Source organism: Pseudomonas sp. SWRI154, assembly GCF_014268645.1.
In the GTDB taxonomy this organism is placed as follows: domain Bacteria; phylum Pseudomonadota; class Gammaproteobacteria; order Pseudomonadales; family Pseudomonadaceae; genus Aquipseudomonas; species Aquipseudomonas marvdashtae.
Window position 1 is genome coordinate 56,425 of the sequence record NZ_JABWQW010000022.1, and the last position, 48,843, is coordinate 105,267.

39 protein-coding genes (1 of these 39 only partly in view) are annotated in these 48,843 nt (G+C 60.9%); 26 read left to right on the forward strand and 13 right to left on the reverse strand.

Translation table 11 applies throughout. The features are described 5' to 3' along the window. The 6 genes from ntrC to glnA form a co-directional block, all read right to left on the reverse strand. Nucleotides 1-551, reverse strand: the 5' portion of a protein-coding gene (ntrC, locus tag HU806_RS18950) for a nitrogen regulation protein NR(I) (RefSeq protein WP_186613250.1). It extends 886 nt beyond the left edge of the window; the window shows 551 of its 1,437 coding nt (coding positions 1-551); its start codon is at nt 549-551; its stop codon lies beyond the left edge, outside the window. Continuing rightward, complete coding sequence (gene glnL / locus HU806_RS18955) at nt 548-1,633, reverse strand: nitrogen regulation protein NR(II) (protein WP_186613252.1); 1,086 nt, start codon at nt 1,631-1,633, stop codon at nt 548-550. Before glnL ends, ntrC begins: the two co-directional genes overlap by 4 nt. A 253-nt stretch (nt 1,634-1,886) precedes the next feature. Continuing rightward, nucleotides 1,887-2,513 carry a DUF4124 domain-containing protein gene (locus HU806_RS18960; RefSeq protein WP_186613254.1) on the reverse strand — a complete coding sequence of 209 codons (627 nt, stop codon included), beginning with the start codon at nt 2,511-2,513 and terminating at the stop codon, nt 1,887-1,889. Then, entirely contained in the window at nt 2,510-3,025 is a 516-nt protein-coding gene (locus tag HU806_RS18965) for a DUF4124 domain-containing protein (RefSeq protein WP_186613256.1), read from the reverse strand. The genes HU806_RS18960 and HU806_RS18965 overlap by 4 nt, the downstream gene beginning before the upstream one ends. 98 nt (nt 3,026-3,123) lie before the next feature. Continuing rightward, entirely contained in the window at nt 3,124-3,687 is a 564-nt protein-coding gene (locus tag HU806_RS18970) for a chorismate mutase (protein ID WP_186613258.1), read from the reverse strand. A gap of 124 nt (nt 3,688-3,811) precedes the next feature. Beyond that, nucleotides 3,812-5,218 carry a type I glutamate--ammonia ligase gene (glnA, locus tag HU806_RS18975; RefSeq protein ID WP_030141463.1) on the reverse strand — a complete coding sequence of 469 codons (1,407 nt, stop codon included), beginning with the start codon at nt 5,216-5,218 and terminating at the stop codon, nt 3,812-3,814. 327 nt (nt 5,219-5,545) lie between these two features. Here glnA and thiI point away from each other — a divergent pair, with 327 nt between their 5' ends. Together thiI and typA are read left to right on the forward strand one after the other, a co-directional pair. After that, a complete protein-coding gene (thiI, locus tag HU806_RS18980; protein ID WP_186613260.1) occupies nt 5,546-7,000 on the forward strand; it encodes a tRNA uracil 4-sulfurtransferase ThiI in 1,455 nt (484 codons plus the stop codon). Nucleotides 7,001-7,134: 134 nt separating this feature from the next. Next, entirely contained in the window at nt 7,135-8,955 is a 1,821-nt protein-coding gene (typA, locus tag HU806_RS18985; protein ID WP_186613262.1) for a translational GTPase TypA, read from the forward strand. Between the two features lie 127 nt (nt 8,956-9,082). Here typA and HU806_RS18990 read toward each other — a convergent pair whose 3' ends face one another. Continuing rightward, nucleotides 9,083-9,520 carry a YkgJ family cysteine cluster protein gene (locus tag HU806_RS18990; protein ID WP_003196865.1) on the reverse strand — a complete coding sequence of 146 codons (438 nt, stop codon included), beginning with the start codon at nt 9,518-9,520 and terminating at the stop codon, nt 9,083-9,085. Nucleotides 9,521-9,774: 254 nt separating this feature from the next. Here HU806_RS18990 and HU806_RS18995 point away from each other — a divergent pair, with 254 nt between their 5' ends. From HU806_RS18995 to HU806_RS19015, 5 genes are all read left to right on the forward strand, one after another. Beyond that, the gene (locus HU806_RS18995) at nt 9,775-12,225 is read left to right on the forward strand and encodes a glycogen/starch/alpha-glucan phosphorylase (protein WP_186613264.1); all 2,451 of its coding nucleotides are present in this window, start codon (nt 9,775-9,777) and stop codon (nt 12,223-12,225) included. Nucleotides 12,226-12,431: 206 nt separating this feature from the next. After that, on the forward strand, nt 12,432-16,055 hold the full coding sequence (locus HU806_RS19000; protein WP_186613266.1) for a DUF2339 domain-containing protein: 3,624 nt from the start codon (nt 12,432-12,434) through the stop codon (nt 16,053-16,055). Continuing rightward, nucleotides 16,052-17,422: a DUF3999 domain-containing protein gene (locus HU806_RS19005; RefSeq protein WP_186613268.1), complete on the forward strand. Its 1,371-nt coding sequence runs from the start codon at nt 16,052-16,054 to the stop codon at nt 17,420-17,422. The genes HU806_RS19000 and HU806_RS19005 overlap by 4 nt, the downstream gene beginning before the upstream one ends. 195 nt (nt 17,423-17,617) lie before the next feature. Further along, on the forward strand, nt 17,618-18,628 hold the full coding sequence (locus tag HU806_RS19010; RefSeq protein ID WP_025211364.1) for a class 1 fructose-bisphosphatase: 1,011 nt from the start codon (nt 17,618-17,620) through the stop codon (nt 18,626-18,628). Nucleotides 18,629-18,631: 3 nt separating this feature from the next. Beyond that, nucleotides 18,632-19,228, forward strand: coding sequence for a DUF924 family protein (locus HU806_RS19015; RefSeq protein ID WP_186613270.1), 597 nt, complete (start codon nt 18,632-18,634; stop codon nt 19,226-19,228). Between the two features lie 7 nt (nt 19,229-19,235). On the opposite strand, the gene HU806_RS19020 is transcribed toward HU806_RS19015, so the two are convergent. The 3 genes from HU806_RS19020 to HU806_RS19030 form a co-directional block, all read right to left on the reverse strand. Next, the gene (locus tag HU806_RS19020) at nt 19,236-19,568 is read right to left on the reverse strand and encodes a type II toxin-antitoxin system RelE/ParE family toxin (protein ID WP_186613272.1); all 333 of its coding nucleotides are present in this window, start codon (nt 19,566-19,568) and stop codon (nt 19,236-19,238) included. Then, nucleotides 19,565-19,837, reverse strand: coding sequence for a type II toxin-antitoxin system Phd/YefM family antitoxin (locus HU806_RS19025; protein WP_186613274.1), 273 nt, complete (start codon nt 19,835-19,837; stop codon nt 19,565-19,567). Before HU806_RS19025 ends, HU806_RS19020 begins: the two co-directional genes overlap by 4 nt. A gap of 150 nt (nt 19,838-19,987) precedes the next feature. Beyond that, nucleotides 19,988-21,880: a methyl-accepting chemotaxis protein gene (locus tag HU806_RS19030; RefSeq protein ID WP_202884435.1), complete on the reverse strand. Its 1,893-nt coding sequence runs from the start codon at nt 21,878-21,880 to the stop codon at nt 19,988-19,990. A 284-nt stretch (nt 21,881-22,164) separates the two neighbouring features. Between HU806_RS19030 and HU806_RS19035 the strand changes: the two genes are divergently transcribed. Further along, a complete protein-coding gene (locus HU806_RS19035; RefSeq protein WP_003186715.1) occupies nt 22,165-22,419 on the forward strand; it encodes a hypothetical protein in 255 nt (84 codons plus the stop codon). Nucleotides 22,420-22,462: 43 nt separating this feature from the next. Beyond that, nucleotides 22,463-23,032: a lipocalin family protein gene (locus HU806_RS19040; protein ID WP_186613278.1), complete on the forward strand. Its 570-nt coding sequence runs from the start codon at nt 22,463-22,465 to the stop codon at nt 23,030-23,032. A gap of 55 nt (nt 23,033-23,087) precedes the next feature. Here the strand turns inward: HU806_RS19040 and HU806_RS19045 are convergent, their stop codons facing one another. After that, nucleotides 23,088-24,452, reverse strand: coding sequence for a formimidoylglutamate deiminase (locus tag HU806_RS19045; RefSeq protein WP_186613280.1), 1,365 nt, complete (start codon nt 24,450-24,452; stop codon nt 23,088-23,090). A gap of 144 nt (nt 24,453-24,596) precedes the next feature. Between HU806_RS19045 and hutC the strand changes: the two genes are divergently transcribed. The 17 genes from hutC to mdoH all read left to right on the forward strand — a co-directional run bounded on the left by hutC (nt 24,597) and on the right by mdoH (nt 46,340). After that, entirely contained in the window at nt 24,597-25,307 is a 711-nt protein-coding gene (hutC, locus tag HU806_RS19050) for a histidine utilization transcriptional repressor HutC (protein ID WP_186613319.1), read from the forward strand. Next, nucleotides 25,304-25,873, forward strand: coding sequence for a HutD/Ves family protein (locus HU806_RS19055; RefSeq protein WP_186613282.1), 570 nt, complete (start codon nt 25,304-25,306; stop codon nt 25,871-25,873). Before hutC ends, HU806_RS19055 begins: the two co-directional genes overlap by 4 nt. A 459-nt stretch (nt 25,874-26,332) precedes the next feature. Beyond that, nucleotides 26,333-28,021 (forward strand): urocanate hydratase, encoded by a 1,689-nt coding sequence (hutU, locus tag HU806_RS19060; RefSeq protein WP_039592729.1) that lies wholly within the window; start codon nt 26,333-26,335, stop codon nt 28,019-28,021. 51 nt (nt 28,022-28,072) lie between these two features. Further along, the gene (locus HU806_RS19065) at nt 28,073-29,536 is read left to right on the forward strand and encodes a purine-cytosine permease family protein (RefSeq protein ID WP_186613284.1); all 1,464 of its coding nucleotides are present in this window, start codon (nt 28,073-28,075) and stop codon (nt 29,534-29,536) included. Between the two features lie 70 nt (nt 29,537-29,606). Next, nucleotides 29,607-30,575 carry an ABC transporter substrate-binding protein gene (locus HU806_RS19070; protein WP_186613285.1) on the forward strand — a complete coding sequence of 323 codons (969 nt, stop codon included), beginning with the start codon at nt 29,607-29,609 and terminating at the stop codon, nt 30,573-30,575. A gap of 71 nt (nt 30,576-30,646) precedes the next feature. Further along, the gene (locus HU806_RS19075) at nt 30,647-31,498 is read left to right on the forward strand and encodes an ABC transporter permease (RefSeq protein WP_186613288.1); all 852 of its coding nucleotides are present in this window, start codon (nt 30,647-30,649) and stop codon (nt 31,496-31,498) included. Continuing rightward, nucleotides 31,495-32,325 (forward strand): quaternary amine ABC transporter ATP-binding protein, encoded by an 831-nt coding sequence (locus HU806_RS19080; protein ID WP_186613290.1) that lies wholly within the window; start codon nt 31,495-31,497, stop codon nt 32,323-32,325. The genes HU806_RS19075 and HU806_RS19080 overlap by 4 nt, the downstream gene beginning before the upstream one ends. Before the next feature lie 194 nt (nt 32,326-32,519). After that, nucleotides 32,520-34,043 carry a histidine ammonia-lyase gene (hutH, locus tag HU806_RS19085; protein ID WP_186613292.1) on the forward strand — a complete coding sequence of 508 codons (1,524 nt, stop codon included), beginning with the start codon at nt 32,520-32,522 and terminating at the stop codon, nt 34,041-34,043. A gap of 130 nt (nt 34,044-34,173) precedes the next feature. After that, nucleotides 34,174-35,712, forward strand: a complete 1,539-nt coding sequence (gene hutH / locus HU806_RS19090) for a histidine ammonia-lyase (protein WP_186613294.1) — start codon at nt 34,174-34,176, stop codon at nt 35,710-35,712. Between the two features lie 73 nt (nt 35,713-35,785). Continuing rightward, nucleotides 35,786-36,988 (forward strand): imidazolonepropionase, encoded by a 1,203-nt coding sequence (gene hutI, locus HU806_RS19095; RefSeq protein WP_186613295.1) that lies wholly within the window; start codon nt 35,786-35,788, stop codon nt 36,986-36,988. A gap of 11 nt (nt 36,989-36,999) precedes the next feature. Next, nucleotides 37,000-37,803, forward strand: a complete 804-nt coding sequence (gene hutG, locus HU806_RS19100) for an N-formylglutamate deformylase (RefSeq protein ID WP_186613297.1) — start codon at nt 37,000-37,002, stop codon at nt 37,801-37,803. A 277-nt stretch (nt 37,804-38,080) separates the two neighbouring features. Next, nucleotides 38,081-39,028 (forward strand): choline ABC transporter substrate-binding protein, encoded by a 948-nt coding sequence (locus tag HU806_RS19105; protein ID WP_186613299.1) that lies wholly within the window; start codon nt 38,081-38,083, stop codon nt 39,026-39,028. 233 nt (nt 39,029-39,261) lie between these two features. After that, complete coding sequence (locus tag HU806_RS19110) at nt 39,262-40,173, forward strand: alpha/beta hydrolase (RefSeq protein ID WP_186613301.1); 912 nt, start codon at nt 39,262-39,264, stop codon at nt 40,171-40,173. Between the two features lie 105 nt (nt 40,174-40,278). Further along, nucleotides 40,279-41,250, forward strand: coding sequence for a prolyl aminopeptidase (gene pip, locus HU806_RS19115; protein WP_003196909.1), 972 nt, complete (start codon nt 40,279-40,281; stop codon nt 41,248-41,250). After that, nucleotides 41,247-41,684 carry a D-aminoacyl-tRNA deacylase gene (dtd, locus tag HU806_RS19120; RefSeq protein WP_186613303.1) on the forward strand — a complete coding sequence of 146 codons (438 nt, stop codon included), beginning with the start codon at nt 41,247-41,249 and terminating at the stop codon, nt 41,682-41,684. Before pip ends, dtd begins: the two co-directional genes overlap by 4 nt. Before the next feature lie 350 nt (nt 41,685-42,034). Then, nucleotides 42,035-43,777: a glucan biosynthesis protein G gene (locus HU806_RS19125; protein WP_189672513.1), complete on the forward strand. Its 1,743-nt coding sequence runs from the start codon at nt 42,035-42,037 to the stop codon at nt 43,775-43,777. Then, complete coding sequence (mdoH, locus tag HU806_RS19130; RefSeq protein ID WP_186613307.1) at nt 43,770-46,340, forward strand: glucans biosynthesis glucosyltransferase MdoH; 2,571 nt, start codon at nt 43,770-43,772, stop codon at nt 46,338-46,340. Before HU806_RS19125 ends, mdoH begins: the two co-directional genes overlap by 8 nt. 91 nt (nt 46,341-46,431) lie before the next feature. Here the strand turns inward: mdoH and HU806_RS19135 are convergent, their stop codons facing one another. Next, nucleotides 46,432-46,773, reverse strand: a complete 342-nt coding sequence (locus HU806_RS19135) for a DUF6124 family protein (RefSeq protein WP_186613309.1) — start codon at nt 46,771-46,773, stop codon at nt 46,432-46,434. Between the two features lie 679 nt (nt 46,774-47,452). After that, nucleotides 47,453-47,794 carry a DUF6124 family protein gene (locus HU806_RS19140; RefSeq protein WP_186613311.1) on the reverse strand — a complete coding sequence of 114 codons (342 nt, stop codon included), beginning with the start codon at nt 47,792-47,794 and terminating at the stop codon, nt 47,453-47,455. Nucleotides 47,795-48,843 lie beyond the last annotated feature (1,049 nt).

Sequence of the window (48,843 nt, forward strand, 5' to 3'; positions counted from 1 at the left end):
CGATGCAGGGCATGGGCAACCAACTCTTTACCGGTGCCCGATTCGCCGTTGATCAGCACGGTGATGTTGGAATGGCTCAGTCGGCCGATGGCGCGAAACACTTCCTGCATCGCCGGCGCTTCGCCGATGATTTCCGGCGTGCGGGCCAGGGCGGGCACTTCTTCCAGGCCTTGTTGTTCCTGGGCGTGCTGGTTGGCGCGCTTGACCAGCGATACGGCTTCGTCGACATCGAACGGCTTGGGCAGGTATTCGAACGCGCCGCCCTGGTAGGACGCCACGGCGCTGTCCAGGTCGGAATGAGCGGTCATGATGATCACCGGCAACCGCGGGTGCTGCTCGCGAATCCGCGCCAGCAAATCCAGGCCACTGGCGCCGGGCATGCGAATGTCGGAAATGATGACGTCCGGCTGCTGACGGGCCAGGCGGCTCATCACTCCGTCGGCGCTGTCGAAGCTCTGGGTGGTCATGCCTTCCTGCTGCAACGCTTTTTCCAGGACCCAGCGGATAGAACGGTCGTCATCGACGATCCACACGGTTTCACTACGGCTCATGTCGATGTGGCTCCTTGTTCCAGTGGCAGGAAGATCGAGAAAGTGGTGTGGCCGGGGTGGCTTTCACATTCGATCAAGCCCTGGTGCTGACTGATGATGTTCTGGGTGATGGACAGGCCCAGCCCGGTACCGTCCGGACGGCCGCTGACCATGGGAAAGAAAATGGTTTCCTGCAATTCCGAAGGGATGCCCGGCCCGTTGTCGATGATTTCGATCTTGGTCACCAGGCGATGGCGTACATGGCCGATGGTGAACTGGCGCATGGCGCGGGTACGCAGGCTGATGCGACCCAGGCGAAGCTCGTTCTGGCTGCTGATGGCTTGCATGGCGTTGCGCACGATGTTCAGCACCGCCTGGATCATCTGCTCGCGGTCGATCAGGACGTCGGGAATGCTCGGGTCATAGTCACGCACCAAAGTGATGCAGCCTTGGCTCTCTGCTTCCACCAGGCTGCTGACCCGCTCCAGCACTTCATGGACGTTGCACAGCGCCAGGGACGGCAGTTTGTTGGAGCCGAGCATGCGGTCCACCAGGTTTCGCAGGCGGTCGGCTTCCTCGATGATGACGTTGGTGTAGTCCTTGAGACTTTCTTCCGGCAGTTCCCGGGCGAGCAATTGCGCCGCGCCGCGGATGCCGCCAAGGGGATTCTTGATTTCATGGGCCAGGCCGCGCACCAGCATCTTGCTGGTTTCCTGCTTGGATAATTGGGCTTCTTCCTTGGTGATACGCAGCAGGCGATCGCGAGGATGAACCTCCAACAACAGCAGCGTGGTGCCGTTGTTCAGGATTGGCGTAACTGCGTAATCAACGGTAAGGGTCTGGCCGGCGAGCGCGGTGAGCATCGCTTCGCGCTTGGTGAACGGATGGGCCTGTTCAACGGCCTGGCGCAGGGAGTTGAGCGCCTCGGCGGACTCGGTGAACAGTTCGCTGATGAATTGCCCGTGACTGCGCTGGCCGCTGACGGCCAAGAGCATTTCTGCCGCCGGGTTCATATACTCCAGACGCAATTCGGCGTCGAGCAGGATGGTCGCGGTGGTGAGGTTGTCGAGCAGCAAGCGGTGTAGTGCGTCGCTAATGGTCATCAGGACCTCTTTTAAAGCGTAGCAATCGGGGTCAAGCCCTCAAATTGCGCGCGCGATTAATGCGCTGATACCAGGAAAATGCAAAAACCAAACCAAGGCTCCGAAAAGAAGCGTTTAAAGCCTTAAATCGCTTTTTATTGCCCGTTCGCGTGGCGTTCTGCCAGCTTTTACGGGTAGTTTCGAACCAAAATGGGTTGGAATCTGGGTAGGGTGCGTAGCTGCGCACCAGTATGGTGCGCCTTCCCGGATGGCTTTAGAAGAAGGGCAGGATGCTGCTCTTTTCTTCCTCGGGCTTGTCGGCCAGAGGGCATTCGGGGCGCTGCCCATAGTCGGCCGTGGCGCAGGGTTTGACGCGGCGCTTTTGCGCCAGGGACATGCGCTGCATGTGGAAGGGCTGGTTGGCCGTGCGTTCGACGATGCGATCTTGTTCGTCCAGGATTTCCACGGCCAGGTGGTGGGTGCCGCGATCGATGTTTTTCAATGCAAACACTGGGCTGGGCCCTGGTGCGCTGGTGGGCTTTCCGTCCAGCAGCAGACGGTAGCGATGGCCTTTTTGCAGCCCGGGCTCGCTGGTGGCGGTAACGATCATTTCGCCTGATGTGCTGCGTATCGTCGCGTCCGGTTCTGGAATCAACAAACGTAGCATCTCGTAACGGAACAAAGGTTCGGGGTGCGGAGCTTCAGACGTCGTTGCCGGGGTTGTGCCGCCCGGAGGGGGTTGCATCCGGTTCCCGGGCGGCAGTTGCACTTTCTTCGCGTTGCCGGGGCGTGGCTGGTCGGTGAAGACGCGGTTGCCCTGGGCGTCGATGTAGGTATAGACCTGCGCCAGGCTCGGCATCGCGCTCAGGAGCAGGCCAACGGCAAGCGGCCAGCGGATCATGGTACGTGGACCCGCTGCACGGTGAAGATGACGGTTTCGCTCTGTTGCACCAGCGTTTCCCCATCGATGACCTGCACCGCAAGACTGTGTTCGCCACGGTCGATATTCACCAGTTGCAGGCGCGGCACATTGGTGGGTTGCCCATAGGGCTGGCCGTCCAGCAGCAATCTGAACAAATGAGGGCTTCGCAGACGCGGTTGGGCCCGGACGCCAACGGTAAAGGTGCCGTTATTGGCGCGCAAGGCTTCTTCGGTGGGAATGTCGGTCAATTCCAGCAGGTCGTAGGCATTGCGCGGGGCGTTGGTGCTTTCTGGCGTCGTGGGTACTTCGGGGTTGGCCGGGGCTTGGGTTTCGATGCTGTTGAGTGGCGGCAAGTCCACAGCCTGCGCCGGCACGCCATCGGGCGGCTGGTTGCTGTAGGCGGTGTTGCCGTGCGCGTCGGTGTATTTGTAGATCTGCGCGGCGGCGGGCAGTGCCAACAGCAACAGGATGATTGGAAAAACACGACCCATGAAAAACCGACCGAAAACAAGAGTGATGATTGCAGCATAGGTCAGGGGAGGCGGTTGGCCCAAGTCGCTACCCCCAACTCTGTCGGTAGGTGCGTGCGTTAAGCTTTCGTGAAGACGCACAGCTCTGCCGTCGCCCGGATCAACGCAAGTCGGTGTATCGGGTGTTGCTTGTTGTGGTGGGTGGCGCGGGCCAGCCATTGTGGGCATTGCGGATCGGTGCGATAGGGGGCGAAGTCGGCCAGTTGTTGCAACAGGCGTTTTTGCAGTCGGTCGAGTTGTGGACGAATCTGTCCCACCAGGTCCGGACGCGGGAGGTCCGGAGCTTTGCCATCCAGGGCCCAGTCGGACAGGTTGATGTATTGCACCAGTTTGTTGGCTTCAATCTGGGCAGCGAAAAACGCTTCCACGGTTTCGCCAGTCAGTTTGTAGGCCGGTGCCTGGGCGACGGCAGCTGCGATGACTTCACGCTCGCGCTGACGGTCTTCCACGGGTTTATGGCTGTCCCATTTGCTCAGCGCCACTTGGTCTGCAAGCGCCAGGCGTTCGCCGATGGCGTTTAGCAGTGGCGTAAGGGCCTCAGGGGCGGGGGTTGAGGTGGCTTGGGCGGTAGAGGCCAGCAACGCGGCAGATAGGGCGAGGCAGAGCTTGAAGCGCAAAGTCATGGGCAGTCTCGTCTTCTATGGGGGAGCGACGAGGCATCATGCGCTTAACCTGCGCCCATAAAAAAGGCCTCCCGAAAAGGAGGCCTCTTTTTATTTCACGCCGTGCGGGGCGGCGCTTACTGGATCAGCAGCTGTAGTACAGCTCATATTCCAGTGGGTGTACAAAGGTGCGAACCTTGATTTCTTCTTCGCTCTTCAGTGCGATGTAGGCATCGATGAAGTCGTCGGAGAACACGCCGCCCTTGGTCAGGAACGCGCGGCCCTTGTCCAGCTCTTCCAGGGCTTCTTTCAGGCTGCCACAAACCTGTGGGATTTCCTTGGCCTCTTCAGGCGGCAGGTCATACAGGTTCTTGTCCGCGGCATCGCCAGGATGGATCTTGTTCTGGATACCGTCCAGGCCGGCCATCATCAATGCAGCGAAGGCCAGGTAAGGGTTGGCAGCCGGATCCGGGAAGCGCGCTTCGATACGACGAGCCTTAGGGCTGTTGACGTAAGGAATACGGATCGAGGCGGAGCGGTTGCGAGCCGAGTAGGCCAGCATCACCGGGGCTTCGAAGCCTGGTACCAGACGCTTGTAGGAGTTGGTCGACGGGTTGGTGAAGCCGTTCAGGGCCTTACCGTGCTTGATGATACCGCCGATGAAGTACAGGGCGGTGTCCGACAGACCGGCATAACCTTCGCCGGCGAAGGTGTTCTTGCCGTCTTTGGAAATCGACATGTGGACGTGCATGCCCGAACCGTTGTCGCCATACAGCGGCTTCGGCATGAAGGTCGCGGTGCGGCCGTAGGCGTCGGCAACGTTGTGCACGCAGTACTTCAGGGTCTGGACTTCGTCAGCCTTCTTCACCAGCGTGTTGAATTTCACGCCGATTTCGTTCTGGCCGGCAGTCGCCACTTCGTGGTGGTGAACTTCGACGGTCTGGCCCATTTCTTCCAGTGCGTTGCACATGGAGGTACGGATTTCGTGGTCGAAATCGAACGGTGGAACCGGGAAGTAGCCGCCCTTGATGCCTGGACGGTGGCCTTTGTTGCCGCCTTCCACGTCCTGGTCGGACATCCACGAACCTTGTTCGGAGAAGATCTTGAACATGGAGCCGGAGATGTCGGACTTGAATTTGACCGAGTCGAAGATGAAGAACTCAGGCTCAGGACCGAAGAATGCAGTGTCGCCGATGCCGGTGGACTTCAGGTATTCCTCGGCGCGGTGGGCGATGGCGCGAGGGTCGCGGTCATAGCCTTGCATGGTCGAAGGTTCGATGATGTCGCAAACCAGGATCAGGGTCGGCTCTTCGGTGAACGGATCCAGCACGGCAGTGCTGTCATCCGGCATCAGGATCATGTCGGAGGCTTCGATGCCTTTCCAGCCGGAGATGGAGGAACCGTCGAACATCTTGCCGATTTCGAAGAATTCGTCGTCCAGCGCATCACGGGCCGGCATGGTCACGTGATGTTGAGTGCCCTTGGTGTCAGTGAAGCGCAGATCAATCCACTTGACGTCATGATCTTTGATGAGTTGAACCGACTTCGACATATGTCCTCCGGGTGGCTTCGGGCGGTAATGGTGTGCCCTTAGATATGGGTGATGCCGGCGCGAATACTCTGCCAAGGCAACCTGCCTCACAAGGGAGCAATTTGCATGCCAGTGCCCCAGCATGGGTTTTTTGCACCAAATACACGCTTTTAAACGCCGAGAATATGGATTGTCTAACAATTACGCACTGCAATGTGGCGCCTTTCGTCATAAATGAACTGTTTTGGTGCATGCAAAACCGCTCGCACATTAACTGGTCAAACCTTGAGCAATTTCCGCTATAATCCGCGCCCCCCTTTTTCGGCTGGCCGATCGCGCGCTGTTTTCATGAAACTAATCGTAAAAGTCTTTCCCGAGATCACCATCAAGAGCCGCCCGGTACGGATGCGTTTCATCCGCCAGTTGGCCAAGAACATCCGCGCCGTGCTCCGAGACCTGGACCCGGCCGTGGTGGTGAACGGTGTGTGGGACAATCTCGAACTGGAAACCCGCGTCAGCGATCCCAAGCTCCTGAAGGAAATGACCGAGCGCCTGAGCTGCATGCCGGGCATTGCGCATTTCCTGCAAGTCGACGAATACCCGCTGGGGGATTTCGACGACATCCTGGCCAAGTGCATGCTTCATTATGGTGACGCGCTGGCCGGGAAGATCTTTTCGGTGCGCTGCAAGCGTGCCGGCAAGCACCCGTTCAGCTCGATGGATGTGGAACGTTATGTCGGCAGCCAGTTGCGCCGGCAGTGCGGTGCCGCCGGTATATCGCTGAAAGACCCGCAGATTGAAGTACGCATTGAAATCCGCGACCAACGGCTGTTCGTGATCCACAGCCAGCACGACAGCATCGGCGGCTATCCGCTGGGGTCGCTGGAGCAGACGCTGGTACTGATGTCCGGTGGCTTCGACTCCACGGTGGCCGCCTACCAGATCATGCGTCGCGGGCTGATGAGCCATTTCTGCTTCTTCAACCTCGGCGGGCGTGCCCATGAACTGGGCGTGATGGAAGTGGCGCACTTCATCTGGAAGAAGTACGGCAGCTCCCAACGCGTGTTATTTGTGAGCGTGCCGTTCGAGGAAGTCCTCGGGGAGATTCTCGGCAAAGTCGATAACAGTCATATGGGCGTCATTTTGAAGCGTATGATGTTGCGGGCCGCGTCGAACATCGCCGACCGCCTGCAGATCGATGCGCTGGTGACTGGCGAGGCGATTTCCCAGGTGTCGAGCCAGACGTTGCCGAACCTGTCGGTTATTGACTGCGTCACTGAAAAACTCGTGCTGCGCCCACTGATTGCCAGCCACAAGCAGGACATCATTGACCAGGCCAATGAAATCGGCACCGCCGATTTTGCCCGGCACATGCCCGAGTATTGCGGGGTCATCTCGGTCAATCCGAAGACGGCGGCCAAGCGCGGACGCGTGGAGCACGAAGAGAAGGCTTTCGACATGGCGGTCCTCGAGCGTGCAATCGAGAACGCCAGGCTGGTGCCAATTGATCGGGTCATCGATGAATTGGGCCAGGACATACAGATTGAGGAAGTCGGCGAAGCGTTGGCCGGTCAGATCATCATCGACATCCGTCATCCGGATGACGCTGAGGACGACCCGCTGGATGTCGCCGGCATCGAGGTACAAACGATGCCGTTCTATGCAGTGAACGCGCGTTTCAAGGAACTGGACTCTACTCGCCAGTACCTGCTGTATTGCGACAAAGGCGTGATGAGTCGCCTGCATGCCCACCATTTGCTCAGTGAGGGGCATGCCAATGTGCGCGTTTATCGACCGAGCTAAGTGCCCGGGGCTGTTTGCCTGTGGCCTGCGTCACCGGCCCCCCGACGCCGCCGACACGCTGTAATTGTCGGACTCTACTGTAAATCGCTGCCACGACCTGTCAGCACACCGAATCCTCTGATCGAGATACACAAGTGATCGAAAATCTACGCAACATCGCCATCATTGCTCACGTTGACCATGGTAAGACCACCCTGGTAGACAAACTCTTGCGTCAATCCGGCACCCTGGAGCGCAACGAGCTCAACGACGAGCGCGTGATGGACTCCAACGACCAGGAAAAAGAGCGTGGTATTACCATCCTGGCAAAAAACACCGCCATCAACTGGAACGGCTACCACATCAACATCGTGGACACCCCGGGCCACGCCGACTTCGGCGGTGAAGTAGAGCGCGTGATGTCGATGGTCGACTCCGTGCTGCTGCTGGTCGACGCCCAGGACGGCCCTATGCCGCAAACCCGTTTCGTAACCAAGAAGGCTTTCGAAGCCGGCCTGCGTCCGATCGTGGTCATCAACAAGGTTGACCGTCCAGGCGCGCGTCCGGATTGGGTTCTGGATCAGATCTTCGACCTGTTCGACAACCTCGGTGCCACCGAAGAACAGCTGGACTTCAAAGTCGTCTACGCCTCGGCCCTGAACGGTATTGCCGGTCTGGACCACACCGACATGGCTGAAGACATGACCCCGCTGTACCAGTCGATCGTCGACAACGTACCTGCGCCGAAAGTCGACCGTGACGGTCCGTTCCAGATGCAGATCTCGGCACTGGACTACAACAGCTTCCTGGGTGTTATCGGTGTTGGCCGTATCGCCCGTGGCCGCATCAAGCCGAACACCCCGGTGGTTGCCATCGACGCCGACGGCAAGAAGCGTAACGGTCGTATCCTCAAGCTGATGGGTCACCACGGCCTGCACCGCATTGACGTTGAAGAAGCAGCGGCCGGCGACATCGTCTGCATCAGCGGCTTCGAGCAACTGTTCATCTCCGACACCCTGTGCGACCCACTGAACGTCGAAGCGATGAAGCCGTTGACCGTTGACGAGCCTACCGTTTCCATGACCTTCCAGGTCAACGACTCGCCATTCTGCGGTAAAGAAGGCAAGTTCGTGACCAGCCGTAACATCAAGGAACGCCTGGACAAGGAGTTGCTCTACAACGTTGCCCTGCGCGTTGAAGAAGGCGACTCGGCCGACAAGTTCAAAGTATCTGGCCGTGGTGAGCTGCACCTCTCGGTACTGATCGAAACCATGCGTCGCGAAGGCTTCGAAATGGGTGTAGGTCGTCCTGAAGTGATCATCCGCATGGTTGATGGCGTCAAGCACGAACCGTACGAAAACGTGACCATCGACCTGCCGGAAGAATCCCAGGGCGCGATCATGGAGCAAATGGGCCTGCGTAAAGGCGACCTGACCAACATGGTTCCGGATGGCAAGGGCCGTGTGCGCCTTGAGTACAACATTCCGGCCCGTGGCCTGATCGGTTTCCGTAACGAGTTCCTGACCCTGACCTCCGGCGGCGGCATCCTGACTTCGATCTTCGATCGTTACGACGTGATGAAGTCCGGCGACATGTCCGGCCGTCAGAACGGCGTGCTGGTATCGGTTGCGACCGGCAAGGCACTGACCTATTCGTTGGAAACCCTGCAAGCTCGCGGCAAGCTGTTCGTCGAGCACGGCCAGGATATCTACGAAGGTCAAATCGTCGGCCTGAACAGCCGCGACAACGACCTGGGCGTGAACCCGACCAAGGGCAAGAAGCTCGACAACATGCGTGCTTCGGGCAAAGACGAAACCATCGCACTGGTTCCGCCGGTCAAGTTCACCCTGGAGCAAGCTCTGGAGTTCGTACAAGAAGACGAACTGTGTGAAGTGACGCCGAAGTCGATTCGCCTGCGTAAGAAAATCCTTGGCGAAAGCGAGCGTACCCGCGCTGCCAAGAAAAGCGGTAACTGAGTTTCGACTTAGTTGACGGCTGAAAAAAACGCCCCCGGTCGCGAGACTGGGGGCGTTTTTTTATGTCTGGGTTAACGGCGTAGCAAAGCGGCAATCGCGAGTGGATGCCAGCAAAGCTAGCGTCCGATCAAAATTTGTCCAGCGTCCGTGGATTGCGCTCGCGTTCCACTTCCTTGGGCTTGTAGGCGCAGTAACCCGGCCGTGGTCCGACCCGCGGGTGATTGCGGCAGGTGTCCGGGCGCTTCTCGTAAATGGTGCACAACCGGCTTTTGCGGTCCAGATACAGGCAATCGTTGTTGCTCATGCGCTGGAGCGTGAAGATTTCCGACTTCTGGTTGTAGCGCTCGACGATCCCTTCCTTTTGCAGGCGCTTGGCGATGTTTTTCGGCGGGTCGCCCAGCTCGAATTCATCGACGATGCCGATGCGGATCAGGTCCTTGATCTTGACCTCTACCGGCAGCGTGCAGCAGCTCGACACGCAGGAGCCGCACATCGGGGCGGAGTACTTGGCCCAGGTATCGAGTCGGTCGATCTCCGCGGCGGCGATCAGGTTGGGCTTCATCATCAAGGTTTACCAGCATGCATCAGGGCGCGCGATCATACCGGGACTGGTGAAATTTTGAACGACCATCCGCCGGTTTTTTTTACGTTCCGGTAAAACCCGCCTGGACCGGCACGGCCCCTGCATTCATTCGACCATCCGGCAATTTCATGGCGGCGATTCTCCGACGCTCGGGGAAATCCACCGAACCAAGAGCCTGTACCGTCTGTCAGACCGTCTAGGCTCAGACAATTCCATGCTCGTTCGAGGTCTTATCAATGACTCAAGAACCACTTGTTCGCGAAGCGGAGGTTGCCGCCTTTCGCGACGCCGTGTTGACCAAACTCACTTATGCCGTCGGCAAGGATCCCGATCATGCGTTTGATCACGATTGGTTCGAAGCCATAGCCCTTGCCGCCCGCGACCACATGGTCGAACACTGGATGGACCACACGCGGCAGATCTACCGCAAGGGCCAGAAGCGGGTCTATTACCTGTCCCTGGAATTCCTCATTGGCCGCTTGCTCTATGACAGCCTGAGCAACCTCGGCCTGCTGGACACCGCCCGTGAGGCGTTGACCGAGCTGGGCGTGGACTTGGAGCGCATCCGCCTGCTGGAGCCCGACGCGGCCCTGGGCAATGGTGGCCTCGGCCGCTTGGCGGCGTGCTTCATGGAAAGCATGTCGACCTTGGGCATCGCTGGTCATGGCTATGGCATTCGTTATGAGCACGGCCTGTTCCGCCAGGCGATTGTCGATGGCTGGCAGCAGGAGCAGACCGAGCACTGGCTGGATTTTGGCAACCCATGGGAGTTCGAACGTCCGGAAGTCGTCTATCCGATTGGCTTCGGCGGCAGCGTCGAGACTGTTACCGACGAGAACGGCAAGACCCGCCAAGTATGGTCGCCGGCTGAAACCGTGCGGGCCATTGCCTATGACACGCCCGTGGTGGGCTGGCGCGGTGCCAGCGTCAATACCCTGCGCCTGTGGCGTGCCCGGGCCGTGGAAGACCTGCACCTGGAGCGCTTCAACGCCGGCGACCACCTCGGCGCGGTGGCCGAAGTGGCCCGGGCCGAAAGTATTTCCCGCGTGCTTTATCCCGCTGACAGCACCGAGGCTGGCCAGGAGCTGCGCCTGCGCCAGGAATATTTCTTCGTCGCCGCCTCGTTGCAGGACTTGCTGCGCCGCCATCGCAACATGCACACCTCGGTGCTGACCCTGGGCGATCATGCCGCCATCCAGCTCAACGACACGCACCCGTCGATTGCCGTGGCCGAGCTGATGCGCCAATTGGTGGACGTCTACGACGTGGCCTGGGATGCGGCCTGGCAGGTCACTCAGGACACGCTGTCCTACACCAACCACACACTGCTGCCCGAAGCGCTGGAAACCTGGCCCGTGGGTCTGATGGAGCGCATGCTGCCGCGGCACATGCAGATCATCTACCTGATCAACGCCCAACACATCGACTCGCTGCGGGCCAAGGGCGTGCATGATTTCGACGTGCTGCGCTCGGTGTCGTTGATCGAGGAAGACAACGGCCGCCGGGTGCGCATGGGCAACCTGGCGTTCCTCGGTTCCCACAGCGTCAACGGCGTGTCCGGGCTGCATACACAACTGATGCGCAGCACCGTGTTCTCCGAGATGCACAAGCTTTACCCGGAGCGGATCAACAACAAGACCAACGGCATTACCTTCCGCCGCTGGCTGTTCCAGGCCAACGCCGAATTGACCTCGATGATGGTCGACGCCCTCGGCCCGAGCGTGCTCGACAACCCCGAGGAGCGCCTGATCGAGCTGGAGCCGTTCGCCGACAAGCCGGCGTTCCGCAAGCAGTTCGCCGAACAGCGCTTGCACAGCAAAAAAGCCTTGGCCTACCTGATCCACGAGCGGCTGGGTATCGCCGTCAACCCGGCGGCGATGTTCGACGTGCAGGTCAAGCGGATCCACGAATACAAGCGCCAATTGCTCAACCTGATGCACACCGTGGCGCTGTACCAGGCAATCCGCGCCGAGCCGGAAGTGGATTGGGTGCCACGGGTGAAGATTTTCGCCGGCAAGGCCGCCGCCAGTTATCACCAGGCCAAGTTGATCATCAAGCTGACCAACGACATCGCCCGCGTGGTCAACAACGACCCGACCGTGCGTGGCTTGCTCAAAGTGGTGTTCCTGCCCAACTACAACGTCAGCCTGGCCGAAAGCATCATCCCGGCGGCGGACCTGTCGGAGCAGATTTCCACCGCCGGTTTCGAGGCGTCGGGTACCAGCAACATGAAATTCGGCCTCAACGGCGCGTTGACCATCGGCACGATGGACGGCGCCAACGTGGAAATGCACGAGCGGGTCGGTGGCGAGCACATGTTCATCTTCGGCCTGACCGCCGAGCAGGTGGAAGCGCGCAAGCGCAACGGTGAGTTCAGCGCCGCGCCGGACATCGCTGCGTCCCACAGGCTCAACGACGTGCTGCAGGCGATTCGTGGCGGCGTGTTCTCGCCGGACGATCCGATGCGCTACACCGGGTTGGTGGACTCGCTGGTGGATTACGACCGCTTCCTGGTCTGCGCCGATTTCGACGCGTATTGGAACGCCCAGGTCAAGGTCGAGGAGCGTTGGCACGACTCCAAGCAGTGGTGGCGTTCGGCGGTGCTCAACACCGCGCGCATGGGCTGGTTCTCCTCCGACCGGACCATTCGCGAATACGCCACCGACATCTGGAAGGCCCTGGACTGATCTGTTGCAAGAAATGTGAGCGAAGCCCAACGGTCGTTGGGCTTCGTCGATATACTAGGCGTCAGTTTCGCCGGGCTTGATGGTCGCCGGGCCCAGCACTGGAAATACTGACAATCCGACAGGGGTTGGACGGTTTCGCCAGGCTGACCCGGGCACTGCATCATCCCGGTCATGCCCGCAACGGGCGGCTTAGGGATATCGACCATATGCAATGGATTTTGACGCTGTTGGGCCTGGCCCTTGGCTGGGTGGTGGATGAGTCGTTCGCCGATGCGCTGATCGGAGCGTTGGTGGGGCTCGGCGTCGCCCAGGCGTATCGATTGGGACGACTGGGTATCCAGGTCGCCAAGCAACAGCTTTTATTGCAAGACGCCCAGCAAAGCGTGCTCACATTGGAAGCGCGTCTAGCGGCCCTCGAAAGCGGCACCGTTGCCGCGCCGAGTGATCCGACGCCAGCGCCCGAGTCTGTAGTGCCCCAGGCCGCAAAGCCCGATGCCCGCAGCGGGCCGGAGCTCATCTGGGATCTGCCACCCGAACTCGAACCCGTCTCCGTCATGGTCACCCAGGCCAGCCAGCCGTTGCCGGAAGAAATCTGGAGCCCTGCGCCAGCAGCCTCCAGCCGGCGTGCTGATAGAGACTTTGAGCCTCTCCCCATGGAGCCGAGGGTTGCGGAACCGGCAGCCCCACGCGGTCCGAATCTGTTCGACCGTGCCTGGACCGGCGCGCGCAACTGGCTGTTCGGCGGCAATACCGTGCTGCGAGTGGGTGTGGTGTTGCTGTTCCTTGGCCTGGCCTTTTTGCTGCGCTACGCCACCGAAGGCATGATCGTGCCGATCGAGGTGCGTTACGCCGGCGTCGCGGCCAGCGCCTTGGGCCTGTTGGGCCTGGGCTGGTGGTTGCGCCAACGCAACAGCAACTATGCGCTGATGTTGCAGGGCGCGGGGATTGCGGTGCTGTACCTGACCGTATTTGCTGCCATGCGCTTGCATCCGTTGCTCGACTCCAAGGCTGCCTTGGGCCTGCTGGTGGCGGTCACGGTGTTTTCGGCGATCCTGGCCGTTACCCAAAACGCCCTGGGTTTGGCTGCGGCCGCGGCATTGGGCGGGTTTGCCGCGCCGATCCTGACGTCCACCGGCAGCGGTAACCATGTCGCGCTGTTCAGCTATTTCATCTTGCTCAATACCGGGATCTTCGCCATTGCCTGGTTCAGGGCCTGGCGCTTGCTCAACCTGATTGGCTTCGTTGGCACCTTCGGTATCGGTTTCGCCTGGGGCCTGCGTTCCTATGCGCCGGAACTGTTGTGGAGTACGGAACCGTTCCTGATTGTTTTCTTCCTGATGTACCTGGCGATCGGCTTGCTGTTCACCCGGCGCAAACTGCAGGAAATGAGCGATGCCCCCGAAGATGACAGCCGCGAAGCGATGCTGCGCTGGTCGGCGCGCAAGGGTGATTACGTAGACGGCAGCATGTTGTTCGGCCCACCGTTGGTAGGCTTCGGCTTGCAGTTCGCTTTGGTGCAGCATCTGGAATTCGCCGCCGCCTTCAGCGCCTTGGCCCTGGGCATGATCTACATGGGGCTGGCTCGCGTACTGATGGGTGGTCGCGCCGTGTTGCTGGCCGAAACCTGTCTCGCCCTGGGGGTAATTTTCACCAGTCTGGCGATTCCTCTTGGCCTCGATGCCCGTTGGACTGCCGCCGCGTGGGCGGTGGAGGGCGCCGGCATCTTCTGGCTCGGCCTGCGTCAACAGCGGCCATTCGCACGAATTTTCGCGTTGCTGCTGCAATTGGGGTCGGCGCTGGCCTTCGTCAGTGAATTGCATACTGGCGAAGGCAGCCTGTTGGAGGGTTCATGGCTGGGTGCGTTGATGCTCGGCGGTGCCTTGCTGTTCAGCTTCTATCAATTGCGCAAGGCCGAGCCTGGGCACATCGCGAGCTGGGAACGTCAGGCGCAGCCCGTGCTGGCAGTGTTGGGGTTGAGCTTCCTCTATCTGTTGGCGCCGCTGTTCTTCTTCATCCACGGCACCGCCATCGCCTGGGCGCTGGCTGGCCTGGCAACGCTGATCGTTGGCCTGCGCCTGCAATCACGCGCATTCCTGTTTACCGCGTTTGCCGTGCAACTGCTCGGCGGTGCGCTGTTCCTGCTGCGCTTGCAAGGCGCCGAAGGCGATTCGGCCGCGGTGTTCAGCGCGGGGTGGAGCGGTTTGCTCAGTGCTTCGCTGATCGGCCTGGCGTTGATCGGCGGTATGTTGCTGGCGGCGCGCGACGACATGGTGCGCAACGATGTCCGGTTGCTGCGCAGCTTGTCGGTGGTGTTGCTGGCGGGGTTGGTGCTGATCAATCTCGCGGTGCTGTTCGTCCTGCCGTGGCAAACGGCGAGCGGGGTGTGGGCGGCCAGCGGCCTGCTGATCATCTGGCTGAGTCTGTACCTCAAGCAACGCGTGAGCTTTGTCTTTGGCCTGTTGCTGCAAGTGCTTGGTGGTGCGTCGTTCCTGGTGGCAGGGCCGGCACTGCTGGGGCCGCTCAATGCCGAGGACCTGCGACCCTTGGCCCACAGCGGTTTCTGGACGCCGCTGGTGCTGGGGCTGGCCGCGTTGGTGGGCGCATGGCGTCTGCAACGGGCGCACGCGGCGCAGGAACTCGATGTATTGAGCTTGCAGCGCTTGTCCGAGCTGTTGCTGATCTGGGGTGCCGGTTGGTGGGCGCTGGCGTGGGTCAGCGAAGTGCTGCGCTTTGCCCCGCAAAACCTGCAAGGTAGCTTGTTGCTGATTGTCGCGGCTGCCAGCGTGGCGGTGTGGAGCGTGTTGTCGCTGCGGTTGAAATGGGCGGCGCTGGGGCTGCTGTGCACCTTGTTGATTCCAGCAGCAGGCTGTGTGCTGGTGGCGACGGGGCACAGTTACTATCACCCGGCGGCGGACTTTGGCTGGCTGGCTTGGCTGGCGGTATTTGCCGTGCATTTCCTGTCGCTGAAACGCCTGGCCGCGACGCTGCCGGCCCAGGCGCGCAGTACCGCTCATGTGCTCGGTTGCTGGTTGCTGATGGCGGTGCTGATGTTGGAGTTGCGTTACGGCCTGCTGTTGCTGTCCGAGCAGTACAACGCCTGGCGATGGCTGGCCTGGGCGATCCTGCCAGGTCTTTACCTGGTGCTGATGGCGACGCCGCGCACCTTGCCGTGGCCGGTATCGGCCCAACCGCGCGAATATCGTGTCTACGCGGCGGCGCCCATGGCGCTTTTGATGCTCGGTTGGTTCTGGATGACCAACACCTTCAGTGACGGCAACTCAGAGCCACTGCCTTACGTGCCGTTGCTCAATCCCTTGGAGTTGGGCCTGCTGTTCGCCTTGTTCGGCATCTATGTGTGGGCCCGCAATGCTGTGGAGCAATCGACGAACCGCTGGAATCGCATTGGACAGATCGCCCAGTTGATCGCCGGTGTGTCGCTGTTCGCGTTCTTCACCGCCTTGGTGATGCGCGTTGCCCACCAGTGGATGGATGTCCCGTACGAGCTGGACGCGCTGCTTGAGTCCATGTTCGTGCAGGCCGGCTTGTCCATCGTCTGGACCTTGATTGCCCTCGGCCTGATGATTGGCGGGCACCTGCGGCACCGGCGTGAAGTGTGGTTGATCGGCGCGGCGCTGATCGCCGTGGTGGTCGCCAAGTTGTTCTTTGTCGAATTGAGTAACCGTGGCGGTCTGGCGCGGATCGTGTCGTTTATTGGCGTGGGGGTCTTGTTGTTGGTGGTGGGCTACTTTGCGCCGCTGCCACCGAAACGCCCGGAAACGATCTCGGAAACCGAGCCACCGATGCCTGTCAGTGAGGGAGTGTCGTCTTGAGTCGCAAGTTGAATCGGATCGGGCTGGGCGTGGTCGGGTTGTGGGTGGCGCTGTCGGCCACGGCCCAGGAAAAACCGGCGGATTTCGCCCATCAGGTGCCTCTGGCCTTGAGCGGGGAGGGGCCTTGGTATCGCCTGCCGTTGCCGCTGGACGTCCAATTGCAGGCGCGGCAAACCGATCTCAGCGACCTTCGGGTCTTCAACGCGGCCGGACAGCCTCAGGCGTATGCATTGGTGCGTGAATCGGCGCAGAGCCGGGAAAATCACACCCTCACCGACGTGAAGTGGTTTCCGCTCTACAACGCAGCCGATGACAGCGAGCGAGCGCCCAGCGTGCGGGTGCAATCGAACGCCAACGGCACGTTGGTCGAAGTCCAGCCGTCCAGTCGGCTCGAAGCGGGCGAAGAGGAGCTGCGTGGCTGGTTGCTGGATGCCAGCGCGATCAAGGCGCCTTTGCAGCAATTGATCCTCGACTGGACCAGCGAACGCGACGGCTTCCAGCGCTTCACCATCGAAGCCAGTGACGATTTGCAACACTGGCAAGGATGGGGCGAAGGCCAGATTGCGCGACTGACATTCGCCGACGAGCGGGTCGAGCAGCATGAAGTGAACTTGCCGGGGCAATCGGCGCGGTATTTGCGGTTGCTGTGGGATTCGCCTTCCTCGGCGCCGGTGCTGACCTCGGCCCAGCTGCAAAGCGCCAGCCGCGAAAACCTGCCGTTGCCGCTGGCCTGGTCGCGGCCTTTGGCCGGTAGCACGACGAAGGCCGGTGAATACACTTGGCAGTTGCCTATGGGGTTGAATATCGAGCAGGTGCAGGTCGAACTGAGCCAGGCCAACAGCCTGGCGCCGGTGACTTTGGCCGGCCGCCGTGAAAGCAGCCAGCCCTGGCAGTCAATGGGCAGCGGTTTGCTCTATCGCTTGACCCAGAACGGCCAGGACGTGCTGCAAAACCAGCTGCAGCTGTCCGGACAGACTGTCCAGCAGTTGAAACTGACCGTGGATGAACGCGGCGGGGGCTTGGGCGTCGAAGCCCCGGCCCTGCGTTTTGCCGTGCGCCCGACGCAGGTGGTGTTCCTGGCGCGTGGCGAAGGCCCCTACAGCCTGGCGCTGGGCAGCGCGACGGTGAAAGCGGCGAGCCTGCCGTTGACGACGCTGGTGCCGGACTACAAGCCGTCGCGGCTGGCGACGTTGGGAACGGCGACAGTGAACGGTGCGGCCACCTCGACCCCGGCGGCTGAAACAACGCCCGCGGTCGTCGAGACCAACTGGAAAAAAATCGGCCTGTGGGTGGTATTGCTGCTGGGCGTGCTGTTCCTCGCGGCGATGGCGTTCAGCCTGTTGCGCAAGCCGCCGGTCAATAATTGAAGCGCCTGCTCAGAACAGGCTCGCTTCCATAATGGGCGAGCCTGCTGGTGATGCGTCCTCTTTATCAACATAAACACCGAAGCGAGCCCCAGCCCGTGAACTCAATCCTCCATATCCCGTCTCATAGGAGGAATTAAGTCCCGACTCGCGCTAAACTGCGCAGGTTTTTCCGCCCCCTATTCTTCGGAGCCGTCCATGTCCCGCGTTACCTTGAGTCGCTATTTGATTGAGCAGACCCGCAGCAACAATACCCCTGCCGATCTGCGCTTTTTGATCGAAGTGGTAGCGCGTGCGTGCAAAGAGATCAGCCACGCCGTCTCCAAAGGCGCGTTGGGCGGTGTCCTGGGCAGCATGGGCACCGAAAACGTGCAGGGCGAAGTGCAGAAGAAACTCGACGTGCTGTCGAACGAAATCCTGCTCGAAGCCAACGAATGGGGCGGCCACCTGGCTGGCATGGCGTCCGAAGAAATGGACAATGCCTACCAGATCCCGGGCAAATACCCCAAGGGTGCCTATCTGCTGGTGTTCGACCCACTGGACGGTTCGTCGAACATCGACATCAACGCGCCGGTCGGCACCATCTTCTCGGTGCTGCGTTGCCCGAACGAATACCTGAGCCAGAACGAAGCCCTGAATGAAAAGGCCTTCCTGCAGCCGGGCACCGAGCAAGTCGCCGCCGGTTATGCCATCTACGGTCCTCAGACGATGCTGGTGTTGACCCTGGGCGATGGCGTGAAGGGTTTCACCCTGGACCGTGAGATGGGCAGCTTCGTGCTGACCCACGAAGACATCACCATTCCTGAAACCACTCAGGAATTCGCCATCAACATGTCCAACCAGCGTCACTGGGAAGCCCCGGTACAACGCTACGTCAACGAGTTGCTGGCCGGTGAAGAAGGTCCGCTGAAAAAGAACTACAACATGCGCTGGGTCGCCGCGATGGTCGCCGATGTGCACCGGATCCTGACCCGTGGCGGTCTGTTCATGTACCCTCGCGACAGCCGTGAGCCGTCCAAGCCAGGCAAGCTGCGGCTGATGTACGAAGCCAACCCGATGTCGTTCCTGGTGGAACAGGCCGGTGGCGCTTCCACCGACGGGCACCAGCGCATCCTTGATATCCAGCCTGAAGGCCTGCACCAGCGCGTGGCAGTGTTCCTTGGCTCGAAAGAAGAAGTGGCCCGCGCCACGGCCTACCACAAGGAATAAATCATGGCCGAGCCCTGGCAGCCGTTGCTCGATTGGTGGTTTGGTTCAGCCCAAATGCCGGACGAAATAGCGGCTGAAAAGGGCAAGCTGTGGTTTGGCAAAGGCCATGATCGCCAGGCGCAAGAGCGCTTCGGCGATCAGGTCGAGCAGGCACTGGCCGGCGGATTGACTGAATGGGCGCAACGCCCGGAAGGTTGGCTGGCCCTGGTGCTGCTACTGGATCAACTCCCGCGGATGATCTATCGCGACACCCCCAAGGCTTTCTCCGGTGACCTGCGTGCCCAAGCAATCGTGGCCCAAGGTCTGGCGGCGGGCACGGCCCAGCAACTCAAACCCATCCAGCGCGTATTCATCTACCTCGTACTCGAACACTGCGAAAACCTCGCGGTACAGAACGAAGCCGTATCACGGTTCATCGAACTGGTTCGCGAACAGCCGGAGGCGCAACGGGCGGTGTTCGAAGACAACCTGGACTATGCCGAACGGCATCAGAAGATCATTGCCCGGTTTGGCCGCTTTCCCCATCGCAATGCGGTGCTGGGGCGCGAATCCACGGCTGAGGAGATTGAGTTTTTGAAGAGGCCTGGTTCGCGATTTTAGTGAAGCCCTACGGATTACTTCGAAGTAATCGTTTCATCAGCAACGTGGGTAAGCTTTTGCGGCTGTCGGCAATGATATGGATATAGATCGTTTGGCCTCGTACTTCATAAATGATTCTGTTCATCCCTGACACTATTTGACGATACTGGCCGAGATTGAGCCTTTCGATTTCTGCCGGAATTGATCCCGCATAGGGCAAGGTCTCCAACTGACGGATCGCCGTTTTAAGGCTGGCGTAGGTATTCTGCCAAGCTTGAAGAGAAAATCGCTCAATGAGATAGCTACGAAGTTCCTTAAGGTCCGCTTCAGCCGATTGAAGGATGACGATGTCCAACCTCATTGAATGTCGGCCTTGTCCAACTCACCGAAGACCTCTTCAATCGCCTTGAATTTACCGTCTTCAATCTCTTGATTGCCCATCGCCAACAATTTCAGTAGCGCCATTGTGTCTTCTTGCTCTTCGAAGCTTTTTACATCCATCACCACCAGCTTGGCTTCACCGTTCTGGGTGATGACCAGCGGCTCTCTGGTCTCGGTGATCGTCTTGACGATCTCAGCGGTATGGCTTTTCAAGTAGCTGATGGGTTTGATTTGGGATGACAGCTTCATCAGGCGGACCTCGGAATTGTGGATGGACCGATTCTAGTCTTAATTCGGTCTCGCGTCAGGGCTGCGCTGACATAAGGTCTCGCATGCGCTAATGCCGCTATCGCGAGCAAGCTCGCACAATCTCTGTGAAGCTTGCTCGGGATGTCGGCGCTAAATCCTGAAACTACCCACCAACTGTTTCAACCGCGCCGCCTGCTGTTCCAGGTCGGCACAGGCCCGCAACGTGGCTTGCAGGTTCTCCACGCCTTCCTGGTTCAGGGTATTGATTTCGTTGATGTCGACGTTGATCGATTCCACCACGGCGGTCTGTTCTTCGGTGGCGGTCGCCACGGACTGGTTCATGCCGTCGATTTCTCCGATGCGCTGGGTCACGCTGCCCAGGCGTTCGCCGGCCTGGTTGGCGATACCGACGCTGCTCTCGCTCTGGCGCTGGCTGTCGGTCATGGTCAGCACCGCCTCCCGTGCGCCGACTTGAAGCTCTTCGATCATCTTCTTCACTTGCTGCGCTGAATCCTGGGTGCGGTGGGCCAGGTTGCGTACTTCGTCGGCGACCACCGCGAAGCCACGTCCGGCTTCACCAGCGCGGGCGGCTTCGATGGCGGCGTTCAGTGCGAGCAGGTTGGTCTGTTGGGAAATGCTGGTGATCACTTCGAGAATCTGGCCGATGTTCACCGTGTTGCTGTTCAGGGTTTCGATGTTGCCGCACGAATCGCTGATCTTGGCCGACAGTTGCTGCATCGCCGTGATGGTTTTATCCACCACTTGCTGGCCATCTTCAGCGAGGTTGCGGGCTTCGCTGGAATGCTGCGAGGCGAGGGCGGCGTTCTGGGCGATTTCCTGGGCGGCGGCGCCGAGCTCGTTGATCGCCGCGGCCACGCTGCTGGTGCGCGACGCCTGCTGGTCGGAGTTGTACATCGACGAGTTGGACGCGCTGACTACGCGCAGTGCCACTTCGTTGACCTGACCGGTCGCCGAAGCCACCTCGCGAATCGATGTGTGGATACGTTCTACAAATCGGTTGAACGAGGTGCCCAGGGCGCCAAATTCGTCCTGGCCATGAATGACCAGGCGCCGGGTCAGGTCACCTTCGCCCTCGGCGATGTCATGCATGGCACGGCCCATGGTCAGCAGCGGTTGCATCAACACGCGGATCAGCATGCCCAGCAGGGCGATGATGAACACCACGGCGATGGTCATGGCAATCAGCGCCGAAGTACGGAATTCGCTGAGCATCGCCAGCGCCGTGCTCTTGTCGAGCACCAGCGCTACGTACCAATCCGCCCCGGGTACGCCATTCACGTGGGTGAAAGAGATGAATTGGGTCTTGCCGTCGAGCTCGACTTCCTTCATGCCCGGGCTGACTTGTGGCGCGCCGTTGGGGTAGGCCTCGGCGAGGGTCTTGAGCACGCGCTTGCTGTCGGGATGGACCAGGATCTTGCCGTCGGCGCTGACGATGAACGCATGGCCGTGGCCGCCGAAATTCAGCGAGTTGATGATGGCGCTGACGCTCGACAGGTCGATGTCCGCCCCCGCCACGCCGATCATCTGGTTCTGGCGTTGTACCGGCGTGGCAACAGTGATCACCAGCTTGCCCGACGAAGCCGCGATGTAGGGCTCGGTGACGATGGTTTGCTGGGCGCTATTGGCGGCCTTGTACCAGCCGCGGGCGCGAGGGTCGTAATCGGCGGCACGATTGCCGGCGGGTATCGAGAACATGACGCCGTCGGTACCGCCGAAATAGCTGAGCTGGAAGTTGCCGGTGTAGGCAGGCAGGCCCACGGCGCGCTTCAAGCTCTCGGCGCTGTTTCCATCGATGGCAATTTGCTGGGCCAGCGATTGCAGCAGTTGAATACGGCCCTCGACCCACGTCTGGATATTACGACTGGTCAGGTTGCCGAGTTCCTGCATCGACGTCTCGGTGCTGGCGTTGAGGCTTTGTCGTTGGCGGTAATCGTTGAACAGGATGAAACAGGCGAATGCGACGGCCACTACGAGGGCGGCAGCTAGCAGGATTTTATGGCTGAATTTCATGTTTCTGGTCATTAAGAGCGCTACCGCGGAGGGACGGGTCAGAAAGGGGCGCCAATTTGCCATAACGCTGGACTTTGCGCTGTTACTTTTTATCGGCGCAAAGGTCCGGCCCATCAGGTGTCAGCGGCCCATTCCCGACGAAAGGCACGACGGCGTCACAAACTGGACGATTAGCCGATGAAGCACCACGGTGCGGCCAATAAATACTGGGCTCGTCGGGGAACCAGATAAGGGTTTTCTCTTCTAAGGTTCAGGTTGGCACCCTGCCACCTCCCTTCCGTTCCAGGAGTTACACCATGTCGCTGCGATCTATCGCCCTGCTGTTTATGTGCGTCGTGTTGACCGCATGCAGCAAGGTCAACCAGGAAAACTATTCGAAGTTGTCGGCCGGCATGCCCAAGGCCGAGGTCGAAACGTTGCTTGGTAAACCGACTGATTGTTCGGGCGCGCTCGGCATGTCCAGCTGCACCTGGGGCGACCAGAAAAGCTTTATCAGCGTGCAGTACGCGGGTGACAAAGTGTTGATGTTTTCCGGCCAAGGCCTGAAGTAATCCGAAGTAAACCGGGGCCAAGTGCCCACGGGAGAAAAAAATAATGATGCGGTTAGTTTTTGTGCTTTTGGCTGGCCTGGTATTGGCCGGCTGTGCCACTTCTGGCGTAGACCCGTTGGCGCCCAAGACCGTCAACAGTGTCAATCTCAAGCGTTACCAAGGGACCTGGTACGAGTTGGCCCGCCTGCCGATGTATTTCCAGCGCAACTGCGCACAATCCGAAGCTCACTACACCCTCAAGCCTGACGGCAACGTGGATGTATTCAACCGCTGCCTGACGTCGGATTGGCAGTGGGAGGAAGCCAGGGGCACGGCATCCCCGCAAGTGCCAGGCAAGACCGACAAGCTCTGGGTCGAATTCGACACCTGGTTCTCGCGGATCGTGCCGGGCGTGGCGAAGGGGGAATACTGGGTGTTGTACGTCAGCGACGATTACAAGACGGCAATTGTCGGCGATCCGAGCCGTCGCTACATGTGGCTGCTATCCCGCTCGCCAACAGTCAATGTGGACGTGCGTGAAGAATTGCTGAGCAAGGCGCGCCAGCAGGGCTATGACACGACACGGTTGATCTGGCGTGCGTCGGATCGGCAGATGGCCAAGACGTCGGACTGACCGAGGCCCGAGACCCAATGTGGGAGCCAGTCAGGTCCCACATTTTTGAGGATTGTCAGCCCAGGAGTTCGCGCAGTACTTGGGTAAAGGCCCGGGCACTCTCTGCTTCCCCGGCGTGGTGTCCATCGCGAACCACCCATTTCCCCCCGACCATCACGTCCTGCACCTGGCGATCCCCGCCGGCAAACAGCCAGCGATTGAGGATGCCGTCGCCGTTGGCCGTGGCCAGGTAAGGGTCGTTGCCGTCGAGCACGAGCCAGTCGGCGCGCTTGCCAACCTGCAAGGCGCCGATGGGGTGCCCCAGCGCCTGGGCTCCTCCTTCCAGCGCGGCATCGAACAGCGTGCGTCCGACCATCGGCTGATCCGCGCGATACAGGCGGTTGCGCCGCTGATCCCGCAGCCGCTGGCCGTACTCCAGCCAACGCAACTCTTCCACCACACTCAACGACACATGGCTGTCGGAGCCGATACCCATCCGCCCGCCTTGGGCGAGGAAGTCCACGGCTGGAAAAATACCGTCCCCCAGGTTGGCTTCGGTCGTCAGGCACAGGCCGGCAATCGCCCGGCTCCTGGCCATGAGGCTGACTTCCTGGGGATTGGCATGAGTCGCGTGGACCAGGCACCAGCGCTGGTCGACTGGGGCATTTTCGTACAGCCATTGCAGCGGGCGGGCGCCGCTCCAACTCAGGCAATCGTCGACTTCCTTTTGCTGCTCGGCAATGTGGATATGCACTGGACAATGGGGATCGCTGGCGGCCAGCACCTCTTGAATTTGCCCGGGCGTCACGGCGCGCAAGGAATGGAAGCACAAGCCCAGGGCCTGATTCGCTTGCCCGGCCAGGACCGACTGCAAGCGCGACTGCAACTTCAAGTAGTTTTCAGTGCTGTTGATGAATCGGCGCTGCCCTTCATTGGGCGCCTGACCGCCGAAGCCGGAATGACTGTAGAGCACCGGCAGCAGCGTCAAGCCGATGCCGGCGGCAATGGCGGCCTGGCTGATGCGCAAGGCAAGTTCGGCCGGGTCGGCGTAGGGCGTGCCGTCGGTGTCGTGATGAACGTAATGGAATTCGGCGACCGAGGTATAGCCGGCCTTGAGCATTTCGATGTACAGCTGCCGAGCGATGATGCCGAGTTGATCGGGACTGATTTTACCAACGAGGCGGTACATCAGGTCGCGCCAGGTCCAGAAACTGTCGTTGGGATTGCCCGCCACTTCCGCCAGCCCGGCCATGGCCCGCTGGAAGGCGTGGGAGTGCAGGTTCGGCATGCCTGGCAACAAAGGACCCGCCAGCCGTTCGGCGCCGTCTGCTTGGGAACCGGCCTGGATATGGATCAAGACGCCTTCGGCGTTGACCTCAAGACGTACATCATTGGCCCATCCATCAGGCAACAGCGCGCGCTCGGCGAAGAAGGCGGACATGGGTTGAACCTCGGTGCGTGTAATTTGTATATACATATACAGACGTTTGCCTGGCCGGTAAACTCCGGCAAGCTAGCAACCTTATCCGCAGAACAGGGAACCGCCGTGCCGACTCCGCCTGCCAAACCGCCGCTGGCCGCACACATGGGTGACAGTCCGGCGCCCTTGTACGCCCGCGTCAAACAGATGATCACCCAGCAGATCGACAGTGGAAACTGGCCGCCGCATTACCGCGTGCCGTCGGAAAGCGAACTGGTCAGCCAGTTGGGTTTCAGCCGCATGACCATCAACCGCGCCCTGCGGGAAATGACCGCCGATGGCCTGTTGGTTCGCATGCAAGGTGTCGGCACATTCGTCGCCGAACCCAAGAGCCAGTCCGCGCTGTTCGAAGTGCACAACATTGCCGACGAGATCGCCTCCCGGGGCCATCGCCACACCTGCAAAGTCATCACCCTGGAAGAAGAGGCGGCCGGTTCCGAACGGGCGCTCGCCCTGGACATGCGCGAAGGTCAGAAGGTGTTCCATTCGCTGATCGTGCATTTCGAGAACGACATCCCGGTGCAAATCGAGGACCGTTTCGTCAACGCACTGGTGGCGCCGGAATACCTCCAGCAGGATTTCACCGTACAAACCCCCTACGCCTATCTGAATCAGGTTGCGCCGCTGACTGAAGGCGAGCACGTGGTGGAGGCAATTCTTGCAGAACCGAGCGAATGCAAGTTGTTGCAGATCGAAAGGGGCGAGCCGTGCCTGTTGATCCGTCGTCGCACCTGGTCCGGGCGCCAACCAGTGACCGCCGCGCGGCTGATCCATCCGGGCTCCCGTCACAGCTTGGAAGGGCGCTTTCATAAATGAGCCAAGTGAAGGTTTTACGTGCCGCGCAGTACCCGCGCATGCCATGGAAGAATGGCGGTGGCAGCACTGAAGAGATCACCCGCGATGCCGGCGCGGGCCTGGAAGGTTTCGGCTGGCGCCTGTCGATCGCCGATATCGCTGAGTCAGGCGGCTTTTCCACGTTCGCCGGTTATGAGCGAATCATCAGTGTCTTGCAGGGTGACGGCATGACGCTCAACGTCGATGGCCATTCCACGCGGTCTTTGCATCCGCTGGATCCTTTCGCGTTCAGCGGCGAGAGCCATGTGCACTGCACATTGCTGGGTGGACCGATTCGCGACTTCAACCTGATCTACGCGCCGCAGCGTTACCGTGCGCGGTTGCAGTGGATGGGTGGGCAGCAGCGGTTCTTCGGCGAGGCCGGGACGGTGTTGGTGTTCAGTGCGGTTCCGACGCTGAGGGTCGAGATTGACGGAGCTGTCGAGACACTGGGGCTTTATGACTGCCTGCAACTGAGCGGTAACAACGGGCTGCTGGAAGTCACCACCCACGGCCAATGCTGTGTGATCGAGCTGACGGCCCGCTAAGGCGCCCTGCTATAGAGCTTTTGTGGCGAGGGAGCTTGCTCCCGCTCGACTGCGCAGCAGTCGCAAAATAGGGGCCGCTACGCCCGAGGCGTCGGACCGGCCCAGCGGGATCTCCCTCGCCACAAAAAGCGTGCTCGTTGTTCCTTCTGCGCGCACCAACCTGTTACCGAACGCCCCAGCATGGCGCAATACCACGCTTTTCTGTCCCTTCGACTTTCCTCTCAAAAACCCTCCTGAAAAATTTCATGCAGCCCGGCAGCCCTTCAACCACAGGGCTTTCAGTCGATTCTCCAACCGCGCCTGACCATCCTCTCCAATAAGTTGGCCGTTCGATTGCATATGCTTGTACATACAAGTAAAGACGTATGCGTATGAGTCATCGATATTCAACGCAACGTTCGTAGAAATCGCTGCCCACTGCCCGGGCTGGTCTGGATTGATCGCTGAGGAGTTTTTGCTGTGACCGACGCTACCCGCAAACCTGAAAAATACCGTGACGTTGAAATCCGCGCGCCTCGCGGCAATACGCTGACCGCCAAGAGCTGGCTGACTGAAGCGCCGCTGCGCATGTTGATGAACAACCTCGACCCGGAAGTGGCCGAGAACCCCAAGGAACTGGTGGTCTACGGTGGCATCGGCCGCGCGGCGCGCAATTGGGAGTGTTACGACAAGATCGTCGAAAGCCTCACCAACCTGAACGACGACGAGACCCTGCTGGTGCAATCCGGCAAGCCGGTGGGCGTGTTCAAGACCCACAGCAACGCCCCTCGCGTATTGATCGCCAACTCCAACCTGGTGCCGCACTGGGCCAGTTGGGAGCACTTCAACGAACTCGATGCCAAGGGCCTGGCCATGTACGGCCAGATGACCGCCGGCAGCTGGATCTACATCGGCAGCCAGGGCATCGTGCAGGGCACATACGAAACCTTCGTCGAAGCCGGTCGCCAGCATTACGATTCCAACCTCAAGGGCCGTTGGGTCCTGACCGCCGGCCTGGGCGGCATGGGCGGTGCGCAACCGTTGGCCGCGACCTTGGCCGGTGCGTGCTCGTTGAATATCGAGTGCCAGCAGGTGAGTATCGATTTCCGCCTGAAGACCCGCTACGTCGACGAGCAGGCCAAAGACCTCGACGACGCCTTGGCGCGCATCGAGAAATACACCGCCGAAGGCAAGGCGATTTCCATTGCTCTGTGTGGGAATGCCGCCGAAATCCTGCCGGAAATGGTCCGTCGTGGTGTGCGTCCGGACATGGTCACCGACCAGACCAGCGCCCACGATCCCCTCAATGGTTACCTGCCGGCCGGCTGGACCTGGGACGAATACCGCGCCCGCGCCAAGACCGAACCCGCCGCCGTGGTGAAGGCCGCCAAGCAATCGATGGCCGTCCACGTCAAAGCCATGCTGGCCTTCCAGAAAATGGGCGTGCCGACCTTTGACTACGGCAACAACATCCGCCAGATGGCCCAGGAAGAGGGCGTCGAAAATGCCTTCGACTTCCCCGGCTTCGTCCCGGCGTATATCCGTCCACTGTTCTGCCGTGGCATCGGCCCATTCCGCTGGGCGGCGCTGTCCGGTGATCCGCAGGACATCTACAAGACCGACGCCAAGGTCAAGGAACTGATCCCCGACGACGCCCACTTGCACAACTGGCTCGACATGGCCCGCGAGCGCATCAGTTTCCAGGGTTTGCCGGCGCGTATTTGCTGGGTCGGCCTGGGCCAGCGCGCCAAATTGGGCCTGGCCTTCAACGAAATGGTACGCAGCGGCGAATTGTCAGCGCCGATCGTCATTGGTCGCGACCACCTGGACTCTGGCTCCGTCGCCAGCCCTAACCGCGAAACCGAATCCATGCAGGACGGCTCCGACGCCGTATCCGACTGGCCGTTGCTCAACGCCTTGCTCAATACCGCCAGCGGCGCGACCTGGGTTTCGCTGCACCACGGTGGCGGCGTCGGCATGGGCTTCTCCCAGCATTCGGGCATGGTCATTGTTTGCGACGGCACCGACGAAGCGGCCGAGCGAATTGCCCGTGTGCTGCACAACGACCCAGGCACAGGTGTCATGCGTCATGCCGATGCCGGTTACCAGATCGCCATTGATTGCGCGAAGGAGCAGGGGCTGAACCTGCCAATGATCACGGGCAAGTAACCCCGCGCCGAAAGCACTGCCCTAACCAGAACAATCCACAGAGGTTGAACCATGGCTGTCACCAACACGCGCACAAGCAGCAAGTTGATCGAGAAACGTTCGATCGACTACATCCCGGAAGCGGAGAGGCACGGCCGGCTGTTAAGCCAATTCACCCTCTGGATGGGTGCCAACCTGCAGATCACGGCCATTGTCACCGGCGCATTGGCGGTGGTGCTGGGCGGTGATGTGTTCTGGTCGTTGATCGGCTTGCTGATCGGCCAAGTGCTCGGCGGTGGCGTCATGGCGTTGCACGCCGCGCAAGGGCCCAAGCTGGGCCTGCCGCAGATGATCTCCAGTCGGGTGCAGTTTGGCGTATATGGCGCGGCCATCCCGATCGTGCTGGTGTGCCTGATGTACTTGGGCTTCACCGCCACCGGAACCGTGCTTTCCGGCCAGGCGCTGGGCCAGTTGTTTGGCGTCAGTGACAGCGTCGGCATCCTCATTTTCGCCAGTGTCATCGTGCTGGTCACGGTGCTCGGGTATCGGGTGATTCACTTCATTGGCCGCGTCGCCAGCGTGATCGGTGTGATTGCCTTCGTTTACCTGTTTGCTCGCTTGATCAGCCAGACCGACGTGAGCGCACTCTTGCAAATCCGCCATTTCAGCTGGAGCAGTTTCCTGCTGGCGGTGTCGCTCGCGGCCTCCTGGCAGATCGCCTTCGGCCCCTACGTGGCGGACTATTCGCGTTACTTGCCGAGCAAGACCTCCTCGGTGAAAACCTTTTTCGCTGCCGGCGCCGGTTCAGTCGTCGGCGCACAGGTGGCGATGATTCTCGGCGTGTTTGCCGCCGCCTCGGCCAACGGGCAGTTCGCCGGTCACGAAGTGGCCTATATCGTGGGTCTGGGAGGAACCGGTGCCACGGCTGCGCTGCTGTACTTCAGCATCGCGTTCGGCAAGGTCACCATCTCCACGCTGAACTCCTACGGCAGCTTCATGTGCATCGCGACCATCATCAGTGGTTTCCGCGGGCACGTGAACGTCACGCGCGTGCAGCGCCTGGTCTTCGTGCTGTTCATCGTCGGCGCTGCGACCTTGATCGCGCTGCTCGGCCAGCATTCGTTCCTGGGAGCCTTCAAGTCCTTCATTTTGTTCTTGCTGGCGTTCTTCACGCCTTGGAGCGCGATCAACCTGGTGGATTACTACTGCATCACGCGTGAGCGCTATGACGTGCCGGCACTGAACGACCCGAACGGTCGTTATGGTCGCTGGAACGTCCTCGGCATCAGCGTCTATGTCTTCGGGGTACTGGTTCAACTGCCATTCATTGCCACCAAGTTCTATACCGGTCCGCTGGTGAAGGCCATGGGCGGTGTGGACATCTCCTGGATCATCGGCCTGGTGGTTCCGGCGGCGCTGTACTACGTCCTTGCGAGGAAGTGGCACAGCGCAGTACCCGATCAATTGATCCTGCCGGTCGAGCAGGACGCGGTTGACGCACAACCGAGCAGGGCGGGCCGCATCCAAGCGGTCTGATGGGACGTTGACAGGGCTGGATGCCTCTTGACTGCCGTAAGCCAATCCAACTGATTAGGAGCGTCACATAATGAAGTCGAACAAGACCCTGCTGACCACATTGCTTTCCATGGGCCTGCTGGCCAGCGTCGGCGCCACGCAAGCGGCCGGTTGGTGCGAGTCGGGTAAACCGGTGAAGTTTGCCGGCCTGAACTGGGAAAGCGGCATGCTGCTGACCGACGTGATGCAAGTGGTGCTGGAAAAAGGCTACGGCTGCAAGACTGACAGCCTGCCGGGCAACTCCATCACCATGGAGAACGCCCTGGGCAGCAACGACATCCAGGTGTTCGCCGAAGAGTGGGTCGGCCGCAGCGAGGTGTGGAACAAGGCCGAGAAGGCCGGCAAGGTGGTCGGCGTCGGTGCCCCGGTGGTGGGCGCCATCGAAGGCTGGTACGTGCCGCGCTATGTGGTGGAAGGCGACGCCAAGCGCAAGCTCGAAGCCAAGGCGCCGGGCTTGAAGAACATCGCTGACCTGGGCCAATACGCCGCCGTGTTCAAGGACCCGGAAGAACCGTCCAAGGGCCGCTTCTACAATTGCCCGGCCGGCTGGACCTGTGAGCTGGACAACAGCGAAATGCTCAAGAGCTATGGCCTGGAAAAAACCTACACCAACTTCCGTCCAGGCACCGGTCCAGCGCTGGATGCCGCGGTGCTGTCGAGCTACAAGCGTGGCGAGCCGATCCTGTTCTACTACTGGTCACCAACGCCGCTGATGGGCCAGGTGGACCTGGTCAAACTGGAAGAAAAACCCGGCGTGGACAAGAGCGTGAGCATCAAGGTCGGCCTGTCCAAGACCTTCCACGACGAAGCCCCGGAATTGGTGGCGGTGCTGGAAAAGGTCAATCTGCCGATCGATATCCTGAACCAGAACCTTGGCCGCATGGCCAAAGAGCGGATCGAGTCGCCGAAACTGGCGAAGATTTTCCTGAAGGAACATCCTGAAGTCTGGCATGCCTGGGTCAGCGAAGACGCTGCCAAGAAAATCGACGCGGCTCTGTAGGTCGAATATTTCCCGGCCAACCGCAGGGCTGGCCGGGACGTTCACCGCATCCACCTGATCGAGAGTCTCTTATGTTTCCCGAAAGCTTTACCTTCTCCATCGCCGACTGGGTCAACGGTTGGGTCGATTCCCTGGTGACCAACTATGGCGATGTGTTCCGGCACATCTCCGAGACCCTGCTATGGGCCATCGTCAACCTCGAAGGGTTGCTGCGCATGGCGCCCTGGTGGTTGATGTTGGCGATTGTCGGCGGCATTGCCTGGCACGCCACCCGCAAGGTCGTCGCCACGGCGGTGATCGTCGGCCTGCTGTTCCTGGTGGGCGCGGTGGGCCTGTGGGACAAGCTGATGCAGACCCTCGCGTTGATGCTGGTGGCGACCCTGATCTCGGTGTTGATCGGCATTCCGCTGGGCATTCTCTCGGCGCGCAGCAATCGTCTGCGTTCGGTGCTAATGCCGTTGCTGGACATCATGCAGACCATGCCGAGCTTCGTGTACCTGATTCCGGTGTTGATGCTGTTTGGCCTGGGCAAGGTCCCGGCGATTTTCGCCACGGTGATCTATGCCGCGCCGCCGTTGATTCGCCTGACCGACCTGGGCATCCGCCAGGTGGACGGCGAAGTGATGGAAGCCATCAACGCCTTCGGCGCCAACCGTTGGCAGCAGCTGTTCGGCGTGCAACTGCCCCTGGCCCTACCGAGCATCATGGCCGGGATCAACCAGACCACCATGATGGCCCTGTCGATGGTCGTCATCGCCTCGATGATCGGCGCCCGTGGCTTGGGTGAAGACGTGCTGGTGGGCATCCAGACCCTCAACGTCGGGCGCGGCCTCGAGGCGGGGCTGGCCATCGTGATTCTCGCCGTGGTCATCGACCGCATTACCCAGGCCTATGGTCGTCCTCGGCATGAGGTGAGCAAATGAGCAACGCAGCCATCAGCAAGATCGAAGTCAAGAACGTCTTCAAGATATTCGGCAACCGCTCCAAGGAAGCCCTGGCGCTGATCCGCCAGAACAAGACCAAGGACCAGGTGCTGGCTCAAACCGGTTGCGTGGTTGGCGTGAACGACCTGTCGCTGAGCATCGGCACCGGTGAGATTTTCGTGATCATGGGCCTGTCCGGTTCCGGCAAGTCAACGTTGGTGCGCCACTTCAACCGGCTGATCGACCCTACCAGCGGCGCAATCCTGGTGGACGGCGAAGACATCCTGCAACTGGACATGGAGGCCTTGCGCGAATTTCGCCGGCACAAGATCAGCATGGTCTTCCAGAGCTTCGGCCTGCTGCCCCACAAGAGTGTGCTGGACAACGTCGCCTACGGCTTGAAAGTCCGTGGCGAAAGCAAACAGGTGTGCGCCGAGCGCGCCCTGCACTGGATCAACACCGTGGGCCTGAAAGGCTACGAGAACAAATACCCGCACCAGCTCTCCGGCGGCATGCGCCAACGCGTCGGCCTGGCTCGCGCGTTGGCGGCGGACACCGACATCATCCTGATGGACGAAGCCTTCAGCGCCCTCGACCCGCTGATCCGCGCGGAAATGCAGGACCAGTTGCTGGAGCTGCAAAAGACCCTGCACAAGACCATCGTCTTCATCACCCACGACCTCGACGAGGCCGTGCGCATCGGCAACCGCATCGCGATCCTCAAGGACGGCAAGCTGATCCAGGTCGGCACGCCGCGGGAGATCCTGCACTCGCCGGCGGATGAGTATGTCGATCGGTTTGTGCAGCGGCGGGCTGCGGTGGTTTGAGGATGACGTGGCAGGCCAACAGCTATTTTTGGCTGACAGGCTGTTGTGGCGAGGGAGCTTGCTCCCGCTGGGCTGCGTAGCGGCCCCAAGATTTTGCGAGCGCTACGCACTCGAGCGGGAGCAAGCTCCCTCGCCACAGAGGCTGTGCCTTAAGCCAGCGGTGATGCTGAAATGAATTTTCCATGAGGTTTGAGATGTCCCAGGCTGAAAAAATCATCATCACCGGCGCTCCGTTGCGCTGGCAGGACGTGGTCGCCGTCGCCCGCTTCGGCGCGGTGCTCGAGCTGTCGACCCAGACCTGGGCGCGGATCGACAATGCCCAGGCCATCGTCCAGCGCATCGTCGAAAGCGGCGAGCGCGCCTATGGCATCAACACCGGCCTGGGGGCCTTGTGCAATGTCTCGCTCAAGGACGAACAACTTAGCCAGTTGTCACGCAACACCTTGCTCAGCCATGCCTGTGGCGTCGGCCCGGCGCTCTCCGATGAGCAGACTCGGGCGATTCTCTGCGCCGCGATCCTCAACTACAGCCAGGGCAAGTCTGGTATCCATCGTCGGGTGGTCGAAGCGCTGCTGGCGCTGCTCAATCGCGGCATCACGCCGCAAGTACCGTCCCAGGGTTCGGTGGGTTACCTGACCCACATGGCCCACATCGGCATCGCGCTGCTGGGCGTCGGTGAGGTCAGCTATCGCGGGCAAATAATCTCGGCGCAACAGGCCCTGGCCGCCGGAGGTTTGCAACCGGTGCAACTGGGGGCCAAGGACGGTTTGTGCCTGGTCAACGGCACGCCGTGCATGACCGGCCTCAGTTGCCTGGCCTTGGCCGATGCGACGCGGCTGGTGCAGTGGGCTGACGTGATCGGCGCCATGAGCTTCGAGGCCCAGCGCGGGCAGATCGCCGCGTTCGATGCCGAGATCGTCGCCCTCAAGCCACACCCTGGCATGCAGCAAGTTGGCGTGAATTTGCGGGCGTTGCTCGACGGCAGCGAAGTCATAGCTTCGAGCCTGGGCATTCGCACCCAGGACGCCTTGAGCATCCGCTCGATTCCCCAGGTGCACGGCGCTGCTCGCGACCAGTTGGCCCACGCCCGTCAACAGATCGAGACCGAACTCAACGCGGTGACCGATAACCCGCTGCTGCTGGGCACGCCGGAGAACTTCCGGGTCATGTCCCAGGCCAATCCCCACGGCCAGTCGGTGGCGTTGGCGGCGGATCTGCTGGCGATTGCCATGGCGGAAATCGGCTCGATCGCCGAACGCCGCCTCGATCGCCTGATCAATCCCCACGTCAGCGGCTTGCCGGCCTTCCTGGTCGCCAACCCCGGAGTGAATTCGGGGATGATGATCGTGCAATACGTCGCTGCGTCGCTGTGCGCGGAAAATCGCCAGTTGGCGCAACCGGCGGTGCTGGACAATTTCGTCACCTCCGGTTTGCAGGAAGATCACCTGAGCATGGGCACCAACGCGGCCCTGAAGCTGCACCGGGCGCTGGAAAACTGCACACAGATCCTCGCCATCGAATACCTGCTGGCGGCCCAGGCCTTTGAATTTCTCAAGGAGCAGCGCTTCGGCGCCGGAACCGACATTGCCTGGAAACTGCTGCGCGAGCGCGTTCCGGCCTACGACCAGGACCGCTGGCTGGCGCCGGACATCGCTGCCGCCGCCGGGCTGCTCAAAGACCCGAACGTGCTGCACAGTGTTTTACCGAATTTGAATTGATCGAAAAATAGCGCCAGCGTGCCAAGGCACCTATAGCCCACAAGGCATCGCCCAAAGCGAAGGTGACGGATAACGGAACATTCCGGAGCGACTGGCGGGTGAAAAAACAAACTCTCAAAAGGAGCAATACATGACTGCCTTGAACCTTATTCCCGGCCAATTGAGCCTGGCTCAATTGCGTGACATCTATCAGCAACCGATCACTTTGAGCCTCGACGCAAGCGCGTCGGCACAGATCGAAGCCAGTGTCGCGTGCGTGGAACAAATCCTCGCCGAGAATCGCACCGCCTATGGCATCAACACCGGTTTTGGCCTGCTGGCCTCGACCCGCATCGCCAGCGAGGACCTGGAAAACCTCCAGCGCTCCCTGGTGCTGTCCCATGCCGCCGGTGTCGGCGAGCCGATCAGCGATGCGCTGGTGCGTTTGGTCATGGTGCTTAAGGTCAACAGCCTGAGCCGGGGTTTTTCCGGTATCCGTCGGCAGGTGATCGATGCGCTGATTGCGCTGATCAACGCTGAGGTCTACCCGCACATTCCGCTCAAGGGTTCGGTCGGTGCGTCCGGTGACCTGGCGCCGCTGGCCCACATGTCCCTGGTGCTGCTGGGCGAGGGTAAGGCCCGCTATAAAGGCGAATGGCTGCCGGCTGTCGAGGCGCTGAAAGTCGCTGGCCTTGCACCGCTGACCCTGGCCGCCAAGGAAGGCCTGGCGCTGCTCAATGGCACCCAGGTTTCTACCGCGTTCGCCCTGCGTGGCCTGTTCGAAGGCGAAGACCTGTTTGCCGGTGCCCTGGCCTTGGGCAGCCTCACGGTGGAGGCGGTGCTTGGCTCGCGTTCGCCATTCGATGCACGCATCCATGCCGCCCGTGGCCAGAAAGGCCAGATCGATGCCGCCGCGGCCTATCGCGATCTGCTGGGAGAGCGCAGTGAAGTGTCCGATTCGCACCAGAACTGCGACAAGGTCCAGGACCCGTACTCCCTGCGTTGCCAGCCGCAAGTGATGGGCGCCTGCCTGACCCAATTCCGCCAGGCCGCCGAGGTGCTGGTGATCGAGGCCAATGCCGTGTCGGACAACCCGCTGGTATTCGCCGCCGAGGGGGACGTGATTTCCGGTGGCAACTTCCACGCCGAACCGGTGGCGATGGCCGCCGATAACATGGCCCTGGCGATCGCCGAGATCGGCTCCCTGAGTGAGCGGCGCATTTCGTTGATGATGGACAAGCACATGTCGCAACTGCCGCCGTTCCTGGTGGCCAATGGCGGGGTGAACTCCGGCTTCATGATCGCCCAGGTGACCGCAGCGGCCCTCGCCAGTGAAAACAAGGCGCTGTCCCATCCTCATTCGGTGGACAGCCTGCCGACCTCGGCCAACCAGGAAGATCACGTCTCCATGGCCCCAGCCGCCGGCAAGCGCCTGTGGGAAATGGCCGAGAACACCCGCGGGATCCTTGCGGTGGAGTGGCTGGCGGCGTGCCAGGGGCTGGACCTGCGCGGCGGCTTGAAAACCTCCGCCAAGTTGGAACAGGCCCGGGCCCTGCTGCGTGCAGAAGTGCCGTTTTATGAGAAGGACCGCTTCTTTGCGCCGGACATTAATGCGGCCAGTGAGTTGCTGGCGAGTCGGTGCCTGAATGCATTGGTCACCGCGCAATTGCTGCCGAGTTTCCAAGGCTGATCCGATCGTTCCCACGCTCTGCGTGGGAATGCCTCATGGGATGCTCTGTGTCCCGCTCTGACGGAGGACGTCAATGAAAACCCTCTGGCAAAACTGCCACGCCGCCACCATGGCCAGGGGCGTCTACTCGATCATCGAAGACGCCGCCATCGTCACCCAGGGCGAGCACATTCACTGGATCGGCCCGCGCGCCGAATTGCCGGCGGGTGACTACCCGACGGTCAACGACCTCAACGGCGCCTGGGTCACGCCGGGGTTGATCGACTGCCACACCCACACGGTGTTCGGCGGCAACCGCAGCGGTGAGTTCGAACAGCGCTTGCAAGGCGTGAGCTACGCCGAGATCGCCGCTGCTGGTGGCGGTATCGCCAGCACAGTGCGCGCCACTCGGGCGGCCAGTGAAGACGAACTGTTCGCCAGCGCCGCCAAACGCCTGAAAAGCCTGATGCGTGACGGCGTGACCACGGTGGAAATCAAATCCGGCTACGGCCTGGACCTCGCCAGTGAACGCAAAATGCTGCGGGTCATCCGCCGCCTTGGCGCCGAACTGCCGGTCAGCGTGCGCAGCACCTGCCTGGCCGCTCACGCGTTGCCGCCGGAATACCAGGATCGCGCCGATGACTACATCGAGCACATCTGCGCCGAGATGCTTCCGGCCCTGGCCGCCGAGGGGCTGGTGGATGCGGTGGATGCCTTTTGCGAATACCTGGCGTTTTCCCCGGAACAAGTCGAACGAGTATTTTTGACCGCGCAACGGCTGGGCCTGCCGGTGAAGCTGCACGCCGAACAATTGTCGTCGCTCAATGGCTCCAGCCTGGCGGCGCGTTACCAGGCGCTGTCGGCCGATCATCTGGAATTCATGACCGAGGACGACGCCAAGGCCATGGCCGCGTCCGGTACCGTGGCGGTGTTGTTGCCGGGGGCGTTTTATTTCCTGCGCGAAACCCAGCTGCCGCCCATGGATGCCTTGCGCAAGCACGGCGTAAAGATCGCCGTAGCCAGTGACCTCAACCCCGGCACCTCGCCAGCGTTGTCGCTGCGCCTGATGCTGAACATGGCTTGCACCTGTCTGCGCCTGACCCCGGAGGAAGCGCTGGCGGGGGCGACGATTCATGCGGCACAGGCCTTGGGTATGGCGAGCACCCACGGTTCGCTGGAAGCCGGCAAGGTCGCGGATTTCGTCGCCTGGCACATCGAGCGCCCGGCCGATCTGGCGTACTGGCTCGGTGGCGATCTGGAAAAACGCGTCGTGCGTCACGGCGTCGAAATCGATTGAGGAGAGTGGTTGTGGAAAAGGTCCTGAGTTTCAAGCAAGGGCGCGTGCCGCTGTTGATCAGCATGCCCCACGCGGGCCTGCGCCTGACGCCGGCGGTGAAGGCCGGGTTGATCCCCGAGGCCCAGAGCCTGCCGGACACCGATTGGCACATCCCCAGGCTGTACGAATTCGCCGATGAGCTGGGCGCCAGCACCCTGGCCGCAGAGTACTCGCGGTTTGTCGTCGACCTGAATCGTCCTGCCGACGACACGCCGATGTACGTCGGCGCCACCACCGGTTTGTACCCGGCGACATTGTTCGATGGCGTGCCGTTGTTCCGCGAAGGCCTGGAGCCGTCGGCCGAGGAGCGGGCGACGTATCTGCAACAGGTCTGGATGCCATACCACCAGGCACTGCAGCAGGAACTGGCACGGCTCAAGGCCGAGTTCGGCTATGCCTTGCTGTTCGATGCCCACTCGATCCGTTCAGTGATCCCGCACTTGTTCGACGGCAAGCTGCCAGACTTCAACCTCGGCACGTTCAACGGCACCAGCTGCGCCCCGACCCTGGCCAGCCAACTCGAAGCCATCTGCGCCCGCCACGACCGGTTCACCCACGTACTCAACGGGCGTTTCAAGGGCGGACACATCACGCGGCACTACGGCAATCCGGCCCAGGACATTCACGCGGTGCAACTGGAACTGTGCCAGAGCACCTATATGGAAGAGTTCGAGCCGTTCAACTACCGCCCCGACCTGGCGGCGCCGACCCAGGTGGTGCTCAGGGAGTTACTGGAAGGTTTCCTGGCGTGGGGACAAAAGACCCATAAACGCTAATTTATGGCGAGTCAGCTTCTGTGGCGAGGGAGCTTGCTCCCGCTGGGACGGTCCGACGATTCGGGCGAAGCCGCCCTCGCTTTTTTGCGGTCGCTACGCAACCGAGCGGGAGCAAGCTCCCTCGCCACAAAAGCATTTCAAGCCCCTCAACCTGTCGCCACCGTGCAAAACCGAGTCGCCACAGTTCATCTGCGCCCCCTCGACGCTGCGTAATGTTCCAGGCACGGTGCGCAAAGACACCGACCTATAACAATCCGCTGCCGCCGAGACCCTTGCGATGAAAAGACTGTTCAAACGCTGTCTGTCGATCCTCTGCGGTACCGTTCTATTGAACTTCGGTGTGATGGCCGCCGAGACGGCGTCCTGCCAGACCGTGCGCATGGGCGTAGTCAACTGGACCGACGTGATCGCCACCAGCGGCATGGCCGACGTGTTGCTCACCGGGCTGGGCTACGAAAGCAAGCAGACCAGCGCCGTACAGCAGATCATCTTCGCCGGCATTCGCGACAAGCGCCTCGACATCTTCCTGGGCTATTGGAAACCGGCGATGGACAAGAACATCGCCCCGTTCCTGGCCGCCAATCAGGTGAAGGTATTGGACAAGCCGAGCCTGGCCGATGCCCAGGCCACCTTGGCCGTTCCGGACTACGTGGCGGCGGCGGGGCTCAAGACCTTTGCCGACATCGCCCGGTTCAAGGATCAGCTCGGCGCCAAGATCTACGGCATCGAGCCGGGCAGCGGCGCCAACACCACCATCAAGACCATGATCGAGACCAACCACTTCGGCCTCAAGGATTTCAAACTGATCGAATCCGGAGAGGCGGGGATGCTGGCGGCGGTGCAGCGGGCGGTCAATCGCAAGGAGTTCGTAGTCTTTGTCGGCTGGACCCCGCACCCGATGAACATCAACATGAACATCACGTACCTGACTGGCAGCGAAGACGTTTATGGCCCCAATGAAGGTGCCGCGACCGTCTCCATCGTGACCGCGCCAGACTACGCCCAGCGTTGCCCGAATGTGAACCGGCTGTTGGAAAACCTCACCTTCACCGCAGCCCAGGAAAGCCAGTTGATGGTGCCGATCATGGAGCGCAAGACGCCTCAGGAGGTCGCCCGGCAATGGCTGCGCGAGCATCCCGAAGACCTGCAGCGCTGGCTCGCCGGCGTCACCAGCTACGATGGCAAGGATGGCGTGGCGGCGGTGCAGGCCAGTCTAAAGAACTGACACAACCTTCTGGACACTGATAATCCCTGTGGCGAGGGAGCTTGCTCCCGCTGGGCTGCGAGCAGCCCCAAAAAAAAACGGGCGCTGCGCACCCGAGCGGGAGCAAGCTCCCTCGCCACAAAAGCCACAAAAGCCACAAAAGCCACAAAAGCCACAAAAGCCACAAAAGCCACAAAAGCCACAAAAGCCACAAAAGCCCCGGGCTACACCTTGGCATTCCACGGCAAATCACAATGGCCTACCCACTCTCCCAGGCAATGTCCGCCTTCATCGACAAAACCCTGAGCTTCACCAGCCCGGACGACAGTCTCGACGGTTCGCGCCAGGCCTACAGTCAAATGTGCCGGGCATTCACCCCGCCGCGTCCGCCAACGCTTGCGGTCGAGGATTTGCAGTTGGCCGGCGTAGCCGTGCGGGCCTATCACCCGCGAACTTCGCCGCCGCTTGCCGGCTGGCCGTGCTTGCTCTATCTGCATGGCGGTGGCTGGGTCGTGGGGGATCTGGATTCCCACGACTTCATCTGCATGGAATTGGCAGTTGAGCTTGGCGCGTTGGTGTTGGCGGTCGATTACCGGCTGGCCCCGGAGCATCCGTTCCCGGCCGGTTTCGAAGACTGTTTTGCGGTGTGGTGCCACCTGGCGGACGCACCATTTGCCATCGATCCACGTCGCAGGGTGGTGGTCGGTGACAGTGCCGGCGGCAACCTCGCCGCTGCGTTGTGCCTGGCCTTGCGCGATGCAGGCCGGCCTCTGCCCAAGGCTCAGGTGCTGGTTTACCCGGCGCTCGGCGGTCCTGCTCATTTGCCGTCGCGCAATGAATGTTTCGATGCGCCGCTCCTGAGCAGCGACGATCTGCAACGCTATGACGCGTTGTACCTGCGGAGTGCGCAACCCTCGGCCTATGCCGCGCCATTGCTCGCCGATGACCTGGGAGGCCTGCCACCGGCGCTGATCGCCGTCGCCCAATGGGATCCGCTGCGCGACGACGGTGTCCTCTACAGCGAGCGGCTGAACGCCGCAGGAGTCACCTCGCAACTCTATGTCGGAGAAGGCCTCGTCCACGGTTGCCTGCGCGCCCGAGGCCAGGTGCCAGAGGTCGATCAGCTGTATCGCACGCTGCTGGCGTTCCTGGCTGACACGCTTTGACTGCGCAGGGGGCATGCTCATTCAGGTAATTCGGGTTTATGATGCCGGACGGCAGACTAAATAGAAGTCCCCACAGGGATGACTCGACCCCTTACGGAGCGCGCAATGCAGACTTTGTACCCGCAGATCAAACCCCATGCCCGGCACGATCTGGCTGTCGATGACACCCACACCCTCTATGTCGATGAAAGCGGTTCGCCGGAAGGCCTACCGGTGGTGTTCATTCACGGCGGCCCTGGGGCGGGTTGCGATGCACAGAGCCGCCGCTACTTCGATCCGAACCTGTACCGCATTGTCACTTTCGACCAGCGCGGTTGTGGTCGTTCGACCCCTCACGCCAGCCTGGAAAACAACACCACCTGGGATCTGGTCGAAGACCTCGAGCGCATCCGCAAGCACCTGGGCATCGAAAAATGGGTGCTGTTCGGCGGTTCCTGGGGCTCGACCCTGGCGCTGGCCTACGCCCAGACCCATCCGGAGCGGGTGCACGGCTTGATCTTGCGCGGGATTTTTCTCTGCCGTCCGCAGGAAATCGAGTGGTTCTACCAGGCCGGCGCCAGTCGCTTGTTCCCTGACTATTGGCAGGACTACATCGCACCGATCCCGTTGGACGAGCGCGACGACCTGCTCAGCGCTTTCCACAAGCGCCTGACCGGTAACGACCAGATCGCCCAGATGCACGCGGCCAAGGCCTGGTCCACCTGGGAGGGCCGTACCGCGACCCTGCGCCCGAACCCGCTGGTGGTCGATCGCTTCTCCGAGCCGCAGCGCGCACTGTCGATCGCCCGGATCGAATGCCACTACTTCACCAACAATGCTTTCCTCGAACCCAACCAACTGATTCGCGACATGGGCAAGATCGCCCATTTGCCGGGCGTCATCGTCCATGGCCGCTACGACGTTATCTGCCCGTTGGACAATGCCTGGGAGTTGCACCAGAACTGGCCCAACAGCGAACTGCAGGTGATCCGCGACGCCGGTCACGCCGCTTCGGAGCCAGGGATTACCGATGCGCTGGTGCGCGCCGCCGCGCAAATGGCCCGGCGCCTGCTCGACTTGCCACCCGAAGAAGCATGAAGGGGCTGTTGCAGCGGGTTCGCGGTGCCCGGGTCGAAGTCGCTGGCGAGATCGTCGGGGCCGTGGACCACGGCTTGCTGGTACTGGTTGCCGTCGAGCCTGGAGATACCCGGGCCAACGCCGACAAACTCCTGCACAAGCTGCTTAACTACCGGGTGTTCAGCGACGCCGAGGGCAAGATGAACCTGTCCCTGGCGGATGTCGGGGGGGGATTGCTGCTGGTGTCGCAGTTCACCTTGGCGGCGGACACCAAAAGCGGCCTGCGTCCGAGTTTTTCGACCGCCGCGCCGCCTGCGCTCGGTGAAGAACTCTTCGACTATCTACTTAGCCAGGCGAAACAGGTGCATGGCACCGTGGCATCAGGTAGATTCGGCGCCGACATGCAAGTGCATCTGGTCAATGATGGCCCGGTAACCTTTCTGTTACAGGTCTGAAAGCGTTTGAAACATCTTTTCGGTCCGGTTTCGAGTCAAAACACGGAGTTTTCTCGATAAATACTTTGCTAGCCCTGATGCGTTGTCACGCGGCCTACTAGATAATCGCGCGCTACGGGGGACCAGCGTTCGCTGGTCCATTTGACTTAGGTAGAGACTTGTCCTGAACCGTTTGGGGAATCATTTTGTCCCATCGGAGTCGGAACAATGCTCGCCAACTTGGCAAGAGTGGTCCGCAGGAACGGTTTTTCAGCGCCGTTACCGTGCAGATACTTTATCTGGCCGTTGGTTTTTTGATCTGTTTTCGGCGAGGGTTGCTCGTGATTGTTAGTCCCTGTAATGCACCAAAAATGACTGCCAAACGGTTTAGAAACGCTCTGGTAGCGGGCTCCGCCCTGTTGTGCCTGTTTGGCGCGGGCCAACTGTGGGCATTCAGCCTGGATGATGTATCGGCGAAGGCACAAGAACTGGCCGGGCAGAAATTCGAAGCCCCGCGCAGCAATCTGCCGAACGAATTCCGCGAAATGAAATTCGCCGATTATCAGAAAATCCGTTTCCGCACCGAAAAAGCTGAGTGGGCCGACCAGAAGACCCCGTTCCGGTTGTCCTTCTATCACCAGGGCATGCATTTCGATACGCCGGTGAAGATCAACGAAATCACCGCGACCACTGTCGACGAGATCAAGTACGACCCGACACGTTTCGATTTCGGCGACGTCAAGTTCGATCCCAAGGCTACCGAACAGCTGGGCTACGCCGGTTTCCGCGTGTTGTACCCCATCAACAAGGCCGACAAGCAAGACGAAATCATGACCATGCTGGGCGCGAGCTATTTTCGCGTTATCGGCAAGGGTCAGGTTTATGGCTTGTCCGCCCGCGGCATGGCCATCGACACCGCGTTGCCATCCGGTGAGGAATTCCCGCGCTTTCGCGAGTTCTGGATCCAGCGTCCGAAACCGACCGACAAGCACCTGGTGATCTTCGCCCTGTTGGACTCGCCACGGGCCACCGGCGCCTATCGCCTGACCGTGCGTCCGGGCACCGACACGGTTGTTGACGTCAAATCCCGTGTGTTCCTGCGTGATCGCGTCAACAAGCTGGGCATCGCCCCGTTGACCAGCATGTTCCTGTTCGGCGCCAACCAGCCATCCAAGGTGCTGAACTACCGTCGTGAACTCCATGACTCCAGCGGCCTGTCGATCCATGCCGGCAACGGCGAGTGGATCTGGCGTCCGCTGAACAACCCGAAACACCTGGCCGTGAGCAACTTCTCGGTAGAAAACCCGCGTGGTTTCGGCTTGCTGCAGCGCGGCCGCGATTTCAGCCACTACGAAGATCTCGACGACCGCTACGAAAAACGCCCAAGTGCCTGGATCGAGCCGAAAGGCGATTGGGGCAAGGGCTCCGTCGACCTGGTTGAGATCCCGACAGCCGACGAGACCAACGACAACATCGTTGCTTTCTGGAGCCCGGAAAAACTGCCTGAGCCAGGTCAGCCGCTGGACTTTGCCTATCGCCTGCACTGGACACTCGACGAGGCCAGCCTGCACTCGCCAGACAGTGCCTGGGTCAAGCAGACCCTGCGTTCCACGGGTGATGTGAAGCAGTCCAACCTGATCCGTCAGCCGGACGGCAGCGTGGCGTACCTGGTGGATTTCGAAGGTCCGTCCCTGCAAGCCCTGCCTGAAGACGCCGATGTGCGTAGCCAGGTGAGCATTGGCGACAACGGCGAGATCGTCGAGAACAGCGTGCGCTACAACCCTGAAACCAAGGGCTGGCGCTTGACGCTGCGCTTGAAGATCAAGGATCCGAGCAAGGCGACCGAGATGCGTGCCGCGTTGGTCCGCCCTCTGGTTCCTGTCGAGCTGCCAGCCACCTCGCATTCGGTGACGACCCTGGCCAAGGCCGACAAGGTCGCCAAGCAGCAGAGCGAAAAAGACAAAGCCAACGAGCAAGCCGGCGAGCAGAAAGAAGCCAAGGCCGTCAAGGCGTCCACCGCCGCTGCCGAGCCGACCCCAACCCCACAGGAACCGGAACAGACTGAGCAAGTCCTGACCGAGACCTGGAGCTACCAGTTGCCTGCCGATGAGTAATACGTCCGTACAACCAGAATCTCTCAGTGAGTATCTGGCCCATTTGCCGATGACCGATGAGCAGCGCGCCGAGCTGGCGGGCTGCAAGTCTTTCAGCGAATTGCACGAGCGCCTGGCTTCTTCGACATTCGATGCACCCAACGAGGCGGCGCAAGCCTCGGTGGGCCGTCGCCTGACGTTGAGCACTGCCGAGGAACTCGAGGAAGCCGAAATGCTGGCCCTCGATTCCAGCGGCCGCGTGTGCTTGAAGGCGACTCCGCCAATTCGTCGGACCAAGGTCGTACCGGAGCCGTGGCGCACCAATATCCTGGTGCGCGCCTGGCGCCGCCTGACTGGCCGCACCAACCCGCCGAAACCGCCCAAGGACGAGCGCGTATTGCCGCACGCGCGTTGGCGTACCGTGGGCTCGATCCGCCGCTACATCCTGCTGATCCTGATGCTCGGCCAGACGATTGTTGCCGGCTGGTACATGAAAGGCATCATGCCGTACCAGGGCTGGTCGCTGGTGGACCTGGACGAAATCCTGCATCAACCGCTGTTGCAAACGGCCACGCAAGTGCTGCCGTATGCGCTGCAAACCAGCATCCTGATTCTGTTCGGGATCTTGTTCTGCTGGGTATCGGCGGGTTTCTGGACCGCGTTGATGGGCTTTCTCGAACTGCTCACCGGACACGACAAGTACCGTATCTCCGGCGCCAGCGCCGGTAATGAGCCGATTCCCAAGGACGCCCGCACTGCGCTGGTGATGCCGATCTGTAACGAGGACGTGCCACGGGTATTCGCCGGCCTGCGCGCCACCTTCGAATCCGTCGCGGCCACGGGTGACCTGGATCGCTTCGACTTCTTTATACTCAGCGACAGCAACGAAACCGATATCTGTGTCGCCGAACAGCAAGCCTGGATGGACGTCTGCCGTGAAACCGGTGGCTTCGGCAAGATCTTCTACCGTCGTCGCCGTCGCCGCGTGAAGCGCAAGAGCGGCAACCTCGACGACTTCTGCCGTCGGTGGGGCAGCGACTACAAGTACATGGTCGTGCTCGACGCCGACAGTGTCATGAGCGGCGAATGCCTGACTAGCCTGGTACGGCTGATGGAAGCCACGCCGGACGCTGGCATCATCCAGACCGCGCCACGTGCCTCGGGCATGGATACGCTGTATGCGCGCATGCAGCAGTTCGCTACTCGGGTGTACGGTCCGCTGTTTACGGCCGGTTTGCACTTCTGGCAGTTGGGCGAATCCCATTATTGGGGCCATAACGCGATCATCCGCATGAAACCGTTTATCGATCACTGCGCCCTCGCGCCGTTGCCCGGTAAAGGTGCGTTCTCCGGAGCGATCCTGTCCCACGACTTCGTCGAAGCCGCGCTGATGCGCCGTGCCGGCTGGGGCGTGTGGATTGCCTATGACCTGCCGGGCAGCTACGAAGAGCTGCCGCCGAACCTGCTGGACGAACTCAAGCGTGACCGTCGCTGGTGCCACGGTAACCTGATGAACTTCCGGCTGTTCCTGGTCAAGGGCATGCACCCGGTGCACCGTGCGGTGTTCCTGACCGGCGTGATGTCTTACCTGTCGGCACCGCTGTGGTTCTTCTTCCTGGTGCTGTCCACCGCGCTGCTGGCAGTGAACACGCTGATGGAGCCGCAGTACTTCCTCGAGCCACGCCAGCTGTATCCACTATGGCCGCAGTGGCATCCGGAAAAAGCCATCGCGCTGTTCTCCACCACGATCGTGTTGCTGTTTTTGCCCAAGCTTTTGAGCATCATCCTGATCTGGGCAAAAGGCGCGAAGGAATTCGGCGGCAAGTTCAAGGTGACTCTGTCCATGCTGCTGGAGATGTTCTTCTCCATGTTGCTGGCGCCGGTGCGGATGATTTTCCACACTCGCTTCGTCCTTGCTGCTTTCCTGGGCTGGGCCGCGACCTGGAATTCGCCGAAACGTGACGACGATTCCACGCCATGGAGCGAAGCGGTCAAGCGCCACGGTCCACAAACCCTGTTGGGCTTTTTCTGGGCCTTGCTGGTGATCTGGCTGAACCCAAGCTTCCTGTGGTGGCTGGTGCCGATCGTGGGCTCCTTGATGCTGTCGATCCCGGTCTCGGTGATCTCCAGCCGCGTGGGCCTGGGCTTGAAATCCCGTGATGAAAGCCTGTTCCTGATTCCTGAGGAATACGCACCGCCGCAGGAGTTGCTGTCGACTGACCAGTACACCCATGAAAACCGTTGGCATGCACTGAACGACGGCTTCATCCGGGCAGTGGTCGACCCGCAACAAAATGCCTTGGCGTATGCGCTGGCGACTTCGCGTCACGGCCAGGCCGAGCCGATCGAATGGCTGCGGGTCGAACGCGTTCGTCACGCCCTGAAGGTCGGCCCCGAGGGGCTCAACAACGCCGAGCGACTGGCGCTGCTGAGTGATCCGGTGGCCTTGTCCCGTCTGCATGAGCAGGTCTGGAGCGAGGCGCATCCCGAGTGGTTGGCGGCGTGGCGTGAATCGGTGAAGGCCGACCCCCATGCACCGTTGCTGCCGCTTCAGCCGGTGAGCGTACAGCCTCAACTGGCTTGATGGCCTGATACGCAAAAAGCCCCGCTTCTGGAAGGAAGCGGGGCTTTTTGTTTGGCGTTATATGGGTTTTTGATCTCCGCCCGTGGCAAGGTCAGGGTTGTGTATTGACGTTGTCCAATGCTCGGTTTGCCAACATGCCACTCAGCTCGATCAGTTGCTGAATACCAAGGGCAATATGGCGGCGCGAGCCTTTCAGGTCGAAGGCAAGGTCGCTGATCATGGCGTCGGCTGAGGCCAGGTTTTCGCTGAGGTTGGCCAGCAGGCTTTCGGTGTCGATGCCATCGGCGACGGTGAAGAGCTGGCCTGGCGACGGTTTCTTCTCGGATTTGGCCTGTTTGGGGTTCAGGTAGTAATCGAGCGCGCGGTCGGTGGCTTCCTGGAGTTTCTTGGGGTCGGTTTCTGGTTCTGGCGGGTTGGGTGTGACCTTGTGCATGGTTGACGCTCCTTGATTGATGGAGCCGCCAGACATCGCTGCTAAACGAGAAGGGTGGCGGCAGTACGCGGGTTAGCAGACCAGGAATCAAGGAACCCGGCGCACCGAAGTGCCCCACGCACAGCCGCCATGAAGCGGAGCTGCGTGCCTTGATAGTGTGCCGAGCTGCTAAACCCGATCGCTGAACTGACAGCGACCCGCAAACGTTAGAGCCCAAGGCCAAGGCGCACAAGCCGGCGGATTCTGGCGTAGTTGTAGGCAATGGCGCAAGACGTCGTAGCCTTGGGATGACGGATTGTGGGAGGTAGGTGTTTTTGTGTGTATATCCGTTGTTTAGGTCACGGCTGCTTAGGGTTTCGCTCTTACAGCGACTCACTTTTATGAAGCGTAAAAGTAAGCAAAACGCTTTTGCCCCACCACTCGGCACCTCGCCTAGGCTCGGTGTGCCCTCACTCCGGCATTGCTCCGTGGGCCCGCCGCGAAGGACCATCCATGGTCCAGCGCGGCTATCCCGGCATCCATGCCGGGATGCCCACTCCACAATGCCTGCGTTCGGCCAGCGTGGTTAACGGGGCGCCGAGATCAACATCCGTCGCGAGGCGGCCTGATAGCCGACCTGGTTTTGTGTGGACGCGTTTCTCCAGCGGGACGAGCCTTCGCGCCACGGTACGCGGTGTGGTCAGTGTTGTGGATTGACGTTATCCAGCATCCGGTTTGCCAGCAAACCGCTCAGCTCGATCAGTTGCAAGATGCCAAGCGCAACTTGGCGCCGGGAGCCTTCAAGGTCGAATGCAAGGTCGTTGATCATGGCATCGGCCGAGGCCAGGGTTTCGCTGAGGTTGGCCAGCAGGCTTTCGGTGTCGATGCCGTCGACGACGGTGAAGAGCGGGTCTGACGGTTGTTTGTTCCTGGGTTTGTTCTGTTCGGGTTTCAGGTAGTAATCGAGCGCGCGGTCGGTGGCTTCCTGGAGTTTCTTGGGGTCGGTTTCTGGTTCTGGTGGGTTGGGTGTCACTTTGTACATGGTTGACGCTCCTAGGGTTATGGAGCCGCCAGATATCGCTGCTAAACGAGGAGGGTGGCGACTGTACGCGGGTTAGCAGACCGGGACCCTAGAACCCGGCAGACCCGAAGGTCTCCCACGCACAACCGCCATGACATAGATGCGCAGGCGCTGAAGCCTGCTCACGCATTTGGGGAGTGTACGTCTAGGATTTGTCCAGGCTGCTAAACCCGATCGCTGAACTGACAGCGACCCGCAAACGTTAGAGCCCAGGGCCAAGGCGCACAAGCCGGCGGATTCTGGCGTAGTTGTAGGCAATGGCGCAAGACTCCGTAGCCTTGGGATGACGGATTGTGGGGCGTAGGTATTTTTGTATGTATATCCGTTGTTTAGGTCACGGCTGCTTATGGTTCCGTCCTTACGACGGCTCACTTTTATGAAGCGTAAAAGTAAGCAAAACGCTTTTGCCCCACCACTCGGTGCCTCGCCTAGGCTCGGCATGCCCTCACTCCGGCATTGCTCCGTGGGCCCGCCGCGAAGGACCATCCATGGTCCAGCGCGGCTACCTCGGCATCCATGCCGAGGTTCCCACTCCACAATGCCTGCGTTCGGCCAGCGTGGTTAACGGGGCGCCGAGATCAACGTCCACCGCGAGGCGGCCTGAAAGCCGACCTGGTTTGGGTGGGACTGCATTTCTCCCGTGGCGAGGGAGCTTGCTCCCGCTGGGTTGCGGAGCAGCCCCAAAACCATTCGGCAAGATGCATCTGGGAAACAGCAGGTCGTTTTTTACGACTGCTGCGCAGCCGAGCGGGAGCAAGCTCCCTCGCCACGGGTTGTTGTTTGCTCAGGAAAAAGGTTTTTTCATGTGGGAGTGAAGGCCAGCTCATAGCCCCACCGCCATCGCGAGCAAGCTCGCGCTGGAGAAACGCGGTCCCGATCAAGAACCAGGTCGGCTATCAGGCCGCCTCGCGGCGGACGTTTGATCTCGGCGCCCCGTTAACCACGATGGCCGAACGCAGGCATTGCGCAGTGGGCATCCCGGCATGGATGCCGGGATAGCCGCGCTGGCC

Excerpts from the sequence above, each read along its gene's own strand:
- glnL (WP_186613252.1), bottom strand. The coding sequence starts at position 1,633 with ATGACCATTAGCGACGCACTACACCGCTTGCTGCTCGACAACCTCACC.
- HU806_RS19035 (WP_003186715.1), top strand. The coding sequence starts at position 22,165 with ATGTCGCTGCGATCTATCGCCCTGCTGTTTATGTGCGTCGTGTTGACC.
- HU806_RS19040 (WP_186613278.1), top strand. The coding sequence starts at position 22,463 with ATGATGCGGTTAGTTTTTGTGCTTTTGGCTGGCCTGGTATTGGCCGGC.
- HU806_RS18990 (WP_003196865.1), bottom strand. The coding sequence starts at position 9,520 with ATGATGAAGCCCAACCTGATCGCCGCCGCGGAGATCGACCGACTCGAT.
- HU806_RS19000 (WP_186613266.1), top strand. The coding sequence starts at position 12,432 with ATGCAATGGATTTTGACGCTGTTGGGCCTGGCCCTTGGCTGGGTGGTG.
- HU806_RS18960 (WP_186613254.1), bottom strand. The coding sequence starts at position 2,513 with ATGATCCGCTGGCCGCTTGCCGTTGGCCTGCTCCTGAGCGCGATGCCG.
- HU806_RS19025 (WP_186613274.1), bottom strand. The coding sequence starts at position 19,837 with ATGAAGCTGTCATCCCAAATCAAACCCATCAGCTACTTGAAAAGCCAT.
- HU806_RS19105 (WP_186613299.1), top strand. The coding sequence starts at position 38,081 with ATGAAAAGACTGTTCAAACGCTGTCTGTCGATCCTCTGCGGTACCGTT.
- HU806_RS19125 (WP_189672513.1), top strand. The coding sequence starts at position 42,035 with ATGACTGCCAAACGGTTTAGAAACGCTCTGGTAGCGGGCTCCGCCCTG.
- HU806_RS18965 (WP_186613256.1), bottom strand. The coding sequence starts at position 3,025 with ATGGGTCGTGTTTTTCCAATCATCCTGTTGCTGTTGGCACTGCCCGCC.
- HU806_RS19010 (WP_025211364.1), top strand. The coding sequence starts at position 17,618 with ATGTCCCGCGTTACCTTGAGTCGCTATTTGATTGAGCAGACCCGCAGC.
- HU806_RS19080 (WP_186613290.1), top strand. The coding sequence starts at position 31,495 with ATGAGCAACGCAGCCATCAGCAAGATCGAAGTCAAGAACGTCTTCAAG.
- glnA (WP_030141463.1), bottom strand. The coding sequence starts at position 5,218 with ATGTCGAAGTCGGTTCAACTCATCAAAGATCATGACGTCAAGTGGATT.
- HU806_RS18970 (WP_186613258.1), bottom strand. The coding sequence starts at position 3,687 with ATGACTTTGCGCTTCAAGCTCTGCCTCGCCCTATCTGCCGCGTTGCTG.
- HU806_RS19065 (WP_186613284.1), top strand. The coding sequence starts at position 28,073 with ATGGCTGTCACCAACACGCGCACAAGCAGCAAGTTGATCGAGAAACGT.
- HU806_RS19055 (WP_186613282.1), top strand. The coding sequence starts at position 25,304 with ATGAGCCAAGTGAAGGTTTTACGTGCCGCGCAGTACCCGCGCATGCCA.
- hutH (WP_186613294.1), top strand. The coding sequence starts at position 34,174 with ATGACTGCCTTGAACCTTATTCCCGGCCAATTGAGCCTGGCTCAATTG.
- HU806_RS19015 (WP_186613270.1), top strand. The coding sequence starts at position 18,632 with ATGGCCGAGCCCTGGCAGCCGTTGCTCGATTGGTGGTTTGGTTCAGCC.
- HU806_RS19135 (WP_186613309.1), bottom strand. The coding sequence starts at position 46,773 with ATGCACAAGGTCACACCCAACCCGCCAGAACCAGAAACCGACCCCAAG.
- HU806_RS18995 (WP_186613264.1), top strand. The coding sequence starts at position 9,775 with ATGACTCAAGAACCACTTGTTCGCGAAGCGGAGGTTGCCGCCTTTCGC.
- HU806_RS19070 (WP_186613285.1), top strand. The coding sequence starts at position 29,607 with ATGAAGTCGAACAAGACCCTGCTGACCACATTGCTTTCCATGGGCCTG.
- hutI (WP_186613295.1), top strand. The coding sequence starts at position 35,786 with ATGAAAACCCTCTGGCAAAACTGCCACGCCGCCACCATGGCCAGGGGC.
- HU806_RS19110 (WP_186613301.1), top strand. The coding sequence starts at position 39,262 with ATGGCCTACCCACTCTCCCAGGCAATGTCCGCCTTCATCGACAAAACC.
- hutC (WP_186613319.1), top strand. The coding sequence starts at position 24,597 with ATGGGTGACAGTCCGGCGCCCTTGTACGCCCGCGTCAAACAGATGATC.
- mdoH (WP_186613307.1), top strand. The coding sequence starts at position 43,770 with ATGAGTAATACGTCCGTACAACCAGAATCTCTCAGTGAGTATCTGGCC.
- HU806_RS19020 (WP_186613272.1), bottom strand. The coding sequence starts at position 19,568 with ATGAGGTTGGACATCGTCATCCTTCAATCGGCTGAAGCGGACCTTAAG.
- pip (WP_003196909.1), top strand. The coding sequence starts at position 40,279 with ATGCAGACTTTGTACCCGCAGATCAAACCCCATGCCCGGCACGATCTG.
- HU806_RS19075 (WP_186613288.1), top strand. The coding sequence starts at position 30,647 with ATGTTTCCCGAAAGCTTTACCTTCTCCATCGCCGACTGGGTCAACGGT.
- HU806_RS19140 (WP_186613311.1), bottom strand. The coding sequence starts at position 47,794 with ATGTACAAAGTGACACCCAACCCACCAGAACCAGAAACCGACCCCAAG.
- HU806_RS19030 (WP_202884435.1), bottom strand. The coding sequence starts at position 21,880 with ATGACCAGAAACATGAAATTCAGCCATAAAATCCTGCTAGCTGCCGCC.
- hutH (WP_186613292.1), top strand. The coding sequence starts at position 32,520 with ATGTCCCAGGCTGAAAAAATCATCATCACCGGCGCTCCGTTGCGCTGG.
- thiI (WP_186613260.1), top strand. The coding sequence starts at position 5,546 with ATGAAACTAATCGTAAAAGTCTTTCCCGAGATCACCATCAAGAGCCGC.
- dtd (WP_186613303.1), top strand. The coding sequence starts at position 41,247 with ATGAAGGGGCTGTTGCAGCGGGTTCGCGGTGCCCGGGTCGAAGTCGCT.
- HU806_RS19045 (WP_186613280.1), bottom strand. The coding sequence starts at position 24,452 with ATGTCCGCCTTCTTCGCCGAGCGCGCGCTGTTGCCTGATGGATGGGCC.